Raw genomic sequence first — 44,888 nt, 5'->3', positions numbered from 1 at the left:
ATTTGTCACATTCGTTAAATGATCATTCACATTCTTTACATTTGCATCAAGACCACTCAAAGCGTCACCAACATTTTCAAAGGTTTTCTGAACCACCTTACCATTCGCAGAAACTGTAGATAAATTATATTTGGGTCCTTTAAAGGCACCATTCTCGAATGAGGCATCACCACCAAAGTAGTTTGCTATATCTTGAGAGATTTGATTAATTTGGTTCCCATTGATTGCATCATGTGAATTTTCAGCAATTTTGCCATCTTTAACATTAAGGAGAGCTACTGGTCCTTGACTCTTATTGCCGCCCAAAGACACACTGTTATAATTGACAGTGCCATCTGCATTTTTATCATAGAGAACTGCAAAGCTATTTGCTTCTTTAATGACCTTAATACTGTCCGTGATATCTGCAATTTCACCATCAAGTTGTTTTTTATTAACAGCTTCATCATCCTTAACTGCTTCTTTCACACCGGAAATTGTACGAGCATCACCTGATTTGTTTGCAATATTAATCTCTGTGCCTTCTATTTCCTTACCGATAGTAATACGATTTGTCTCTTCTTCTCGCTTAACAAGGCTATTGCTTTTTATGGTGTCAACAACATCTGCAATCTGACCATCGAGCTGTTGTTTATTAACAGCGTCGTTATTGTTTACTGCAGCCTTCACACCGGAAATTATCCTATCTTCACCCGATTTGTTTGCAACATTGATTTCAGAACCACCTGTTGCTATACCAATGGTGATACGACCCGCTTCTCCATTATCTTGCTTGACAAGACTATTTCCTGCTATTTGATTTTTTATCTCTTGTAGCTGCGCAAAATTCACCGCATCATCAGGTTCTTCCCCAGCTGCCACTCCTGTAATCTGTTTATTGCCAGCATCAATACCATCCACAGTTATTCTAGCCCCATCAGCAAATATAATGCCATCATTACTCATAGAGCTTCTTCCAGCGGTAACTCGCTCCACTGTAATATTATCTGCTAGATCAAATTTTACATTATTGTCTTCCGTACCTTTTGTAATCTTAAGGTTATCACTTGCCGCTGACAAATCTACAGTATCTTTTATACCAACTTTTGTAGCATCTTCACCTCCAACAGACAAATTCCAACCTTTGTCGACGTAAATTTCTAACGCTTGTAGCTGTGCAACATTAACGGCATCATACAATTCAGTACCAGCTGCCACTCCTACAATCTGGCGCGTTTTTTCTGATTTAACATCACCAACACTTACTGCAGCTAGCGTACTTTTCCATGCAAAGTTTTCAGACTGTGTAGGACCTTTAGCTAAAGAACTATAACCATGCTTTCCAGCAGCAACATAAGCTACAGACTCGCTTCCAAGAGCAACACCCTCACGCTCAGTCGCTCTTGCATCTAAACCAATCGCTATCGAAAGATCTGTTTGAGCTTGAGCACCATAACCTATAGAAATTGCTTGTTTTCCATCTGCAAGTGATTTGTTACCGAATGCAATACTATCAACGCCTTTTGCTTTTGCAAGCCCACCAATAGCAATCGTATTGCTTGCTACTGCTTCAGACGCAACCCCTATAGCAATACTTGCTTGTTCACCTGCAAGTGCACCAATACCAAAGGCTTGTGCTCCCCCACGCTTTGCAGTCGCACCCGCTCCAAATGCTGTTGAATAATGCCCCATTGCGGAAGATCCACACCCAGTTGCAAAAGAAAACACACCATAAGCTTCAGGCAGAACATTTGAAAGACCACCGGTTTCTTTTCCCATATACCCCCCAGTAACGGTCAGACCATCACCAGCCCAAGTAAGCTGACCAAGCCCCCAGTTAAAAGGACGCTTGCCATTAATCTCTTTATTCATAGAAACTCTTTCATATAGTTCCTCTGCAGTGATTTGTTTATCAGTACCTTGATTGTTTCCACCACGATCAATAACATTATACACACCACAGTTATCATCATCGCCAGCTAATACAATACTGCCATGGCTAGCGTATTTATAAGACACGCTAGGACTACTTGTACTTTGAACTTTATCACCTGTTATCGCAAGATTTGCAGCAACCACAGGAGAAACACTCGACAAGAGCGCCGCTATAACTGTTCCCAATGAAACCCCTTTAATCGAATTTGGTGTTGAATATTTTTTCATAATACCCCCTTCATAATAACAGATAAAAAACACAAAAAAGGTATGCTCTAGAGCTTTCTTATTTCCCTTGCGTGTTCCTACTTTTACAGCGTGTTTCAGAACATAAATAAAATTAAGACATAAGCTGTTGTTTCTACAGTGTCTTAGAGGGTACTTAGGGGCAAGTTCGTGAAAGTCAATTTGAGGAAGGTAAAAAAATACTTAATATTAGAATGGATCTCATTTTTCTATCAAAGGTTGTACGTCGTTTTTAGCTTTGACCTCTTTGAAAAAGGTATAATTTTTGTACCTATTGATCATCAATTTAGGCAACAGTTTATTTTTCGTGAATAAGATTTTTTATTTCATTAGAGGATTTATGAAAGCTTTTTACTAAAATGCCCCTGCTTTGATGAGGCAGGAGCAAGGAGCATATTTAAAAAAGTTTTTTGCTTATCAGTTCAGTATTAAATTAAGCCCAACACCTACCACCCCAATGACCACCAGAACTCGTTGCGGAGAGATTGGAGCAAATCTTTCCATCTTCTGACATATAACCAGCGCCAATAGCAAATGCGGATTGACTGCGCCATAAACCACCACCAAATGATAGACTGATTTTTCCAAGAGTATCATCATAACTTAAATTAGACACTGCCAAATCTATGGCTGCGGCTTGTCTTGCTTCTTTTCAGATATCCTCAACAGTATAACTTAACGCTGCAAACTTTATTTCTGTATACGAATGAACCTCTTTAACACCCTCCTTTACAATATTAGACACTTTCTCATCCGTATATTCTTTTACTTTATCGAGAATCATATCTGTCTGCTTTTTCGTATAATCATGTAACTGATCACCATTTACGGCTTCTATCAAGCCTTTTTCAATCCTACCAGCAGCTACATTATCTGTGATAACTGGATCACTCTCATCTTCACTGACTAAGGTTACTTTATTGAATGCTTGAACTTTAAACTCAGGCGCTATCCATTTACCTTTCTTACCATAGCTTGCTCCACCACCGAAATATGCTGCAAATTGATTTTTCAATGAATAAATCTGGTTCCCTGTTATGGCTTCTGTCGAGCCTTCTGAAATATCTCCATCCAAAAGATGCGTTATCTTGCTGTTATTTTTTTTCGTCTTTTCCATGCCGAGCCACAAATGCCCCTGCTTCATTACTCCATAACAAAGCATTTTGCTCGATGTTGCCAGAAATTTCATTAGGAAGCTTCGCGAAAACACTATTTATGCCAGCAAAAGCTGCTGCAATATTATCATAGCTGTTCTCTTCAAAGGTTCCATCATCTTTGAAAACTTTCAGCTTGGAACTTGGTGCTGTCCATTCTTCATTCTCATATCTAGCACCACCGCCAAAATATTTTGCAAGCGTTTGATTTAGTGAATAAAGCTTTCCACCCCGTCACAGCATCCGTGGAACTCTTTGTAATAGCTCCTGCCGAAAGGGATGTGATCTTGCTGTTTTCTTGCTTCTCTCCATGTTTTGCAACAAAAGCTTGATCCTTTGTGCTCCATGATAAAGAATCCTACACCCCCCCCTCAGAGACTTCTTTAATACGATTATTTATATTCTTGATATTGTGATCAAGACCTGTGAAATAAGTTAGAGTGGCTATATGATTTCTCTCTTACCGTACCTTTTTCATCAATCTGATGATAATTTATAAGTGGGAGCTGTAAAAATACCGTCGCTAAAATATGCTCCACTACCTAAAGATTTCGCAACTTTATCACCCAATGAATAAAGCTGACTACCATTGACAACATCAGTGGAATTTTCCGTAACTTTATTTGCTACAGTATGAAGTGCAGCGGGAACTGTAGTTTTTCCAAAAGTCACACCTTCATAATTAATAGTGCCCTATTAATAGTGCCATTTTCATTATTTGCTTTATCATAATGAACAACAGCAGAATTATTAGCAAGTTTCTCTAAACTTTCTTCAAGCTGTTTTTTTATTAACAGCATCATTGATGCTTTATCTCTCTCTGCTTTCTTAACACAAGAAATTATCCGTAATTTATCACTTTTATTCGCAATATCGATTTATCACCATCTATATCCTTACCAATGGTAATGTGTTTCATTGCTGTATCCTGTTTTACAAAAATACTCACTGCACCAGTATTGCGAGTTCCTTCTGCAATATTTGTTACTTTTTTACTTGCCGCATTAATACTACCAGTAGTTATTTGTGGGCCATCAGTAATTACTAAGCCTGTTGCATCTACTTTTGTTTTCTCTCCTAATGTTATGCTTTTTAATGCTATATCATTGGCCAAACCAAATATGAGCTTATTTTCATTGTCCTTATCTCTTTTAACCCTGAAGTTACTTCCTCCGGATGAAAATTTATTGTACTATCTAGCATCCACATCTTTAGCTGCCTCACCAGCAATAGACAGTTTCCAACCTTTTTTCTTACGACTTCTTCTAAATCCTGCAACTATCTAAGGTTCACTGCATCGGCAGGTTTGCTACCAGCTTCTACGCCTATAATTTGGCGCGTTATGTTCTTACTAGGAACACCAATACTCTCTTGCACTTTTCGTACTTTTCTATTGAGATTCGGTGTTTTTGGCCGGTCCTTGCAGAAGAGACGTATCCTCAAAAAACGCCAGCAGCTCTACTAGGCACAGAGTTGTTCCTGATAGCAACACCCGCCCATCATCAACCGTCACGTTAGAATAGGAACCTAAAACGATACGTCCAACCCCATTTGCTTTTGAATAGAAGCCTATAAAATAGCTTCTTGAGCAAATGTATATGCACCCAAGAGCAATCGAACCATACCCTAGGGCTTTAGAAACGGCTCCTACAGCTATTGAATAATCACTCTTTGCAGTTGTATAATTATATCTCCATATCCGCTCTTCTTATTATATTCACCACCTATTGCGACACTGCTTTTCCCCAAAGCATGAGCCATATTGCCTACAGCAACGCTCCATTCTTTTTCCGCTTGCGTTCCACTACCTAAAGCAATACTTGTGTTTGGAGTACGTTGCATACCTGTAGATCGTTGCATTCTTGTAATGAAATCATGTCGCAAGGTGTCAGATCCATCGATAATCCTTGCATCTTCGTTGTTTTCAGCACTTATTGTAATTGTAGAGTTATTGTTCATCACCAATTGCAGACCGGTAAGAAATCTCTTACTAAAACCATCCTTACTCTTAATAGAAAGCGTATTGACGAAAAAATTGATATAGCCACTATCATCTGTAGAATCATCCACTATTGGTGCCATTGCTGTGCTGTATTAAGTGCTGTTAAATAACTTGCTTTTAATAAATCAAAACCTTTTGAGAGAGCCACAATGCTGTTAGAGTTAGCATACGCAGAAAGAAGTATTTTTCCTTGAGAATAGCTCTTTGCAGCTTTTGCCATGGCTTTAAGCAGCTGTTCTATTATGTCAATTTTTTTCGCCAAAACAGGAATAGCATTCGATAAAAAAAACAACTATCACAACACCCAATGAAAACGTTGCTACAAACAACCGATAAAATAAACGCCGAAAACTTGAGCTATTTCCCTTGAATATGATTCAATAATTTTTTCATAACAACCCCTCGATAAAAACCATGCCAAAAACATAAAAAAGACATATTTTGAATTGTAAGAATTTGCACTATTTGCTTTTTATACTCGTAATTAAGTTAAAACAATTTGGAGAAATTAAAATTTTACTATGAAGCTACAAAAAAGGAAACTGATTAAAAAACATAATATTTTTAACTATTCTATTTTTAAGATAATTTGTCATTTAAACAACAAGACTTTCAATGAAAAATTATAACGATACCAATATAAAGCATACGTTTAACACTACACGAAAATAAAAGCTAAAACTGTCTCTTTTTAATAAAGGGTATATTCGTATTTATATTGTTTTAGGCACTTTAATAAATCAAAATAACAGGATAGAGCAGTAACCTCATTACCTAATTATCAAAAAATAGCAATCAATTTTTTGAATCTTTACCACTAAGGTCTTTTATTCTCAAAAAAAGTTGTAATAGGCTTTTTATATAATTACGGGAGTTCTGTACATTTAGAATAGCTTTAAAGGGCTCTGAAAGAAGATAAAAAAAATTGCCCTTTTCTTAAATAAGAAAAAGGCAAATCAATTTTATGGATTCAGTCGTTTATTAGTTGAGTATCACATTAACCCCTGCACTTATACCCCAGTGACCTCCAGAAGTGGTAATTGACAAGTTGGAACCAATATCACCGTTCTCTGAAGTATAACCAGCCCCAACAGCAAACGCGGATTGACTACGCCATAAACCACTACCAAATGCGAGTGTTAATTTTCCAGGAATATCACTATAGCGTAAACCAGCTACCGCTAAACCAACAGCTGCTGCTTGTCTTGCCTCTTTTCGAACATCCTCAACAGCATAACTTAATGTCGAAAACTTCATATCCGTGTATGAATTAGCCTCATTAACTCCATCTTTTACAAGATGAGAAATTTTCTCATCCGTATACTTATTGGCATCTTCAAGAACCGTCTTCATCTGCTGTTCTGTGTAATCATGCAACTGACCTCCATTAACAGCTTCTTTCGAATCCTTTTCAATCTTTCCATCCGCTACATTGTCTATTAATACTGGAGAACTGTCATCTCCACCAACTAATGTAACTTGATTGATCTTTTCACCTGTTTTTTTATCTCTATCATATTGTACAGATCCCTCCGTAACTTTAGTTTCAATATCCTTAACCTGATCTGTAATCATCTGCTGAGTTTCCCAAAGCTGACCGCCATTAACTGCTTCTTTGGAATCTTTGTCTACCTTACCGTCCTCTACATTGATAATCTTACTGGGGCTCTTAACGCCCTGATCATCAGCGTGAGAGGCATCATAGCTTCCTTTTTCTTCATTCCAATTCAGACCATTCGAAGAGGCATCCTTTTCAACTTCTTTTATACGATCGTTGATAGTGCTCATGCTGTCATTAACAACATCAAATGCTTCAGAGACATTATTACGCTCCTCTTTATCACCTTTCGTACCATCCTTATTAAAGACCTGAACGTAGAATTTGGGTCCTTGCCAGTTTCCTTCCTTATCATAACCAGCTCCTCCACCAAAATATGAGGCAAAGCTCTGTTGAAGAGTATAAATCTGACCTCCATTAATCGCATCACTCGAGCCTGATGCTATAGAACCAGCCGCAAGTGATGTGATTTTGCTAGCTTTTCTGTCATCCCCTTCCCCATGCAGAGCTACAAAAGCTTTGTCACCATCGCTCCAAGATAAAGAATCTTGTGCAACTCCTTCTGAGACCTCCTTAATACGATCGTTAACATTCTTGATATTCTCATCAAGTCCTTTAAAGGCAGAACCAACATCGGTATGCGGTTTATCTGTTACTTCACCATCTTTATCAATACTGGATAAATTATAAGTTGGCCCTTTAAAAGCACCATCCTTAAATTCAGCATCTCCACCCAAGAATTTTGCTACATCCGTTGAAAGGATGTAAACCTGTCCTCCATTGATAACATCCGTTGAGTTTTCCGCAATCGATCCTGCGGATACATTATGCAGTGCAACAGGTTTAGCATCCTTCCCTTTACCAAAAGTTACATTTGTATAATCAATTTGATCATCTGTTGTTTTATCGTAAAGAACAACAGAGGAACTATCAGACAGAAGGGTATCAGAAAGATCCTTCAAACCTTTATCAAGCTGTCCCTTGTTAACCGCTTCATTGTCTTTTTCTGCCGCCTTCACACCAGAAAGGGTTCGATCCTTACCACTCTTGTTTGCGATATTGATTTCATTTCCTTCTACTCCTTTACCAATGTTGATAACATCTTCATTTTTCGTAACAAGAAGATTACTGATTACATCGCTGATCACATTTTGAATCTTTGTGAAAAGTTTACCCACACCTGAAAATGCATCTGATACATTTTTATAGCTTGATTCAGCTTCAGTGCCATCATCATTGATAGTTTTGAGCTTAAAATCAGGAACATTCAATTCCCCATCCTTATATTCAGCGTCATTAGAAAAATATTTTGCAACCTTATCGCCCAATGAATAAAGTTGAGAACCATTTACTGCATCCGTCGATTCTTTCGTAATATCTCCTATAGCAAGTGATGTGATTTTACTGGCTTTTCTGTTATCCCCTTCCCCATGCAAAGCGACAAAAGCTTTGTCACCATCGCTCCAAGATAAAGAATCTTGTGCAACTCCTTCTGAGACTTCCTTAATGCGAGCATTCACATTCTTGATATTATCATCAAGTCCTTTAAAAGCAGAACCAATATCGGTATGCGGTTTATCTGTTACTTCACCTTTTTCATCAATATTCGATAAATTATAAGTTGGCCCTTTAAAGTTTTTTCCATCAAAGGATACATCTCCACCTAAAATTTTTGATAAATCCGAAGCTATGGTATTAATCTGACCACCCGTGATTGCATCATGTGAATCCTTGGAAATCTTACCATCAGCAACATTATGGAGACCTACAGCTATCTTATCTTTAGCTTTTCCTAAAGTCACACTACTATAATTAGTTTTACCATCTGAATCTTTATCATAATGAACAACTGCTGATTCATCAGACTGAAGACTGTTCGAAAGATCTTTCAAGCCTTTATCAAGCTGTCCTTTGTTAACGGCTTCATTGTTTTTCGTCGCGTCCTTTACACCAGAAAGAGTCCGATCCGCACCAGCCTTATTGGCAATATTGATTTCACTGCCTTCTACTGCAGCTCCAATAGTGAGACGATGCGTTGTTTTGTCTTGCTGAACAAAGCTTTCGCTTTCTACTTTGTTAATCACATTATTAACCTGTTCAGTCAATTTATTCTGAACATTCGTGATAGAACTACCAACTCCAGCAAAAGCAGATGCTACATCAGGATAATCCTTATCTTCAGGGCTGCCATCTTCCTTGATTGTTTTTACCTTGAATGTAGGAGCGGTCCATTTCCCATCCGCATAGACAGCACCACCACCGAAATACGAAGCACCCCCTGTGCCCAATGTATGAAGCTGTGAGCCATTTACTGCGTCTGTTGAAGTTCCACTGATTGCCCCGCCAAGTAGACCGGAAAGTTTCCGCCCTTCATTACTTTTGTTCAAAATACTGATTTCGCTACCACCAGTTTCCATACCAACAGTGATAAGACCCGTTCCTCCATCACGGAGACTACGCGCTAAAGTCTTCTTTGCTACTTGCTTAACAAGAATACTGTCTCTTACATTAGCAATTTCAGTATTTGTTGCCAAAAGTTGTGAACCATTGACAGCTTCGGTTGATTCTGCTGTGAGTGCGCCACTTTGAATGCCTGCTATCTTCTTACTACCAGCATCAATACCACCCGTTGTTATTTTCGGACCTCCAGTAATTACTAGACCTGTTGCGTCTAGGGTATTTGTGCCGGCCTTTACGCTCGTTAATGCAACATCTTGAGCCAGATCAAATTTTAGCTTATTGTCTTTATCACCTTTTGTAATTTTAAAATTTTTACTTCCAGTTGAAAAATCTACCGTATCATCTATGCTAACGGCTTTGGTATTTTTATCATCAACAGAAAGTTTCCAACCTTTACCTGCGTACGCTCTTAGTGCTTTTAGCTGCGCAATGTTGACGGCATCAGTATCTGCATAACCCGCTGCCACACCTGTAAGCTGTCGTGTTATCTTATTCGGAGTATCACCAACACTAAAAGCTCCTTGAGTGCTCTTCCATATCACACCATCATCTGTTGACTTGCTACCTATGGAAGGATCATAGCCAACAGTGGACGCTGGGTTACGAGAAACAGATTGATAACCCACAGCAACACCACCAGGAACAGCAGCTTGTACTTGTGCATTTGAACCTAATGCCATACTATTTGCACCAAATGCATTTGAAAGTCCACCTAATGCCATACTATTTTCAGCAGATGCCGCTGCAAAACTACCTAATGCAATACTATTTTCGGCATTTGCATTTGAAAGATTACCTATAGCAATACTTCCTTGCCCACCTTTCCCCTCAGCGGCGGCAATTTTAATGCTCTTCGATTCGGCATTCCATTTAAAGACACTATCATCGGTAGCTTTTTTAATCTCATTTTTAATCTCATTGTGAAGATTTACATAAGACTTACCCACACCCTCAAAGGCTTTTGCTACATTCGGAAAACTTTCTTCTTCAATCTCATTCGTCTCAGAATTAAAAGTTTTAATTTTGAACTTTGGATCATCCCATTGGCCATTCGTAAATTTAACACCACCGCCTAAATATCCAGCTATGTGGGTAGCTACAACATTCAACTGACTACCATTTACCGCGTCTTTTGAATCTGCACTAAGATCACCAGGTGCAATACCTGTTATCCTTTTATTTCCAGCATCAATACCACCGGTGGTTATTTTCGGACCATCAGTAATGGCTAAGCCCGTGGCATCGAAGGTATTTGTACCTGCCTTTAAGCTCGTTAATGTAACATCTTTAGCCAAATCAAATTTTAGCTTATTGTCTTTTTCGCCCTTTGTAATATTCAAGTTGGCACTTCCAGCAGAAAAATCTACTACGCTATCCATAAGAACAGTTGTAGCATTTTTATCTCCAACTGACAGTTTCCAACCGTTTTTTCTTACAACATCTTCTAAGTCCCTCAACTGTCTAACATTCACTGCATCGGCAGGCTCAGAACCAGCTGCTACGCCTGTAATTTGTCTGGTTATACCCTTACTATAATCACCAACACTCACTGCACCCCGCGTACTTTTCCATTGCGATGAGGTATTTGTTGCAGGACCCTGCAACACAGAAGTATAACCATAAACACCAGCAGCCCTACTGGCTACAGAACCTCTTCCTAGAGCAATACCATCTTCCACCGAAACTACAGAATTGGCACCTATAGTGATAGCTCCCTTTCCCTGTGCTTCCGAATAAGAACCCAAAGCAATGGAGAGCTCATCAATCGCCTTAGCACGATAACCAAGAGCAGTTGCACCCTGTCCTAAGGCCTGAGAAACAGAACCTAAAACAGTTGTATAATCAGCTTTTGCTAATGTATTTTCATCCTCCTCATGCTCCTTATCCTTCTTATGATATTCACCACCTATTGCGACACTGCTGATACCCATAGCCTGAGACCCGCTGCCCACAGCTACACTATCTTGTTTTTGCGTAAGTGAATGAACACCTATAGCAACGGAATCTTTACCAGTTCCATATGCAATAGCACCAAAAGCAATTGCATTTTCTCCTTTGCTCTCAGCACCCAAACCTATAGCAACAGAAACTTTACCCACCGAAGTAGCCGATGGACCTAAAGAAACAGAAGACGAACCAACAGTGCTAGCATTGTTACCAATAGCGATCGAGCGATCTCCCAGTGTAGATGTACGATAAGAAGTGACAACCGGTGTGTTGTCCCCTACAGTTTGACCACCTATTGCGATACTTCCGTCTCCTTGAGCGAGCGCATAACGACCTATAGCAATAGAGGTCTTTTTAGACACCTCCGCATGATAACCAATAGCAACGGATTCTCTAGCTAGTACTGATACATTAGTACCAATAGCAACATTCTCGGCATATGATGTTATTTTTATCCCTTTACCAAGCGTGACATTCGTTTCTTCCGCACGTTGCATCCCAGCACTACGTGTCAATCTCGTGATGGGATCATTTCGCGAGAAATCTGATACATTAATAATATCTGTATTCTCATCATCCTGTGCAAGCCGTTGGTCTGCAGAGCTATCAACCACAAAGGACTGTGAACTAATGAGAGGCTTTTTATCTTGCACCCCTGCATTTAACGTTTTTTTCGATAGGTTCTTACTGTTTGCTGTCAAAACATTGATTATAGAGCCCTCATCACTCGGACCTAGAAGAGTTTTGGTTAAAAAATTTGCATAGTTATCAGCAGCATTTACCTTGGGTGTCAAAGCAACATTCAGCGCTGTTAAATAATTGTCTTTTGAGACAGAAGAAGCATTCAAACCAGCAACAGAGATGATGTTTTCTGGATAAGAGACACCAGCACTGTTAACACCCTCAAGAAATGTGTTTCTAAAATCAGAATTTGCTGAAAAAACAGGTGTAACATTCGATAAAAATGTAGCCGCTGCAGCCAATGAAAGAACTTTAACAAAAGAAAAACGAGAAAATTTTAAATCGCTCCCTGCTAATTTTGTATATAATTTTTTCATAATGAACTCCCCAATGAAAAAATAACTATAAACACAAAAAAGACACATTTAAGCGCTATAAAACTCTTTAAAATCAGCTTTTTCTAAACATAAAAATTTAGTACCTGATTGAAAAGATAGAGAGGTTGTGTTTTTAGGTTTTATGGTTAACGTGCTTCGCTCTTTTACATTTCCTAAGAAGGTAAATTTTTTGTGGTGATTGTTTTTTAACCTTTAAACTTGTTGGCTGTTTTTTGCAAGGGGTGGAGTTAGTTTAGTATATTGTTTCTATAACTTCCTCCGGTAAAATTGAAGTACATTTAAATATATACTTTTATCTTATTAGAAAATTTTTTAATAGATTTCTAGAGGGTGAGAGTTTTTTTATCTGTAGGGTGCTACAGATTTTTTATATTTAAAAATTACAGCAGAAAATAATGAACTTATAATTTATGAAAAAACTCATTATCTTATTTTGAAATAAGAAGTTTACTTTGTTGAAAGTGTACGGTTTTTCTGTTTTTTAAACCTGTATTTATCATTATAGCGCTTATCAATTTATATATATATATATTTTTTCATCCGTAAAAACAATTCACCCCTGCCTCATGAGACAGGGGTGAAAAAGTGTTTTTTATGTATTTTGTTTATTATCAGTTCAATGTCATATTGAATCCCGCGCCTACGCCCCAGTGACCTCCAGAAGTTGTTGCAGATATGTTAGAACGGTACTTTCCATTTTCTGAGGTGTAACCTGCACCAAAGGCAAATGCAGATTGGCTACGCCATAAACCAGTACCAAATCCAACGCTTAATTTTCCAGGTGTATCATTGTAGCGTAAGTTAGAAACTGCTAAACCAATCGCAGCTGCTTGTCTTGCCTCTTTTTTCACACTCTCAATACTATAGTTTAAAACATCAAACTTCATATCTGTATATTGCTTAGCCCGATCAACAGCATCATCAATCGCATCAATCGTGATATTATTTATCCGTTGATCTGTGTAGTGTTTGGATTGATCAAGAATTATCTTCATCTGTTCTTGGGTATAGTCATGGAGCTGACCACCATTTACAGCTTCTTTCGACCCTTTTTCAATTTTACCATCAGCTACATTATCAATCATAACAGGTTCACTAGGATCACCACCCGCTAATGTGATTTTATTGGTTTTTTTGCCGTTTTCATCTCTGTCATAACGAACAGCGTCCTCAGCAATATCGTTAACTTTGTTTTCAATATTGAAAACCGTTTCACCAATATTCGTAACCGTAGTGGAAATATTATCGACTCTGTTGTTAAGATGCTTCACATCTTTTTCAACACTCGTGACACGTTCATTGGTTTCCCAAAGTTGACCACCATTAACTGCATCTTTCGAACCTTCTGCAATTTTACCATCAGCTACATTGATAATCTTACTCGGCTTACCATCGCGACCAGCATCATAGGCTTTTTTATCACTGTTCCACTTTAAAGCATCTGAATCGACCTTGTTGATGACATCATCAATACGGTTATTAATATTTGACATATTTTTATTGACGTCACCAAAAGCATCAGCGACATTATGGTGCTCTTTCTCAACAGTCGTACCATCAGCATTGACTTGAACAATCTTAAAAGTAGGACCTGTCCATTTGCCATTCTCATATTTGGCACCGCCACCGAAATAATTAGCAAGCTGGTTGCTCATGAAATAAAGCTGGTTACCCGTAATGGCATCCGTTGAACCCTTAGCAATTTCACCATCTAAAAGATATTTCAATTTGCTGTTTGTTTTCTTGCCATCTTTTTCATGACGTGCAACAAATGCTTCTTCTTCATCATCCCACAGTAAAGCATCTTTTGAGAAATCTTCAATTTTCTGATTAAACTCATTGGATACATTTGTTAAGCGCTTATTTACATCTTGAACATTACTATCAAGACCTTTTAAAGCTGAACCAACGTCATAAAAATTAGCCTTCCCTACCTTACCATCTACAATAGCCGATAAAGTATATTTCAGCCCTTCAAAAGCACCGTTAATGAACTTTGCACCACCGCCAAAAAACTTTGCAATATCTGCTGATATTTTATTAATCTGACTACCATTGATTGCATCGTTGGAATTTTCAGAAATGCTACCATCTTTCACGTTACGAAGAGCAACTGGTCCGTTGTTCTTATCGCCGCCCAAAGTTACACTACCATAATTAACATTACCATTGTCATTCTTATCATAGAGAACTGCAGCAGCACTTGCTGTCTCAATATCTTTAGAAATCTTCTCTATACTTTTATCAAGTTGATCTTTGTTAACAGCTTCATCACCCTTCTCTGCTGCCTTAACACCAGAAATAGAACGTTCTACTTTACCATATCCTGCAATATTGATCTCAGTCCCAGCTGTATCCTTACCTATAGTGATAACACCTGACGCACCTCCTTCTTGCTTCACAAGGCTATTTTTTGTTATATCAGAAATTTGATTGTGAATATTTGTGAAAGTATTGTTCACACCTTCAAAAGCATCAGCAACATTGTCATAAGGCTTCTTAGAGACAGCACCATTATCGTTGATCTGATAAACTTTGAAAGTAGGAGCGTGCCATTCTCCATTTTCATTATATCCAGCGCCACCACCAAAATATTTAGCAACATCACTAAACCCACTAATCAAATTTGCATTAACAATCCTGACATTTTTATCAAGCCCATCTAAAGCCGATCCAACATCATTATATTCCTTCTGTCTTACTGAGCCATCTACTTCAATAGTAGTTAAATTATATCTTGGTTTAACAAAAGCACCGTTAATAAATTTTGCATTCCCACCAAAGAAATTCGCAATATCTCCAGATATCTGATTAATCTGGCTACCATTTATTGCTTCTGTTGAATTTTCTGAAATCTTTCCATTTTTCACACCTGCAATGGTTCGCTCTCCCTCAGTACCTGCGATATCGATTTTTGTACCGCCTTTTTCTTTACCAATGGTAATAAGCTTCTGATCTTCATGCCATTTAACAAGACTATTTTCTGTTACATTGTTAATCTGACTATAAATATCTGTGATAGAGCTGTCGACAGCAGCGAAAGCATCAGTTACATTATTATGTTTCGTTTTCTGAACCGTAAAAGTTGGTTTGATACCATTAAGTACATCTGTCTCCTCACCACCAAAAAAATCCACTATATTAGTAATATAACTAAATAACTGATGGCCATTTATTGCTTCTGTCGAATCGGAACTGACCTTTCCAACTGCAACGCCAGAAATAATTCGATTCTCGCCTTCAGAGTTCGCAACTTTGATTTCGATACCGTCTTTTTCAGCACCAATGGTAATGAATTTCCCATCTTCGTCCCATTTAACAAGACTATTTTCTGTTATATCAAAGATTCTATTATGAAGATTCGTGATGGAACTATTGACACCACGAAAAGCATCAGCGACATTACTGTATGACGTACTAGTAAAAATACCATCCTTATCAGGCTGCAAAATACTGAAAGTAGGATCAGTCCATGTCCCATTCTCATAACTAGCACCACCACCAAAATACCTAGCAATTCTGCTACCCATAACATAAAGCTGGGAACCATTTATTGCTTCTGTTGAATTTTCTGAAATCTTTCCATTTTTCACACCTGCAATGGTTCGCTCTCCCTCAGTACCTGCGATATCGATTTTTGTACCGCCTTTTTCTTTACCAATGGTAATAAGCTTCTGATCTTCATGCCATTTAACAAGACTATTTTCTGTTACATTGTTAATCTGACTATAAATATCTGTGATAGAGCTGTCGACAGCAGCGAAAGCATCAGTTACATTATTATGTTTCGTTTTCTGAACCGTAAAAGTTGGTTTGATACCATTAAGTACATCTGTCTCCTCACCACCAAAAAAATCCACTATATTAGTAATATAACTAAATAACTGATGGCCATTTATTGCTTCTGTCGAATCGGAACTGACCTTTCCAACTGCAACGCCAGAAATAATTCGATTCTCGCCTTCAGAGTTCGCAACTTTGATTTCGATACCGTCTTTTTCAGCACCAATGGTAATGAATTTCCCATCTTCGTCCCATTTAACAAGACTATTTTCTGTTATATCAAAGATTCTATTATGAAGATTCGTGATGGAACTATTGACACCACGAAAAGCATCAGCGACATTACTGTATGACGTACTAGTAAAAATATCATCCTCATCAGGCTGCAAAATACTGAAAGTAGGATTAGTCCATGTCCCATTCTCATAGCTAGCACCACCACCAAAATACCTAGCAATGTCGCTACCCATAGCATAAAGCTGGGAACCATTTATTGCATCAGATGAATTCTTATTAACCATCCCCCATGCAACACCCTTAATAACCCGATTACGGCCTTCATTATTTTGAACACTAATTGTCAAGCCGCCTTTTTCCTTACCAATGGTGATAAGTTTCTGTCCTTCGTCCCATTTAACAAGACTATTTTTTGTCGCATCGTTAATCTGATTGTAAATATCCACGATGGAATTGTTGACACCACCTAAAGCATCAGCGACATTATGGTGTTCCTTCCCAAGAAGAGCACCCTTCTCGTCAGGCTGCACAACTATGAAAGTAGGATCAGTCCATGCCCCATCATAGCTAGCACCACCACCAAAATACCTAGCAATGTCTCTACCCATAGCATAAAGCTGGGAACCATTTATTGCATAAGATGAATTCTCATTAACCGCCCCAGATGCAACACCCCTAATAGCCCGATCACCGCCTTTATTATTTTGAACAGTAATTGACAGGCCGCCTTTTTCCTTACCAATGGTGATAAGTTCCTGTCCTTCGTCCCATTTAACAAGACTATCTCCTGCCATTTCATTTTTGATTTCGTTCAATTGTGCAAAATTTACTGCATCGGTATCTTCAGTTCCCCTTGCCACTTTTGTAATCTTTTGATCGCCTGCATTAATACCATTAACAGTTATGCTTGGCCCATTACCATCAGTAAACATAAAGCCATCAGCATTCATAACGCTTGTTTCTGCTGTGACATTTTTTACATTAATCTTATCAGACAAACCAAATTCTACAGTGTTGTCACTGTTTTTGATAATTTGAATATTCGGGTTACTTGTGTTACCAGCTGATTGTAAATTTACTGCACCGTTTGGACCAATATGCGTAGCATCTTGACCATTAACAGAAAGTTGCCAACTTGTTTTGAAACCATCTTTTACTTCCTTCAGCTGTTTATAATTCACTGCATGATCATCTGCAGTCGCGTCTGCTACTCCTGTAATCTGTTGCTTGCCAGCATCAATACCATCTATAGTTATTTTTGCCCCATTAGTGATCATAAAACCATTGTTACTCATAGAACTTTGTCCTGTAGTGACACTCGTTAATTGAAGAGTATCACTCAAAGCAAATTTGACGTTATGCTTATTATTTGCACTACCTTTTTCTATCTTTAAGTTGTCTTTTCCCACTTCGTTGTTATTTTTCACTGAAAAATCGACTGTATTGCTTGGATTAACATCTGTAGGATTTGTATCGTTAGCAGAAAGTTTCCAAGCTCCTCCTCCTGCTATGACGTCTCTCATAGCTTTCAGCTGCGCCACATTCACAGCATCGGTATCTTCACTACCAGCTGCTACCCCTGTAATTTGTCGTGTTAGCTTACCGTTACCATTGCCACCAACTTCACCAACGCTGAAAGCACCTGCAGTGCTTTTCCATGCCAGACCGGTTTCTGTTGAATCACCATTCAGATAAGGGTCATAACCAACAGTCCCCTTAGCTCTATCAGAGAGAGAGCCCCCACCTATAGCAACACCGTCATAAACCTTTACTTGTGCATTTGCTCCAATAGCAACAGAATCTTCCGCTTCAGCGTAGGTATGCGTACCTATAGCAATCGCGTTTTCTCCCTTTGCTGTTACTTTTCTGTTAGCTTCTGGAGTTCTGTCAGAATCCCTGCTCCCTATTGCAATAGCACCTGACCCCAAAGCTTCAGCTTCTGAACCTATAGCAATTGCATAATTCTTATCTGCTTTTGTCTTAGTCCCTAAAGCAACGCTATTTTTACTAGAAGCGGTTGCAAGTCCACCAATAGCAACTGTAGCTTCCCCCGATGCTTCTGATCCCACACCCATAGCAACACTTACTTTTCCAGCTGCAAGCGCAGAAACACCAAAAGCTTGTGCTCCACCAGTTTTTGCGGTTGCACCAGCACCAAATGCCGTTGAATAATTCCCCGTCGCTGCAGATCCACAACCAGTTGCAAAAGAGTACACACCATAAGCCTCAGGCATAGCGGATTCGACACCACCAGTCAGCGCCCCCATATAACCACCACGAGGATTTGTCCAACTATTACCACCCCAAGTAACCTTTTCAGTGGTTGTACCATAAGGATTACGATCAACAAATTTTTGATCCGTGATAAATCTATTATATTGCTCTTCTGCAGTTATAGGATTAGCAGCATTCGCCTGTTGTATACCACCACGACCAATAACAGTGTCTGCACCACAGAAATTATCATCACCAGCTAAAACAATACTGCCATGACTGCCATGTGCATAAGCCACACCAGGAGCACTTGAGCTTGGATTAAACGCTCCTGTTATCGCAAGGTTCGCAGCAAAAACCGGCGAAACACTTGATAACAGTGAAGTCATTACTGTTCCCAACGAAACAGCTTTAACCAAGTTTGATGTTGAATATAATTTTTTCATAAGAACCTCCTCCAACAGAGTCCAATATCATTACAACGCGCAAAAACCTCACGGCAAAACCCCTGTTTGCGCCCCAAAAAACGAATAAATTAAAGACAAAAACCATCCCCCGCGATAGCGATCCCCATCACAGCATCACCCTAAAATCTCTGAAAAGATATTGAATCTAGAAAAGTCCCCAACCCTTTGAGCTAGAGGGATTCAAGCTAAAAAATAAACCAAAACACAAGACTTTGAAAACATAACGTAATCTCCATTCAAAAACACTGCGATTTACCTCTTAACAAAGATAGTTTTACTAAAGAGCAATTCTACTTTTTAGATAAAGCGCCTCAGTAGAATGGCAAGAGTATAAAAATAATTTTTTATAAATTTGTCAAAATACTTCTCAATAAATTAGCTGTTCTTATAAGCACAAATTTATGATTTTTTTAACTTATAGCATAATGTAATGGATGACGATTACCATAATGACCTCACTCTTTTCTGCGAGGTAAGCTGTTTCAATATATGATACATATCTTTAAAAGAAATCTTTCTTAATATAATGATGTACGCTCTGTAAAAAGTTTCAACGTGCTCATCTCATCATCTTCATAAAAAGACAAAAGCGCGCCTATAAATAGTCTTTCCTTCTTCTCTCTTATATGTCTGTAACCCTTTTATAGGAACAAAACATCGTCATTGTATTTTCACTGTTGTATAATTTTTTTGTATTACTAACTGTAATTCTTTTTATAAGCAGTTTTATCTTTATTAGAGCAATACATTAATTTATAACGGTAATTTATCATTATTTCATGTTGAATAAGAGACCAAAAAAAATCGTGAGATTTTCTTATTTAAAACCTGTTTATACCGTAAAAAATCAAAAAAGTTTTATTTTTTAAAAAGGCTGTTCATTCGTATCTTATGACGTTTCTAGATGTGCTTTTCAGTTTCGATTTTACGCTTTAAATGCAATTTTAAAAGTGGCAAAGTGGCTTCGACTTCTTCCATATCATTGAGGTTTTGAATAAGCTCTTGCAATTTTCCATAAAGCTCTGCTGCTAATTCCGCAACATCTTCAGGAGAAAGATCTATTTTTGCATCATGATAGGTCGTATAAACCAAATGTCCAAGCTTTTTCATCAGCCCAGCAGGAATCGCTTGTGGTTTAAAACCAGCTGCTTTCGCCTTTGCCATATCTGAAAACATCTCGCCATTGCCCGTTACAAGCCAGTTTAAATTGACTTTTAATTTCTGTGATAAAACAGCCAAAAATTCTACATTGGGAAAGGTCGTGCCTCTTTCAGCGTGATCATAAATGGCTTTATTAATACCTAAACGGATTGCTATTTGGTGTCTACTAAATAGCAAACTTTCTCGTATCAAACGTAATCGCTTTGCTTGTTCTGTTTTGGGTTCAATCTCTTTTTTTGCCAAATTATACAATAATACAAATATTGCATTGACTTAATTCAATATTTGTATTATACCTCTTGTTACTGCCCCTTATGTTAGGCAAAGATCTACATACATAACCCCACAAAAATGGATGTTACAGCATCCGTCTAAGCAGGAGCGAAAATTATGACAATTACACAAAAAATGCAATCGCCGTGGTATTTTACTGAACTGCGTCCCTGTAATATAACCTTGGAAAAACTCAAGCCTATCAGAGGCTATTTTCCAGAGTCAAAAACATTTGGACACAGCCTAATGAAAAAGCTAAATGCGCCACTGCCAACTCTATCAGTTTGCACGCCAAGCAAATTCTTGCCAACTGCTTTCTCAAAAGTCACAGTCATATTTTTCAGAAGCAAAAAGCCCAACACAGGTTCTCTCACTCAACAGCCTAGTAAACCTGCTTAAACCTCTTTGCAAGAATCTATAAATACACTTCCCAAAGTTTTTACATTACAACATAAGGTAAAAAGTTTATCAATGTCTAAAAATCAATATAAAACAGGTAAAATAATTGGTATTCTACAAAAAATGAGATCATCACTCGTTATTAAAAAGTTAGACGTTTACAAACCATATTTGCTTATTTTATATATTAATGGTGCTAAGTTAGCTGTAATTGGCAATAGAGATTTCAGGGTGTTTGGTTTATCGTCAGAATGCTCCTCCTCTATGCATATTAAAAGCCTTTTAGCAATGTATTTTAAATGCTATAAGTTCTATAGTAAACACATTACCATCCATATTTACAATTGGCGCTTCAAAATCTTGAAGTAATACAGTCTTTAATAGACATTGATTTAAAAGCGCGTATTTTGCAGAAAATTGACAAAACCATGAGGTTCGTATACATGGCAATTCTAAGTGATAATAGTGGAGTGATACTTAAAAAAGCTGTATGGGAAACCGCAACGCGGAGGAATTAAGCATGACCTCTTTATGCGATAAAGAATTATCTGATACATTGGTTGGTCTTTATGACGACTATCAACACGGTTTCGACATTGGAGAAGAGCTTAAATTGTGCGTGGATTTGGCGTTATCTCTTGAATTGGAACTCAGTATTCACCGTTTAAGTGAAACAGATGCTGTTTTAAAAAAAGAGATTGTGCAAACCTTACATCGTCGTAGAAATACCCATTCCAATGAAGATGAAATTGATACAATTTTTCATATGGATTTTGAAAAACAAAAATAATGCAACACTCTCCCCGTATGATAAGATATTACCTTATCGCTTTACTTTCTACTGCGCTTAAACAAAAAAACTTTCAAGAAGATTTAAAATGTTGCGTTTTCGTCTTCTTAACAACAGTGAGATGAATTAAAGAAACGCAGCAATTCTTGTGGGTCGTTATCAAAAAATAGAGAGTATTCTCTAGCATACATCAATTTATGCTTTATTCATTAAGCACCAATTTTTACATTTTCTCACTTCCCTGTAAAAGCAAAATATGAAATATGCTGTAGCGTAAATGTTTATAAAATAGCGTGTATTACCACACTTATAAATGTAATTTATTGTTTTTCATGTTTATAAAACAGCACTATGAATACTCCAACAAGTGCAAAAATGCTTTGAAAAAAATATATCGATTGAGGTGATATGCTACTGTTATCGCGTGCCATAATGAGATAGACTGCGAGGATCAAGCATCCAGAGATACCATTAAAACTTGCCTGCAATCTTCCTTGGTATTCAGGATCACAAGAGAGTTGTGATAAAGAAATCGAAAGAGCCCAACTCGAAAGTCCAAATCCAATCATAAAGTAAACAGGAAAAACAACAAAATTGTGTGTATTAACAGAGAGAATAGCGAGACCAATAGCCATAAAAGCTAATAAAATGGCTAATGTTTTCCTTATGGATAAAACTTTACAAAGAAGTGGTGAAAAAACCGCACCTGTCAATACGCCCATAGAATAAAGCACCTCAAATATTGCAAAGGTCCTGCTATCCGCATGCAAAACCTCTTGTATATAAGGAACGAGAATAACAGGAATGGTCATCAAAAGAGTCATAATAATCATCTGGCTTACATAAGGTACAAAAAGAGCCGGATTCTGTTTAAAATAATGAAGTGCTGCTGTATAATTTTCCCACCAATTTTGCTGGTTTTGATTTTTAGATCTTCGGTTTTTAGGTACCTTCATTGCAAAATTAAATAAACCAGCAATAATAAAGAATATACCACCTATTAGAAGAGTTCCTTTTGTTCCTGCATAGGACAGTATCAATCCACTTAAGCCCATACCTGCGATAGTGCCAAGTTCATAAATCATATCGATAGTCGCATTTGCATTGATGAGCTGTTCCTTCAGCACAATACTTTGAATTAAAGAAATAGCTGATGGCATATAAAAAGAGATAAAAATACCCAAAAGAGCAGATAAGACCATCAATTCAATTTCTATACCAAAATGCCATAGCATTACCCAGCCAACGATTACCAAACCTCTCACAAGATTTGAAATAATAATTTGCGTTTTACGATTATATTTATCCGCCAATATGCCCAAAATAGGGGCAAAAATAATGCTAGGCGTCCAAAGAAAAAGCATCATCAACGCTACACCACGGATTGAACTCGTCTGATTGTAAGCAAGCCACGACAATGCAATATAATTTAGTCCATTTCCAAATGTAGCAAATAAGCCACTCAAAGTAAAATAGAGAAAAGTTCTATTTTCAAATAAAGCAATGCGTTCCTTCAAATTTGAAGTGAACATAAATTATCCTCTAAAATAAATACCCGTCGATATGCATGATACATCCTGTTTAAAAACATGCATTCCTACGGTTTTCATTTTAGATCATTAAATTTAAGAAAGCAAAATTCCTTTTTTGAAGCTTTTAAAATCTTTGTGCTGTTGTATGATTAATTCTTCTATGAAAACAAAACATTTATGCACTAAAATATGCTCGAGTACATCCCTCCATGTCGTTATTCTATCACCACACTTCGTCTCTAAAAGAATAAACATACTATTATTCTCACGATAAATATTGATAACTTTTCTACTCCCCTTCTCTAAATCTTTTAAAACAAGCCCATTACAGTTAATTTTCCAATTAAAATATATAACGTGATATTTTTCCTGAGCAGTTAAATTATTGCAATCATATCTCTAAAGTTTCAGATTTAGAATACGAATACATAAGAAGGATTTATCGTGGATAAATTGATTAATAAATGATTTTATTCATAATCAAAAACAAACTTCATCTATATGACGTCGTATTTGATGATGAATTAAAGAAACAGAAGCAGTTCCATCAATTGTTATAAACCGCTCATCTATTTCTGATAAAACTTCGTATACTTCATAAACTTTTTCAATAAAAGAGAGTTGTTCTTCGTATTTTAAGTTTAAACCATCCCTTTTCTGCAACCGCTCCAGTATAGTAGTGGGCGGTAAATGAAGATAAAATGTAATATGAGGTCTTGGAATAGATTGATTTAATTTAACTACACTTTCAACAGAAAGCTCTCGAGCATAAAAATAAGCAAGACTAGAATAAACATATCGATCGCTAATTAATAAATTTTGCGATAACATTAAGGAAGGTTCAATAATTTCAAGCGTATGTTTGCGTCTATCTGTCGCTGATAAGAGTGCTAAAAGCAACGGATCAATTGCTTTTCCATTATCTAAGTAATCTCTAATTTCTGGATTATTTCTATACCAATAACTGGGTTGAAAAGTTTGTATTATATGTTTTTCTGTTGAATAATGGTGAGCAATTTCTTTTGTTTGTGTTGTCTTTCCACTCCCATCAAACCCGCATAAGACAATAAAAGAACCGGAAAATTTCTTTGGAGACCACATGGAATTATAAACTTTTTTATCAAGATACATTTTGTCTATATACTCTCCATAAGTTAAATTGTTTTATGTCTAAAATCTCTTAATGTTTAATAAGATGTTTTTTTACTCGTCTCTAAACAGAAAAACACAATACTCCCGCATTTGTATAACTTATTAACTTTATGATAAATGGCGGTATATAGACTTATTTTTAAGATAAGATTATATTTTAGACAACTGAAAATGAGATTAAGTATTTTTGAAAAATATATTTTTTGTTCACGCTACATAACCTGCCATTTTTTAACGAATTCTAGTAGAGTTTCTGAGGATTACTCCTATAACGTCGTGTAAGCGTATAGAAATGAGTTCGATCTAAGTATATTATTGCCCCTAAGGGCTGATACTAGATTGCGCTACACAGGAATCTAACGAAATCAACTCTATATTTTCTCAAACCACTGCCCACGCTATAAGCATTCGATATCCGATTCCGTCAAAAAGCAGCAGAGCAATTCTCAGAAAACATCGCTGAGATATTGAAATATGCCTTGCAAAAGCGTTTGAATCAAATGTTTCACTATATTTTTCGGTATATTCATAAACTGAAACTAAGAATATTATAATAAGACTTCAAACAACGACGACGCCCAAATCGGCCGTGACAAAGCCTCCTAAAACTGAACCAATAATACCTTCTCTATGAAAAAGACTACCATATAAAGGTTTTAATACAACCGCACACCTTAGCGCTAATGCCATAAATGTTTCTGATAGATAACGAAGTTTATTGTCACAACAACATCTAACAACCGTCAATAACAAAACCTCAACCTTGAGTATAAACAAAATCAACTTGAAAGCGCGAAATATATCTCTAGGACATAGTTCTTTATTGGCAAGCCACCTGCCAAGAGACGCAGTAAAAATACCAGCCTCCATCCTACTCATTCTCCTGAAAATAAGCTATCACTAGCATAAACATCAGCGTTCAATTTTTCCTACTGAAAAAACTTGACATGCCCAGCCATGTATATATGTATTTATTATTCGTAAACATGTGTGCTGATTTATAATACTGCGTGTTTTTAAGAGATTTCGAAATGGGGGGATGATGTGCCCAAACAACTGATGTTTCGGTTTTATGGGCTTGTTGTCTTGCTATATCTTTCTGATATGGTTCTATTCTTAAGTAATCTTTGGAATGCTTATCGCATAACATCCTCATCGATTTTCCTAGGCATAACCATGGCTTTGGGCACCCTTACGCCTTACCTTTTAAAAAAAAGCGGACTTGTGCGCATTAAAGCCTCCCTGAGGTTGGTCGATTTATACAAAAGGCGGATCATTATCTATAGCCTTCTTTTATTGATTGCACTTTTCCATTATGCCGATTCCCCCTTTGGTTTTATCGCTGTCTCTATCTCTATCGGCTATCTCTCTTTGATTACCTTAAGCACTCTCGAGACTTATAATACTAAACTCGCACTTGGTGGTTATATTAGCGCCCAAAAGGCTTCCCGCATTATGCAAACAGTTGTGCAAATTGGCGCTTTTTTGGGAGCAGCACTGAGTGGTTATCTCTTAGAAGCGACCAGCCCTCAAGGAGCAGCGGCTGAAATTGGCTATAATGGTTTGATTGTGGCACTTTGTGTGTTTGACATCATTATAAGCCTTATAGCCGGATATATCATCTTTTGCGATGAATATAAAGCTACCGATACCACAGCACTTGCAACCGATAAGAAGTCCGTACCTACACCGCAAGCGAATGGACTCTCCCAAGAGCTTAAACTTTTATGCGTCTGCATAGGACTTATTGGCTTTCATATTTGCGCTTATAATACGCTGGCAACCATTCTTTTTCAAAGTGTGAAAAATTTTGGCTCTGAATATTATGGGCTTTGCAGTGCGGTCGCGGGCTTGGGCGCTTTTTTGGCTGCTTTTATCAAAATCCCTCGCTTTGAATTTATTCTCCCAGCCCTTATGTTGAGCGTGGCTGATCTTATTTTTAGCACCACACAATCGCCCTATTTGGCTGTGGTCTTTTGCTTTTTTATTGGCTTTTCAATGAATACCATGCGAATTAATGCCCGAAAACATACGATTGAAGCGACTAAAACAGAAGCTCAAGCAGAGCTGGTGGGAAGCTATAGCGGCATGCTTTATACTCTCTCCCAATCGGCAGGTTATGTTATCCTTGGTCTTCTTACAAGCTCTGCCCTTATGGGCCCTCAAGCAGCTGTTTATCTTCTACCCCTTATAGGAATGATAATCTTTATTTATATCCTTTTCTTTTTATCGCGGCAGGCCACAGCATGAGCAAATCCATTCTTATTGTCGACCCTTTCTCCACGGGTGCCCTCTATGGCCCTGCTTTGCAAAAATTAGGCTATACTTGTTATGGTGTTGTCTCTCAACAAGCTCCTTTTTCACACTATATGCTTTCTTATCAGGGAAAAGGCATGGCAGAAGCGAAACTTCATAATGTAGATGAGATCAAGACACGCTTTCCTATCGGTGCGATAGAGGCCGTGGTGGCAGGCGCCGAAGGGGGTATTTATTGTGCAGATCAATTGGCGGCTTATTATAATTGCCCTGGGAATAATCCCTCAACCACCGATTGGCGACGAAAAAAGGCAGTAATGCAAAGGCGCCTTTGTGAAAATGGTTTATCTTACATTCGGTCGAAGATTCTTACAAAAGGCGATTGTGCTATCGATGATTTTGAAAGTCATAGCGGCTATGTGGTAAAGCCAAATGATTCTGCTGGGAGTGATGGCATTTTGTTTTTCTCCAGCCGTGAGGAAGTGGCGGCATGGTCCTCTCGAATCGACTGGACGCAAAAAAATATTTTTGGCGCACCTAACGAGGCTTATTTGCTCCAAGAAAGATTGGAGGGAGAGGAATACATCGTCGACGCCGTCGTAAAGGGAGAGGCTATAAAAATATGTAGTTTATCACGATATAAAAAAGGTATTCATAATGGAAGTGCTTTTGTTTATGAATCGCTTGATGTGCTTGATGCTCAAGATCCTTCTTATGCCCCTCTTATCTCTTATGCAAAACAATGCATTCGCGCGCTGGGGATTGAATATGGACCCGCGCATATGGAAATCATGCAAACAGCTCGTGGTCCAGTGATGATCGAAGTAGGAGCCCGCCTCCACGGAGGAATTGCACCCACCTTGTTCGCACATTGCTATGAAGATGATTTACTTGAAAGCTCCGTTAATCTTATTGCAAGAGTGTTTTCGCAAAAACCAAGCCACTTTAAGAAAAAGGGGCGTATTATCTTTCTTATCAACAAGATCGACGGTCATATTATAAAAGATGTTAACTTATGGCAGCAAAAGCTTCATTCTTGGGAAAATGTGGTTCATTTTATGCTCTTTTTTAAAGAAAACGAGCCCCTCCCCCTAACCGTCGATTTAAATACCTGCCCAGCTATTATAGCAATTTGGGGACACAGTGATGATGAATTATCAGCTTTGGAGAGGATCATTCGTAGCAATTTCTTATAAAATACAATAATTGGAAAGAAAACATAGATTCATCAGCGTAACTAATTGAAAATATAGACAAATATTAAAAATTGATCAAGCTTAATGGATTAAACAACAAGGAAATAATTTTGTTTACAGCTTTATTGTCGAGCATTCGCGGATGGATTCTGGTATTATCTCTATCTGGAACTCCCTACAGGCATGAAGCAGAAAAGTTATCAAGCATACTTAGTATACCTAATGACAACTGCTATTACCATACGTGATGGCTCTAATGTAGGTGGATTTGAACTTTTAAATAATTTCTTAACTCTTGCATCACTCTATTTCCATACTTTTTAAATAATATTCAATAACTTAAGTAAAATAAATATTTTTTATTTTGGGTTTTGGTGTGTTGTTAATCTAAAGCATGTGAAGAGAATATATTAAAGAATTAAAATATTTATATATCGAGATTGAAGATGTCCTATTTTACCAAAAGAAGAGCTATTATGACACAGGTGAATTTAGCTATTAATCTTTTGTTGCAAACAAGTGGAAAAAAAATGCTGAACGTAGAAAAAGTTGCATAAGAATCTTTAACAAAAATGATTAAAATTTAGATAGAATTACAAGGTGTGAAATAAAATTGGTTCCATCAGTGCTGCAATTTTTTCTGGTTAATTTTTTCTACCGATATCGTTAAGGCTTTCTTCTAATGACATCGCCTATCATTAGAGGGAGATATATGATTGTTTTTCGAATTGTGACAGCACACAAATTTCGTGATTTATTTTGCCCATCAAAAAGATGTTGGTTAGTTGAGTAAGTTAAAAAAATACATAGCATTCCGTATAATGCCGTGTGTATGTATAAAACTTTTCAGAATGATCGTGTTAATAGCAATGTTGAAGGAGTGCCTTTTTGGGAAAGATTATACAGCAATTACGAGTATCTCTAGGAAGAAAAGCGCTGATTTTTAGAACAGAGAGAAACATTGATCATAACAGTTTATTAGGCTAAACGCAGAATATTTATCCTAATAATTGATGATCGAATTGTAACAGTATAGGTTTTTGATCATCATAAAGAAAAAAGTAGAGAGCATGTTTCTTTTAGTTAAGGAAGAGTGTTGCTCATTTTTCTTTCTAAAAGTAAGCAAATTCAAAGATAATTTTTTTGTTCTTATAATGGTGAGAAAATAATTGTCGAAGTCCGTGAAGGAGAGATTCCAATACATTATTACAAAGTTTAATAAAAGCTGGAATACTTAAAAACTCTTTAGTTGCTATAATGATTTAAGAATACCAGATTAGGATACGAGCAATTCAAGAGCTCAAACCTTTGTGATAATATTGGTTTAGAATTACATCCTGTTCATTCAGACGAGATGAGCCGATTATTATATGTCATAGAACCATATGGGCGGGAAATTAAAAAAAAGCTTATCCAGAATCTGACTTAAAGGTTTTGGGAACTTTAGTAGTAAGATTGGTTTGGTCTCATGTTACCCAAAAATTAGCACCCAATCTTGTTGTGACTAGACTAAATTTAGAAGATCTGCTCACTGAAAGTTTTTATAATATTATGAAATGATAAAAATATTAATATTTCTTCTTGTCCCGTACACGAAACGGATGCTATTTGTATTTGTTATCCTTTGCACCATTGTTCGAAATATATTTTAGATGGTTGTCACTTGAAATATGTCTTGGAAAATTATTGGAAAGTAATTTCCTATTATTTGTCTCAATCTATGGGCGCAACGTTATCAAGTATAGAATCCATACTGACAGATGACTTGCAAAAAATAAGTCCCTATAACGCATTTGAACTAAAATTTTATGAAAAACTGGAATTTAGTACCGAACCATCTTCGACAATGGAGAAAATCATAAAATGGCTCGAGTCTCTGTTTAAGAGTGAGAAAGCTATTGCGTAATTCTGTTTTTCTTATGATTTTGATTGGTTGTTTGACGAGTTTTTGTGCTAGTGGTGTATTATCTATTGGCCTTTCTTTGTTACAATTCCAAGATACAACTGGAAAAGCATCTGCTACTTTAAATGTTGTTAATTTAATCGCAATTGGAATTGCAGGCTTATGTTTGGGAAATGTGTTGGTGCGCTATCAAGGCTTTATAATTGGGTTTTATAGTCAAATTATTTGCGCTTGTTTATTATCGTTCTTATTATTTATAAACAATCCGGCACTTATTTTATTTGTATTTTTTTTACTTGCTCTCTTGATGGGGGCTGATAATCCAAATAACAATAGTGCCTTGAATCAGCTGGTTCCAGCTCCCAAACAAAAAGCTGGAATTTTTGCATTTTATACTAGTTGCTGTCAGTTTTTTGTTATTATATCCCCATTGCTTATATATTTTATAATTGCGCATTTGGGGCACAAAATAGCCATAGCCTTTATTGTGTTTATTTATCTTTTGAATGCCAGCCTATGGTTTCGTATAAAATCTATACAACAAATAAACAGAGTAAAAGAGCTATTAAAAAAGCCATCTCAAAAAGCTTATGGAGTTGGTTTTAGGTGCCTTTGGCGGGTTTCTGCGTTGCGTTTTTTAACGATTAATCGTATTTTGAATAATTTTCTCTATACGGGGCCTATTGTTCTATTGCCACTTGTTCTTGCATCTATAACATCAGATAATACAAAATTTACAGCTATTCAAAATACTATTTTTGCTTTGTCAGCACTGGGTTTTGTAGTCAATGGTCTTATCTCATCCTATTATTTACGAAAATTTCCATTTTTAATTCGTTTTTTTGTATGGGGAACACCGGCTTTTGCAGTGATCGCAATCTCTTTTGTTTTATATTTAAATTTTACTCAATATTCCCTTTATATTATGGGCTTTTTATTAGGTATTGGGCAATTTTATTTTAGGGTATCGGGAATAACAATTGGACAAGCTATCACACCTAGTGAAAATTTAGCCGAGGTGATTTTGGCAGGCGATGCCAGTGTGCGCATCATAACAGCTTTATTCTCTATTGTGCTTTTATATGCCGGAAATTTTTTTTCATTTTCTACATTATACGTCCTGTGTATATTTATAGGTTTTTGCGCCCCTTTATTTATTTTACACGGACTATCTATTTACATACAAAGCTTAGAAATAAAAGAAAGCACCGCATGAATGATCTTCAATTATTATATTACGTCAGCCTTTTTTGATTATCGTATAGATAAAAATTTTGTACAAATATTCATGACATTAATTTTAAATGAGCACATTGCGTGAGAAAAGCTGAGGTGTTCGTTACCTCTCATGTGGATAAAACGCATTTAGCCCGTTAATCGGAATTGCAAATAGCACTATGATCACCATTAATTCTGAAACTCTATCAGAAGTTAGTGATAATGGCAAAAATCCCTTAATGATATTTGAAGAGATCGTTTATGCTAGATCAGGTTATCTAAAGATCGAGAGGAGAGTAACTTAGAAGTTATAAAATTCATGGAAATTCAACTGCAATTTCTAGGTATACATAATGACAGATACAGATCAGCGCAAACTGGTCAATTGCAAACAGTAAAAAAATCCTGAGCTTTTTAAGCTATGTCATATCAAGCATATGAAAATTCGTTTTAAATTAATGGCGGAGAGAGAGGGATTCGAACCCTCGATATGGTTTCCCATATACACGCGTTCCAGGCGTGCGCCTTCAACCACTCGGCCACCTCTCCAGAAGTCTCGCACTATACCCAGAAAGAAATAACGTGCAAGCCTAAATTATACATTCAAAGTTCAAAAAACAAATTCATTTATTAAAGTAAGAGCTTATATCTGTTGAATAACAAGCACATCCTTTCTTTTTAAGAAAAAACTTTTTCCGTGGATAGGTTTGTATAATACAATAATGGGAATAAAAAGATTGTCACATCTATCTCATACGGTGTCTATGAATGGTATAAAATCTATTGAATAGCATCATCTTTCCTTAAATAAAAAGTACAAGCCAAGTACCATCACGCTATTCATCCCCTAATGTTGCAACATCCCTTGCTATGTGAGAGAATGCATAAAAGGCATTTATTCTTTCTTAAAGTGTTTTTATCCACACGTTACTCCTCCCTGTAACGTATAAAAGAATAATGTTTTATAGCACTAACGATCTGATTACTCTGCAAAATGAACTAGCTCGTTCCCCTTAATGTTCTTTATCACCTTATATCCTTGCTTAGAGCACGTACAGCTCGTGCAGTTTCACATTGTAATGCTTTTTGTGCTAAAATTTTCATATCTTCAAAACTATGAGTCTGCAAACACGCCTTTACTGGAGAAATATCGCAAGATATCATAGAAAGCTCATTAATTCCCAACCCAGTCAAAATCATTGAACCAAAAGGATCTCCAGCCATACCACCACATACGCTAACCCAACACTTATGTTGTGAAGCTCCCTGAATAGTCTGATAAATCATACGCAAAACTGCTGGATCAAGGCTATCAGCTTCAGACACAAGGTACGGGTTTTGCCGATCAACAGCCATTGTATACTGTGTTAGGTCATTGGTTCCAATTGAGAAAAAATCAACATGGGCGCTCAACACATCTGCCATAATGGCGGCTGCTGGAACTTCGATCATAATACCAAGTTTTAATTTTGGTGCATCAATATCATTGCGGATTTCTTCTGCAATCTTTTTTATAGTAACAATCTCTGAAACAGACATTACCATCGGAAACACAATCCATAGATCTCCGCCTTCTTTTGCTGCTCGATACAAAGCACGTAATTGAGGCACCAAAAGATCACGTCGACGTAACAAAAGCCGCGTCCCTCGAACACCTAAAAAAGGATTGTCCTCTTTAGATAAATGTAAATGCGTAACCTGTTTATCCCCACCAATATCGAGTGCACGAATAATTAATGGCTTATCTCCTACAGCTGTAATCATCTCCCGATATATATTAAATTGTAGCTCTTCATCCGGAATATGAGGATTCTCTAAAAACAAAAATTCCGTGCGCATGAGTCCAACACCTTCAGCCCCCAAATCAAGCGCAACAGGAACCTGATTTGCGTAGTTGACATTAGCCATGATACGAATTCTTTGACCATCTGTTGTTTGCGCTGGTAATCTACACGCACTTATTTCACTGACACGTTTTTGCACAATAGTATCAATATGCCTTTGAGCATCTTCAACGTCTTCAAGCGTAGGATCAAGGTAAATAAACCCGTTATCGCCATCAATAATAGCCTGAATATCAGACTGTATCGCTAAAATATCACCACCTGCAGCAACAACCATTGGAATACCAAGAGTACGCGCCAAAATAGCTGTATGAGATAATGGACCTCCCCATGCTGTTGCTAATCCTTTTACCTTTGTACAATCAAGTTGTGCTACATCAGAAGGAGAAAGGTCATTTGTAACTAGAATTACACCATGTGGAATATCATTTAAAAAGAACGATCTATAGGATGGATTGATTTCACCTAAAACACGTCGACCAACATCAACTAAATTAACAGCACGTGCTGCTAACAAAGGATTATCTACCTTAAAAAACATATCTGAAAATTGACGAACCGCTCTATCCCAAGACCAAGCGACACCATGACCTTCTGCTATAAAACGACAAGCTTGAGCTATTAAATTTTCATCTTCAAGCAAAACCATTTGCGCAGAAAAAATCGCAGCAGAATCTGCTCCCATACGCACTGTAATATCAGAAATCACAGATGCCATTTTATGTTTTGTTTTTGTAAGAGCATTTTCAAGACATGCCGCACCAGCTGCAAAATCAATTGGCTGGTCTATTATGGAAATATCATTTTGCCTTAAAACAAAAATCTTACCAAATGCTAATCCTGAACTTGCTCCAACACCAGAAATGCCTTTTTGCATAGAGCGTGGATACCAACCATGAAAAGCCTTTGTTTGAGATTCCATTGCTCTCATCAGGCATTTTTCACTAATACTCACTTTTTTTGCAATAGCAATGGCATCATTGAGAAGTTGTGCTCCTTCTGCAGCATCTGTAGAAAAAATCAGAACATCACCGTTTTTTGCTCCTAATTGCAATAAACCAACCAAATTTTTCATTTCAACGGCATATTGACCATGACGAACTCTGATAGAATTTTGAGCCTTTTTCGCAAAATCAACCCAAAGAGAAGCTGGTCGTGCATGAAGACCACTTGGATAATCTAAAGTCCATTCCTGACACACCGAAAGGTCACCAATAAAAGTTTTTTCTATCTTCATATCTTGATCAAACAAAGTTGTAACAATTTGCTGTTTGTCCATAGTTGTTGCAAGTACTTCAAGCTGTTTTTTATCAAATAAAAGAGACGTCAATTTTTTACAAATTTCTCTATAGCGATCTGGACACGCTGCAATAGCAATAACCAAATGTGCTTTCTTGCCATCCTGCCACTCAACACCAGCAGGAACCTGTATAACAGCAACAGCGTCCTTGATAATTAAATCACGATTTTCAGCCATACCATGGGGAATGGCTATACCGTTTCCAAGCCAAGTATTGGTTGTTTCTTCACATGCGAGCATGCTTGCCAGATAACACTTATCAACCGCACCAACCTGCACAAGCAATTCAGCAGCAGCATAAATTGCATCATTTTTATGATCAAAAGCAGCTGCAAGTTGTACAGATCTTATAGACAAGATTTCACTCTCGATAAAATCTACATTCATTGCTTCTGCTTTCTCACATCTTATCATGAATTCAAATTTCCTCACATTTGAACACCAATATCTCTGATAAATTCCTTTTCAAAGCTGCATTTCCCAAAATACAAGCTATAAATACCACCACAGCTCTCTTTATATTTTACGAAATGTAGCTAAGTGAGGTGCTTAAATACCTCAATATAACCGATAATACAATTGGATATTATCATCTAGCGAGGTGCTTAAAAGCATCATAAGCAAGTCTGCCTCTTACTCTTTTACTTTACAAAGACAAAACCCCGATTTTTACAGCACCAATCACCTAAAAAACTATGTTTTAAAAACGCTCTCATTATCCCAAGTTATTCAACATAACTTTTCATTATTCTCCCTAAAAGAAAGCATCCTTCCCAATCATCTGTAACTTCAGTTAATATTTTAACTGATTCCTCAAAGTTTATTTAACCTATTATCCCTCTTTATAAATTCATTACATAATTATAAATTGCTCCATGCAACTTATTGATATATAACATCTATGTATTTTAAAATACTCCTTTACTTCAATCAATATCGCAAACACACAATATTCTCTGTCGCATATTTGCAAAGTACGAGCATCACCCAAGCACCATCATCAACTACTAAAATCAAGAAAAACGCTACAAATAAGATAAATAAAGTAAAAAATGAAAAGCAGTTATTGCCTTAACCCCAGCTTTTATGCTTGTTTATTTTCAAAAATGTACAATACAATAATAGTGAAATCAGAAAAAATATTCTTGAAGAGCGCTGATTGCACATTGGTTGTTTTTATATCTTTAAACAGCGTCCTCCTTAAAAATATAATTTCACTCTCGATTTACCGAAAACTCCTTAATGCACATCACTTTCAAAGTAGTTTTGACTGCCATCTTATGGATTTTTTATCCCTATATCCTTTTAAATGAATAGCCCCACCTATCCACACCACCACCTAAAAACAGTATGACAACTCATCAATACTACAATGCCAATAAAAAGATCCATCTTTATCAAAATGATTACATAAATAATGCTTTCATTAAATTTCTCATAATTTCCTGAAAACAAACTGCTTCTCTTATAAAGAAATTACTAAACACTTCTTCATGCATAAAAAGAAAGTCTCTCCTTACTATTATTATACAGAAATTTATCAACAAATTCTATCATAATATCAATACGTTCAGTACTAAATACTAACATAACACCGCACAAGTTCCTCCCCTCATTGAGAAAAGTCATTTCCCCAATTCCACCTTTTTCGTACATCTTCTACATTTATTATAGTACCAAAACAAAAAGGGAAAGATGAAATTCTATCTTTCCCTTTTAATACTTATAAAACCACAACTACAATTCAATGGAATCCCGTTGATTGCTAGAGAGTGTTACAGATTACTCTGCTGCCTCCACCATAGGAATGACTGAAACATAGGAACGATCACCCGCTTTGCGTTGAAAAGAAACCTTTCCATTTGATAATGCAAAAAGCGTATGGTCTTTTCCAATGCCGACATTGTTGCCAGGATGCCAACGTGTACCACGCTGGCGAATAATAATATTTCCAGCAATAACGGTCTCACCACCAAATTTTTTAACGCCTAGACGTTTCGATTCTGAATCGCGACCATTACGCGAGGAACCACCAGCTTTTTTATGTGCCATAGACGCTCTCCTTTAATCTTTCTTACTCTTTGATGCTACAGACGCTTTCTTCTGTGACGCAGTCTTTTTTTCAGCTGTTTTTTTAGCCGTCTTCTCAACAGAAGCAGTATCTTTTGTTTCTTTTGGTGCAGTTGCCTCTTCTTTTATCGGCTTTGCAGCTGCTTTTTTAGTTTTTGAACCACCCATTAAAATTTCTAAAACACGAAGCTTCGTAAATTCTTGACGATGACCACGCGTGCGTTTAGAATTTTGACGACGGCGCTTCTTAAATGCGATAACCTTGCGCCCACGTGCCTGTTCTACAATCTCAGCTGTCACCAATGCATCAGCAACGACAGGGGTACCAATAACCGCATTACCTTCTTGCCCAACCATCAATATGTCATTGAATTCAACAACATCACCCGCATTTCCACTAACTTTTTCAACTTTCACCACTTGATTAGCAACAATGCGGTATTGCTTACCACCAGTTTTAATGACTGCGAACATTTTTTATCCTTCCGTTCACTCCAGCTCTTATTTAATTTCTGCCTTGAAATAAGGGAAAATAGGCTGCTTTTTATCAGTCGTAATAGATTTTAAAGAAGGATAAAACCTTCTTCAACACAAATATGCGCAGATTTCCCCACGCTCATGTTCCGTATATATGAAGGAATTTCTATTCTCTGTCAATAAAGTCCCATAAAAAAGAAAAAAAGGTTGTACCAAAAACAATTGAAGGTTATCTACCCCTTATACACTCAAATAGTGCCGATTTTTGTTTCACTTTATTATGGAGAGATGGCTGAGTGGTTGAAAGCACCGCACTCGAAATGCGGCATAGGGGCAACTCTATCGGGGGTTCAAATCCCTCTCTCTCCGCCAAAGTTTATAAAGCGATATTATTAAAATGTCTTTAATCGTAGCTTGCCGGTGGATTCTGTATATTTTTACCTAGTGTAGTTTGTCAGCAGGTTTTGTATCAATCCATTTTTCAAAAGATCTTCAAGACTTTTCAAAGCTCTTTATCGTTTGTGCGAATAAATTCTCATTATTACAATTTTTTCACTTTTTGGTTTTCTGTTACATAAATATAGTTCAGATAATAAGAGAATGCATAGTAAAATCAAAGAATTATCTCATATTTCTCTCTCATTCTACTTTTGCTTAGTTAGTACAAAATCTGCTGTCAAATTATATTTATTTTGCACGTCTTTCTTGAATATGTGCTAGCAACCCTAATGTTGAACTATCGCGATTATCCGCTTGACTTTCTCCACGAAGAATTGGTAGTAACTCATTTGCTAATTCTTTACCAAGTTCAACCCCCCATTGATCAAATGAATTAATATTCATTAAAATCCCTTCAACAAAAATACGATGTTCATAAAGCGCAATAAGACGACCGAGTGAAAAAGGTGTTAATAAATCTTGAACCAACGTAATGCTGGGACGGTTTCCTTTAAAACTTCTATGAAGTGCTAAATGATCTGCTTCACCCTCATCAACTCCATTTTTTATCAAGATATGCCGAGCATCTTCAATACTACGCCCCTTCATCAATGCTTTTGATTGTGCTAAACCGTTTGCTAGCAACATCTCATACATAGAATGTAAATTTTGCTCATGCCCTTTTATAAATAAAATAAATTCTACAGGAATAATATCTGTTCCTTGATGCAGAAGCTGAAAAAAAGCATGTTGACTATTTGTTCCTGAATCCCCCCAAACAATCGGACCACTTGAAAAACTTAATGGTTTTCCATCCAGCGAGACTTGCTTACCATTTGATTCCATATCAAGCTGTTGTAAATAAGCTGGAAAATGTATTAAACGCTGTGCATAAGGAATGATAGAACGTGATGAATAACCACAAATAACACGATGCCAGAATCCTAAAAGAGCAAAACGAATAGGTATATTTTTATGCAAAGGCATAGTTTTAAAATGTTGGTCCATTTGCAATGCACCGTTGAGAAATTGGCGAAAATTTTCACCACCTATTGCAAACATAACAACAAGTCCAATGGCTGACCAAATTGAATAACGCCCTCCAACCCAATTCCAAAATTTAAAAACTCTTGTGGAATCTATGCCAAATTCTGCCACTTTATCAAGCGCACTTGAAACAGCAACAAAATGCGTACCAACGGCTTCTTCTCCTAAATGTGAACAGATCCACTGACGTGCAACTTGAGCATTTACCATTGTTTCAGCCGTTGTAAAAGTTTTAGAAGCAATGACAAACAGCGTTGTTGCTGGATTCAAAATAGAGAGAGTATCAGAAATATGGGCACTGTCAGCATTAGAAACAAAATGACACTGTGGACCATCATGATAAGGTTTTAAAGCATATGTGACCATTTCAGGACCAAGATCAGAACCACCAATACCAATATTGACAATATCACTTATTCTCTCGCCGCTGTTTCCCTTATAACTGCCATCACGTACCTTTTCAGAAAATCTTTCCATATCTTCAAGGACGTCTTGAATATCGCGAATAAGATTATGACCATCCAACATGAAAATTTCATCAGCAGGTAAACGTAACGCAATATGAAGAACTGAGCGTTTTTCAGTTGTATTAATCGCCTTACCAGAAAACATTGCATCACGCCGGCCTAACACATCTGCTGCGACAGCTAAATCATCTAGAAGTTGCAATGTTTTAAATGTCACACCACATTTTGAAAAATCAAAAAGAAGATCATCAAGTCTGAGGGAAAAATGGGAAAAACGCTGTTCATCTTCTACAAAATGTCGACGAATATCATAGACCCCATCCTTTGCGGCATGGTTTCTTAAAGCTTTTAATGTGGCTTCAAAAGCCTTTTCATTTCGAATCGAAAAGCTATCTCCCATAAGCTTATCCTATACGGTTATTGATAATGAAATCTATGCCCAAACCATAACAAAGCAGAAAGCGTCTCCTTTATTGCTCGCTATTTTCACTGCTCACATAAAAATGAAGGAATATACAAAATAAAAGGATAAGATCCGAAAATGATATTTTTACAGGAATAAACTTTCAAACCTTTTCTATCAGATACATCATTTAACTTGATTGAGTTCTTTTGTTAAGCGTAAATCTTCTTCTGCTTTTGGTCTTATAAAACGCCCCAAAAAAAGATAAACAACCGGTGTGACATAAAGCGTAAAAATAGTTGCTAAACCTAAGCCACCAACGATAACCCAACCTAAAGCTATACGAGCTTCTGCGCCAGCACCTTTGGCTAAAACCAAAGGAATACCTCCTAAAATGGCACAAATCATTGTCATACAAACTGGACGAAGTCGAATATTTGCTGCTTCTTCTACGGCTTCACGCACGCTTCTTCCCTGATCTCGTAATTGATCTGCAAATTCAACAATGAGAATACCATTTTTTGCCATAACGCCAATTAACAAAATTAGTCCAATTTGGCTGTAAATATTAAGACTCACACCACTTAATAGCATAGCAATTACAGCACAACCAATCCCTAATGGGACCGTAGCCATGATAATGAATCCTGAAATAAAGCTTTCAAACTGGGCAGCCAAAATCAATAAAATAATCAAAAAAGCAATGCCAAAAACAATCATAAAATTGGAAGATGTTTCATTAAGCGTTTCAGCTTCTCCTAAGGGAACCACGTAGATTCCTTTTGATAACAAAGGAGAAGCAATTTTCTGTACAGTTTGATAAGCTTCCCCTAAAGCGATACCTGGAGCAAGATTTGCGCTTAAAATAACAGCGCTCATGCGTTTTTCCCGTTTTAATTGGGGAGCGATAGCTTTTTCATGTAAATGCGCAATAACCGATAAAGGAACATATCGATTGTCTTTAGTCTTTAAGAAAATATTTTCTAAATCACTGGGACTCTTCATAGAATTTTTACGCGATATCAATTTAACATCGTAAGAATGATCATCCACGTTAATGGAACCAATCTTTTTACCATCCAACATTGCTTGTAATGTATCGCCCAAATTGGTGATATCAATCCCTAAATCGGAGGCTTTTTTTCGATTGATTTCAATAAAAAATTGTGGTTGTGTTGCATCAACAGTAAGACGTGGTCGAATAAAACGCGGATCATCTTGTAAAGCACTCACCAGCTTATCAGCAATGGGTTGTAGTGTTGCATAATCGTTGCCAAGAATTGCAAATTGTAACCCTTGCCCAGTTCCTCTCACACCTAGAGAATTTCCCTCCGCAGCAAACACAAAAACTGCGGGAAACTGTCTAACCTTTGCATTAACATCCTTCACAATTTCTTGCTGACTACGTGAACGTTCATCCCAAGATGAAAGCAATAAAACCAAAAAAGCAGTATTGGGTGAACCACCAATACCCGCAATAGAGTAACTGTTAGCAATCTCCCCTGCATCACGTAATGGCTGTAGACTTGCTTCAATTTGCTCTACCTGTTCGTTCAAATATTGTGTTGAAATACCTTGTGGTCCATTAATAACCAAAAAGATAAGAGCTCTGTCTTCTGCTGGAGTTAATTCCTGTTTCAGCTTCATATAGCCTCCGACACAAAGACCCGCAAAAATAAGTGAAGCAAAAATAACAGACCAAGGCTTTTCTAAACACTGATGCAAACTGTAAGTATATGCCTTATGAAGAAAAGTACCTAATTTATATAAAAAAGTAAAATGATGGGACTTTTCTTCTTTCTCCTCAATATGTTCTTTGAGAAAACGTGAAGCCAACATGGGACAAAGCGTTAAGGCAACAATTGAAGAAAGCAAAATAGAAATTGCCAAAACAAAACCAAATTCTCTAAAAAGCGCTCCAACTTGCCCAGGAAGAAAGGAAATAGGAACAAATACAGCCACTAAAGTCAATGTTGTTGCGACAACAGCAAAAAAAACTTCACGTGTTCCTAACACCGCTGCAGCTCTGGAACCTAACCCCATATTGCGCCATCGAACAATATTTTCCAGAACAACAATGGCATCATCCACAACAAGCCCTGTTGCTAAAACAAGTCCTAAAAATGTGAGAATATTTAATGAAAATCCCACAAGATAAATAGCTGCAATGGTACCAATTAAGGCAACAGGAAGAGATAAAGCAGGTATCAGTGTTACACGAATGTCTCTGAGAAAAAGAAAAATGACTAAAATAACGCTCAAAATAGCAATGACCAACGCAACCTCAACCTCATGAAGGGCACTTTTAATAAAAATTGCATCGTCATTAATAACGTCTATATGTACAGAAGAAGGAACAATACTTTTGAGATTATCAACAACGGCTCTTACACCTTGAGAAATATTAAGCGTGTTGGATTGTGCTTTCCGCACGATACCTAATCCAATACCTGTCTTTCCATTGATACGAAGAATAACCGTTTCTATATCCGGCGATAAAGTAACATGCGCAACATCGCCAAGATGCACATGAGGCTTTAAAACAACTTGTTCAAAAGATTCTGGTGTTGTTAGACGTGCAGTGGCACGGACAACTAAAGTTTGCTTAGAATTGCGTAATGATCCTACTGGCACATCCGTTGTCATATCAGCAAGAACACGTGAAATATCTGCTACAGTTAATCCATAACTTGCAAGTTTTGCTTGATCTATATCAATCTGAAAAATCTTTGTGCGAGCACTATCAACCTGTACATCACCAACACCATCAACAGCAGAAATTGCATCAACAATCTGATCATTTACAATCGTTGTTAAATCATCAATACTCATTGTTGGTGACGTCACAACCAAATACATCATGGCAGCAGCATTCGAATCTGCTTTAATGATCAGAGGGGTATCTGCATTTTTTGGTAAAGAATAAGCAATACGAGACAGAGCATCACGAATATCAGATGCCGCTACATTCAAATCAACACCGACATTAAAATTAATCTGCACACGAGAGCGTCCAAAAGAAGATGTTGAAGAAATTGTCTTAACACCTGAAACACGAGAAACAGCATCTTCTATAACTTTTGTTACTTCACGATCAATGGTTTCTGCTGACGCACCAGAAAACATCGTCACAATCGTTGTTACTGGAGTATCAACATCGGGTAATTCTCTTACATCAACATTCAACCATGCTGCAAATCCTGCAATGATGATCATAGCATTTAAAACAAAAGTAAAAACCGGTCTGCGAATAAATAAGGCAATGAGACCACCTTGCTCCACCTTTGACATAGGCTGTTTTGTGCTCAATTCTTGGCTCATTGTATATCCGTTCCATAAACCGCTGATAATTGCTGTTGGTGGGACTTTGGATCATCAATAGTTACTTTACTTCCTGGATAAAGCATTTGCACCCCTTGAATGACAACTTGATCACCCTTTTCTAGGGAAGCTTTCACGAAAACCTGATCCGCTTTATGCTGAATAATTGATACGGGAATAGACTCTACTTTTCCTTCTCTCACACGCCAAACGAATGACCCTTTACTATTCCATTGAACCGCAAGAGGATTAACGACAGGAAAAGAACCACCATGAAATTGCAATACAACAGAAAAGGACATACCAGACATGAGCGTATCTTTTTCATTATTGATTTCAACCTGAGCATGAAGCGTGCGACTTTCTGGATCAACAATATTATCAATCGCATAAATATGACCAACAAAAGATTTATCTGGCTGCGCAGTTAATGTTGCCGTTACCTCATCTCCTTTATAGATGCGCGACACATATCGTTCAGGGGCCCATATATCGACCAAAATACGTTCTCTATTCTCAATACGCCCTATTACGGTATTAAGGGTCACGTTATTCCCCACATCAACGGGCAAAATACCAACAACTCCAGGAATCGGTGCACGAATTGTTCGCCGATCGAGATCTAATTCAGCATTACGCAACACTAAATTTGCGTTATCCAACTCTAAACGTGCTGTAATTTCTTGAACTTCCGTTGCTGTATTGCTGGCGCGTAATTTAAGAATGCGCGAAAGCGTTAATGCATTATTATCACGTTGTACTTTTGCTTTTGCAGCCGCTATTTCCTCTTTTTTAGAATCAAGCTTTGCAATCACATCATCGACTTGTACTTTTGTACCAGCTGATACAAAAAGCTTATCAATAACACCTGAGGATAAAGGGGTAAGATCGACTTCTGCAAGAGCTTTTCCACTCCCAAGAACGTTAAGTTGTTCATAAAAATCTTGAACTTTTACAAGATCAACGACAACATTCGCCGGTGGTCTTCCCATTTTTTCCTTTGAAGCTTTATACGATACTCTTGTTTTATCCACCATAGAAATGGGTTGTTCTGCACTCTTTTTTCCAGCCCAATAAGTAACCGTTAAAACGACGATTAAAAACACCAACGGAAAGCTCTTTTTTAATAACGCCATACATCCACCCTTGCTGTGTCATGTTCATCTGAAATAGTTTTCAACAGTAATATCGGTGTTTTACACAAAAACCAAACAGCGGGTGTATATATCTTACCCCCCACCGCAAAAAACACATCTCATCTTTGCTTGACTATCTTTCATAGATTAAAACGTCAAGTTAACTATCGTTCATATTGCTTTGTACAGTCACAACAAAAAATGATTATATCAAAACCAACTGAAACCATAATATATTATATCCTTTTTTAAAATATCTCATAAAAAAGAGAGTTTTTTTTATTACTATCCAAGTTTCACTTGCATTTCTTTAATGAAACGATTAGGAACCCTTTGTCGTAGATAATGTAAAAAACTGAAATGTATGCACCCGTAGCTCAGCTGGATAGAGCACCAGACTACGAATCTGGGGGTCAGGAGTTCGAATCTCTTCGGGTGCGCCATCTATCAATAATATCTTCTTATAAATTCAGGCTCTTTAAATTCTTTATTTTGTGATTTATTTTTGCCTATCTTTGTTTTTTGTATTTTGTTACTTCATTCTGTTGTGAGTCGTTTCTTTAGCCATTTTGCTAGAATAAGATGTTATGAGTCCTTCAATTCAGCTCCAAGGTGCTTTTATTAGCTAATAATCATAACGATTGCATAAGCAGCGTGTGTTGTTTTCTTTTTTCGATCTATGCGCTTGTTTTTAGTCTCTTCCGGATTATACTCTTTAATCAGTTAGATAATTTTTTGCGTGCTTATTTCTAATTTTTCCATAACTAGATGTTTCTGGATATTTTATTCCTAGCAATCCCATCTTAATAGGGACTTCAGATGTGCCGCCATAAAACACTTATGGTATCCATTAATATCATTAGCATTTTGTTGCAAACCAAAGCTTCTTTTCGAGATATTTTTAATTGAATTAAACATATTTTTACTGCTTAAAAGCAAAGAAACTCTTTTTCCTAAAAAACAATGAAACTCTTCTCGTGCTTCTTTAGCATTATCTCTTGCATAGCATATCATCGACTTCTATGATATCCTAACACTTTCTGTTCTCTATGAATTCTTCTAATTAATCCATGGGGTACAGATCTCGAACATTAATAAAAGCTAAGTTTAAAGAATTTTTCCATGCCTAAAACAGATATTGAAATTGCTCGCACTGCTAAAAAGCAGCATATTATTGAAATTGCAAAAAAAATTGGTATCTCACATGAAAATCTCATTCCCTATGGCCATGATAAAGCTAAAATTTCTTCTGAATACATAAAATCGCTTGATAAAAATCCAGATGGTAAACTTATCCTCGTCACAGCTATCAATCCCACACCTGCCGGAGAAGGCAAAACAACAACAACAGTTGGACTAAGTGATGCTCTTAATCTTATTGGTAAAAAAACAATAGCTACCTTGAGAGAGCCGTCTTTGGGTCCCTGTTTTGGTGTAAAAGGTG

22 protein-coding genes, 3 tRNA genes and 2 pseudogenes (1 of these 27 only partly in view) are annotated in these 44,888 nt (G+C 37.0%); 8 read left to right on the top strand and 19 right to left on the bottom strand.

All coding sequences use genetic code 11. The annotated features are described in order from the left end of the window. From ACFIKQ_RS01255 to ACFIKQ_RS01210, 9 genes and pseudogenes are all read right to left on the bottom strand, one after another. A pseudogene (locus tag ACFIKQ_RS01255) lies at positions 1-2,142 on the bottom strand (hypothetical protein); the annotation flags it as partial. 435 nt (positions 2,143-2,577) lie between these two features. Then, positions 2,578-3,332: pseudogene (locus ACFIKQ_RS01245) on the bottom strand (YadA-like family protein); the annotation flags it as partial. 459 nt (positions 3,333-3,791) lie between these two features. Continuing rightward, entirely contained in the window at positions 3,792-3,986 is a 195-nt protein-coding gene (locus ACFIKQ_RS01240; RefSeq protein ID WP_375647736.1) for a hypothetical protein, read from the bottom strand. 169 nt (positions 3,987-4,155) lie between these two features. Then, positions 4,156-4,428, bottom strand: coding sequence for a hypothetical protein (locus tag ACFIKQ_RS01235; protein ID WP_375645024.1), 273 nt, complete (start codon positions 4,426-4,428; stop codon positions 4,156-4,158). A gap of 539 nt (positions 4,429-4,967) precedes the next feature. Beyond that, positions 4,968-5,396, bottom strand: a complete 429-nt coding sequence (locus ACFIKQ_RS01230; RefSeq protein ID WP_375655641.1) for a hypothetical protein — start codon at positions 5,394-5,396, stop codon at positions 4,968-4,970. Beyond that, positions 5,384-5,608, bottom strand: a complete 225-nt coding sequence (locus ACFIKQ_RS01225) for a hypothetical protein (protein WP_375655639.1) — start codon at positions 5,606-5,608, stop codon at positions 5,384-5,386. The genes ACFIKQ_RS01230 and ACFIKQ_RS01225 overlap by 13 nt, the downstream gene beginning before the upstream one ends. A gap of 689 nt (positions 5,609-6,297) precedes the next feature. Beyond that, positions 6,298-12,339 carry a YadA-like family protein gene (locus ACFIKQ_RS01220; protein ID WP_375655637.1) on the bottom strand — a complete coding sequence of 2,014 codons (6,042 nt, stop codon included), beginning with the start codon at positions 12,337-12,339 and terminating at the stop codon, positions 6,298-6,300. 632 nt (positions 12,340-12,971) lie between these two features. Then, complete coding sequence (locus tag ACFIKQ_RS01215; RefSeq protein WP_375655635.1) at positions 12,972-19,040, bottom strand: Vomp family autotransporter; 6,069 nt, start codon at positions 19,038-19,040, stop codon at positions 12,972-12,974. A 921-nt stretch (positions 19,041-19,961) separates the two neighbouring features. Next, positions 19,962-20,465: a helix-turn-helix transcriptional regulator gene (locus ACFIKQ_RS01210; protein WP_375652604.1), complete on the bottom strand. Its 504-nt coding sequence runs from the start codon at positions 20,463-20,465 to the stop codon at positions 19,962-19,964. A 147-nt stretch (positions 20,466-20,612) separates the two neighbouring features. Between ACFIKQ_RS01210 and ACFIKQ_RS01205 the strand changes: the two genes are divergently transcribed. Both ACFIKQ_RS01205 and ACFIKQ_RS01200 read left to right on the top strand, forming a co-directional pair. Then, the gene (locus ACFIKQ_RS01205; RefSeq protein WP_375635457.1) at positions 20,613-20,894 is read left to right on the top strand and encodes a hypothetical protein; all 282 of its coding nucleotides are present in this window, start codon (positions 20,613-20,615) and stop codon (positions 20,892-20,894) included. Positions 20,895-21,414: 520 nt separating this feature from the next. Next, positions 21,415-21,684 (top strand): hypothetical protein, encoded by a 270-nt coding sequence (locus tag ACFIKQ_RS01200; protein WP_375635456.1) that lies wholly within the window; start codon positions 21,415-21,417, stop codon positions 21,682-21,684. Between the two features lie 320 nt (positions 21,685-22,004). Here ACFIKQ_RS01200 and ACFIKQ_RS01195 read toward each other — a convergent pair whose 3' ends face one another. The 3 genes from ACFIKQ_RS01195 to ACFIKQ_RS01185 all read right to left on the bottom strand — a co-directional run bounded on the left by ACFIKQ_RS01195 (position 22,005) and on the right by ACFIKQ_RS01185 (position 25,247). Next, entirely contained in the window at positions 22,005-23,216 is a 1,212-nt protein-coding gene (locus ACFIKQ_RS01195; RefSeq protein WP_375635455.1) for an MFS transporter, read from the bottom strand. Positions 23,217-23,696: 480 nt separating this feature from the next. Then, entirely contained in the window at positions 23,697-24,347 is a 651-nt protein-coding gene (tmk, locus tag ACFIKQ_RS01190) for a dTMP kinase (RefSeq protein WP_375646996.1), read from the bottom strand. Between the two features lie 582 nt (positions 24,348-24,929). Further along, entirely contained in the window at positions 24,930-25,247 is a 318-nt protein-coding gene (locus ACFIKQ_RS01185) for a hypothetical protein (RefSeq protein ID WP_375635453.1), read from the bottom strand. A 180-nt stretch (positions 25,248-25,427) separates the two neighbouring features. Here ACFIKQ_RS01185 and ACFIKQ_RS01180 point away from each other — a divergent pair, with 180 nt between their 5' ends. The 3 genes from ACFIKQ_RS01180 (at position 25,428) to ACFIKQ_RS01170 (ending at position 30,939) form a co-directional block, all read left to right on the top strand. Next, the gene (locus ACFIKQ_RS01180; RefSeq protein ID WP_375652672.1) at positions 25,428-26,618 is read left to right on the top strand and encodes a hypothetical protein; all 1,191 of its coding nucleotides are present in this window, start codon (positions 25,428-25,430) and stop codon (positions 26,616-26,618) included. Beyond that, positions 26,615-27,820 (top strand): ATP-grasp domain-containing protein, encoded by a 1,206-nt coding sequence (locus ACFIKQ_RS01175; protein WP_375652601.1) that lies wholly within the window; start codon positions 26,615-26,617, stop codon positions 27,818-27,820. Before ACFIKQ_RS01180 ends, ACFIKQ_RS01175 begins: the two co-directional genes overlap by 4 nt. A gap of 1,898 nt (positions 27,821-29,718) precedes the next feature. Beyond that, a complete protein-coding gene (locus ACFIKQ_RS01170; RefSeq protein WP_375652600.1) occupies positions 29,719-30,939 on the top strand; it encodes an MFS transporter in 1,221 nt (406 codons plus the stop codon). A 461-nt stretch (positions 30,940-31,400) separates the two neighbouring features. On the opposite strand, the gene ACFIKQ_RS01165 is transcribed toward ACFIKQ_RS01170, so the two are convergent. The 4 genes from ACFIKQ_RS01165 to rplU form a co-directional block, all read right to left on the bottom strand. After that, positions 31,401-31,490: transfer RNA gene (locus ACFIKQ_RS01165), tRNA-Ser, on the bottom strand. 477 nt (positions 31,491-31,967) lie between these two features. After that, positions 31,968-34,499: a phosphoenolpyruvate--protein phosphotransferase gene (gene ptsP, locus ACFIKQ_RS01160; RefSeq protein ID WP_375655633.1), complete on the bottom strand. Its 2,532-nt coding sequence runs from the start codon at positions 34,497-34,499 to the stop codon at positions 31,968-31,970. Positions 34,500-35,867: 1,368 nt separating this feature from the next. Next, complete coding sequence (gene rpmA / locus ACFIKQ_RS01155; RefSeq protein ID WP_273787451.1) at positions 35,868-36,137, bottom strand: 50S ribosomal protein L27; 270 nt, start codon at positions 36,135-36,137, stop codon at positions 35,868-35,870. A 12-nt stretch (positions 36,138-36,149) separates the two neighbouring features. After that, on the bottom strand, positions 36,150-36,629 hold the full coding sequence (gene rplU / locus ACFIKQ_RS01150) for a 50S ribosomal protein L21 (RefSeq protein WP_375635449.1): 480 nt from the start codon (positions 36,627-36,629) through the stop codon (positions 36,150-36,152). 285 nt (positions 36,630-36,914) lie between these two features. On the opposite strand from rplU, the gene ACFIKQ_RS01145 reads away from it, so the two are divergent. Continuing rightward, positions 36,915-37,004, top strand: a tRNA-Ser gene (locus ACFIKQ_RS01145). A 315-nt stretch (positions 37,005-37,319) separates the two neighbouring features. Here the strand turns inward: ACFIKQ_RS01145 and pgi are convergent. From pgi to ACFIKQ_RS01130, 3 genes are all read right to left on the bottom strand, one after another. Beyond that, on the bottom strand, positions 37,320-38,984 hold the full coding sequence (pgi, locus tag ACFIKQ_RS01140; RefSeq protein ID WP_375644403.1) for a glucose-6-phosphate isomerase: 1,665 nt from the start codon (positions 38,982-38,984) through the stop codon (positions 37,320-37,322). 189 nt (positions 38,985-39,173) lie between these two features. After that, positions 39,174-42,308, bottom strand: a complete 3,135-nt coding sequence (locus ACFIKQ_RS01135; protein ID WP_375635447.1) for an efflux RND transporter permease subunit — start codon at positions 42,306-42,308, stop codon at positions 39,174-39,176. After that, complete coding sequence (locus ACFIKQ_RS01130; protein ID WP_375655631.1) at positions 42,305-43,444, bottom strand: efflux RND transporter periplasmic adaptor subunit; 1,140 nt, start codon at positions 43,442-43,444, stop codon at positions 42,305-42,307. The genes ACFIKQ_RS01135 and ACFIKQ_RS01130 overlap by 4 nt, the downstream gene beginning before the upstream one ends. 366 nt (positions 43,445-43,810) lie before the next feature. On the opposite strand from ACFIKQ_RS01130, the gene ACFIKQ_RS01125 reads away from it, so the two are divergent. Beyond that, positions 43,811-43,887: transfer RNA gene (locus ACFIKQ_RS01125), tRNA-Arg, on the top strand. A gap of 679 nt (positions 43,888-44,566) precedes the next feature. Then, positions 44,567-44,888 carry the 5' end (the start) of a formate--tetrahydrofolate ligase gene (locus ACFIKQ_RS01120; RefSeq protein ID WP_375635445.1) on the top strand. Its footprint extends 1,352 nt past the window's final position, so the window shows 322 of its 1,674 coding nt (coding positions 1-322); it begins with the start codon at positions 44,567-44,569; the stop codon falls past the right edge of the window.

Origin of the sequence: Bartonella sp. MR63HLJHH, from assembly GCF_042194155.1 — a bacterium.
Taxonomy (GTDB): Bacteria; Pseudomonadota; Alphaproteobacteria; order Rhizobiales; family Rhizobiaceae; genus Bartonella; species Bartonella grahamii.
The sequence above is the reverse complement of the archived record's forward strand: the minus strand, read 5'-3'. Positions and strand labels throughout refer to the sequence as shown.

Coding starts and splice junctions, on each gene's coding strand:
- ACFIKQ_RS01175 (WP_375652601.1), top strand. CDS start 26,615: ATGAGCAAATCCATTCTTATTGTCGACCCTTTCTCCACGGGTGCCCTC.
- ACFIKQ_RS01230 (WP_375655641.1), bottom strand. CDS start 5,396: ATGGCACCAATAGTGGATGATTCTACAGATGATAGTGGCTATATCAAT.
- tmk (WP_375646996.1), bottom strand. CDS start 24,347: ATGTATCTTGATAAAAAAGTTTATAATTCCATGTGGTCTCCAAAGAAA.
- rplU (WP_375635449.1), bottom strand. CDS start 36,629: ATGTTCGCAGTCATTAAAACTGGTGGTAAGCAATACCGCATTGTTGCT.
- pgi (WP_375644403.1), bottom strand. CDS start 38,984: ATGGGAGATAGCTTTTCGATTCGAAATGAAAAGGCTTTTGAAGCCACA.
- rpmA (WP_273787451.1), bottom strand. CDS start 36,137: ATGGCACATAAAAAAGCTGGTGGTTCCTCGCGTAATGGTCGCGATTCA.
- ACFIKQ_RS01130 (WP_375655631.1), bottom strand. CDS start 43,444: ATGGCGTTATTAAAAAAGAGCTTTCCGTTGGTGTTTTTAATCGTCGTT.
- ACFIKQ_RS01215 (WP_375655635.1), bottom strand. CDS start 19,040: ATGAAAAAATTATATTCAACATCAAACTTGGTTAAAGCTGTTTCGTTG.
- ACFIKQ_RS01195 (WP_375635455.1), bottom strand. CDS start 23,216: ATGTTCACTTCAAATTTGAAGGAACGCATTGCTTTATTTGAAAATAGA.
- ACFIKQ_RS01200 (WP_375635456.1), top strand. CDS start 21,415: ATGACCTCTTTATGCGATAAAGAATTATCTGATACATTGGTTGGTCTT.
- ACFIKQ_RS01185 (WP_375635453.1), bottom strand. CDS start 25,247: ATGAGTAGGATGGAGGCTGGTATTTTTACTGCGTCTCTTGGCAGGTGG.
- ACFIKQ_RS01220 (WP_375655637.1), bottom strand. CDS start 12,339: ATGAAAAAATTATATACAAAATTAGCAGGGAGCGATTTAAAATTTTCT.
- ACFIKQ_RS01205 (WP_375635457.1), top strand. CDS start 20,613: ATGACAATTACACAAAAAATGCAATCGCCGTGGTATTTTACTGAACTG.
- ACFIKQ_RS01180 (WP_375652672.1), top strand. CDS start 25,428: ATGTTTCGGTTTTATGGGCTTGTTGTCTTGCTATATCTTTCTGATATG.
- ACFIKQ_RS01135 (WP_375635447.1), bottom strand. CDS start 42,308: ATGAGCCAAGAATTGAGCACAAAACAGCCTATGTCAAAGGTGGAGCAA.
- ptsP (WP_375655633.1), bottom strand. CDS start 34,499: ATGATAAGATGTGAGAAAGCAGAAGCAATGAATGTAGATTTTATCGAG.